The sequence below is a fragment of the Microbacterium terregens genome (assembly GCF_039534975.1).
GTDB classification, from domain to species: Bacteria; Actinomycetota; Actinomycetes; order Actinomycetales; family Microbacteriaceae; genus Microbacterium; species Microbacterium terregens.
In genome coordinates this window covers 1,428,034-1,485,704 of the sequence record NZ_BAAAWH010000001.1, presented here as the reverse complement: position 1 = coordinate 1,485,704, position 57,671 = coordinate 1,428,034, and the positions used below count along the sequence as shown (strand labels likewise).

Genomic DNA, 57,671 nt, shown 5'->3' with positions numbered 1-57,671 from the left:
GACTCGGGCCGAGGAGCCCGCCGTTGGGTCCGCGCGCGGCATCCTCCAGGGTGTTCAGTGGGTGTGCTCGGTCGCCCACGCCGGGCGGAATCGGGGAACAGATGAAGAAGTGGTCTCGCTGCGCGTCGCCCTGTTCGGGCTGATCGCTCTCGCCGTGCTGTCCCTTCTGGTCTCGCGCGGCATCCCGAACGACGTGCCTCTTCGACGGACGGCGCGACGGCCCGCCGAGTCCGGGTAACGGGCAGCGTCGCCCCGAGTTCGTCGGATACCGTGGGACGGTGACCACCGACGCCGTTCCCCTCTCCCCTCCCGTCGCCGCACGCAACCCGGTCGTCCGCAGCCACCACGGCGACGACGTGGAGGACGCGTACGAGTGGTTCCGCGGCAAAGAAGAGGCCGCCGTTCTCGCGCACCTGGAGGCGGAGAACGCCTACACCCGCGAGCGCACCGCGCACCTCGCCGGCCTTCAGGACGAGATCTTCGCGGAGATCAAGGGCCGCACCCTCGAGACCGACCTGTCGGTTCCCACGCGGCGCGGAGACTGGTGGTACTACGGCCGCACCGTCGAGGGCAAGCAGTACGGCATCCAGTGCCGCGCGCCGCTCGCGTCTGCGGACGACTGGACCCCACCCGAGCTCGCCACGGACGTGCCGGTCCCGGGCGAGCAGATCCTGCTCGACGGCAACATCGAGGCCGAGGGCCACGAGTTCTTCTCGCTGGGCAGCTTCGAGGTGACAACCAGCGGCGACCTCATGCTCTACGGCGTGGACGTGGCCGGCGACGAGCGCTACACCGTTCGTGTGCGCGACCTGGTAACCGGTGCGCAGCTGCCCGATGAGATCCCGGAGACGTTCGCCGGCGCGACCTTCTCACCCGACGGCCGGTTCATCGTCTATACGACCGTCGATGACGCGTGGCGCCCTGACACGGTATGGCTGCACGAGCTGGGCACGCCCGTCGAGAAGGACGAGAAGCTGTTCCACGAACCTGACGAGCGGTTCTGGCTCGGTGCGGGCTTCACCCGCAGCGACCGCTACCTCGTCATCGGCATGGGCTCCTCGATCACGTCCGAGGAGTGGCTGGTGGATGCCGCGGACCTGCGCTCCGCGCCACGGCTCATCTGGCCGCGCACCGAAGGCGTCGAGTACGACTCGTCGCACGCCGTCATCGACGGCGAAGACGTGCTGTTCATCCTCCACAACGACGGCGCTCTGGATTTCGAGCTGGTGCGGGTGGCGGCATCCGACCCCACCGGACCCCGCGAGGTCGTCGTACCCCATCGCCCCGGCGAGCGTCTGCTCGGCGTGTCGACGTTCCGCGACTGGGCCGTCCTGGGATACCGCCGCGCGGGCCTTGCCCGGCTGGGGATGCTGGACTACTCCGACGGGTCCGTCGCAGAACTCGAGTTCGACGAGCCGCTGTACTCCGTCGGCGGCGGCGGCAATCCTGAGTGGGCTCCTCCGCTCATCCGCATCGGGTACGGCTCGTTCGTCACTCCCGGCACCGTGCTGGACTACGAGGTCGCCACGGGCGAACTGCTCCTGCGCAAGCGGCAGCCGGTGCTCGGCGGCTACGAGCCGGAGCAGTACGCACAGGCGCGCGTGTGGGCGACTGCGCAGGACGGCACGCAGATCCCGATCTCCCTGGTCTGGAAGCGCTCGTTCGGCGACGCGGGCGTCGCGCCGCGACCCCTTCACCTGTACGGCTACGGCTCGTACGAGCACTCCATCGAGCCGGGATTCTCGATCCCGCGCCTGTCCGAGCTCGACCGCGGCGTGATCTTCGCGGTGGCCCACGTCCGCGGCGGCGGCGAGATGGGGCGCCAGTGGTACGAGGACGGCAAGATGCTGCACAAGCGCAACACCTTCACCGATTTCGTCGACAGCGCGATGCATCTGATCGACCACGGCTACACGACCCCCGACCGGCTGGTCGCGGAGGGCGGCAGCGCGGGCGGTCTGCTCATGGGCGCAGTGGCGAACCTCGCACCCGAGCTGTTCGCCGGCATCCTGGCCGACGTCCCGTTCGTCGACGCGCTCACGACGATCCTCGACCCGTCACTGCCGCTCACGGTGATCGAGTGGGACGAGTGGGGCGACCCGCTGCACAACGCCGACGTGTACGCGTACATGAAGTCGTACTCCCCGTACGAGAACGTCCGGCCGGACGTCTCATACCCTCGCATCCTGGCCGTGACCTCGCTCAACGACACCCGCGTGATGTACGTCGAGCCGGCGAAGTGGGTCGCGCGGCTGCGCGAAGTCGGTGCGGACGCGCTGCTGAAGTGCGAGATGGTGGCCGGTCACGGCGGTGTGAGCGGCCGCTACAACGCCTGGCGCGAGCGGTCGTTCGAACTCGCATGGCTGCTGGACGTCCTCGGCGTCGACTCCTGAGCCCCGGCGGCTGCGCCTTGCCGCCACGCTGACTCAGGAGATCTCCCCGGCTCAGGAGCATTCGGGCGTTTTGGTCCTGAGTCAGCGATTTCTCCTGACTCGGCGGTTCCTCCCCGGCGCCGCCTTCCCCGCCGCGATCCCCGGGTCACTCCGCAGGGGCAACGGAGCGGCCACCGCATCGTCAGGCTGTGGCTGTGGATACGACGGCTCTTCTTGTCTGGGTCCGAGAGCGAGCCGGAGTCGCTCACTCCGCTGATGCGCGCGCGGCGGGCTTCACGGACCATTGCGTGCGGACGGCTGTGCAGAGCGGCACGCTGCGAAGAGTGCGCCGTTGTTGGCTCGTCAGCCCCGACTGCGACGCGCGCCGCGTTGCGGCGGCGGCCGTCGGCGGGCGCGTGTCATGTGTCACCGCAGCATCCCTCTGGGGACTGTGGACCCCGTCGCATGAAGGCATCCACGTCGCCGTCGCCCCGGCGGCATCGCGGTTCGATGCCGCCGGCATCCGCGTGCACTGGTCCGTCGGTCCGGTACCCGTGGTGCGCACCAGCGCTCAAGAGCCCGCGATCAACATGCTGTTCCACGTCGCCCGCTGTCTGCCGCGAGCTGAGGCGCTGGCGGTATGGGAGTCCGCTCTGAAGAGGCGGCTCGTCGATGCCGCGGTGCTCACACGAGTGCGGTGGCGCAGCGCGCGGGCACGCGAACTGGCGGACGTGGCCACCGTTCTGGCGGACTCGGGAGTGGAGTCGATCTTCGCGGATCTCATGCGGCGGGTCGGCGTGCCGCTGCAGCAGCAGGTGTGGATCGACGGGCACCCGCTCGACGGCTTGATCGGTCGCCATCTCGCGCTCCAACTGGACGGATTCGCGCACCACAGTTCCGCGAAGGACCGGCGCCGTGATCTGCGCGCGGACGCGCGGCTCGTTCTGCCCGGGTACACCGTCCTGCGATTCGACTACCAGCAGGTGCTGTTCGACAAGCACCACGTGACCGAGGCGGTGCTCACTGCGATCGCGCAGGGTCTGCATCGGTGACCGGGGTCAGGAAAAATCGCGGGCTCAGGAGTGTTCGGGCCATTTTGTCCTGAGCCGGCGATTTCTCCTGTGCCGGCGCGCGCTGCGCCGCGACGCATCAGGCGACGGATGCCGCAGCATCCGTCCGCTGGAGCCCTCAGCGGGTCGCAGGGCTCAGCCGAAGAGCGCTGCCGCCTCTTCGTAACGGTACAGCGGGACGGTGTTGAGCTCGCCCAGCGCATCCGCGAAGGGGACGCGCACGATGTCGGTGCCGCGCATCGCCACCATCTGCCCCCAGGAGCCCTCGATGATGGCGTCCGCGGTGTGCAGTCCGAGGCGGGTGGCCAGCACACGGTCGAAGGCGGAGGGCGATCCGCCACGCTGGATGTGGCCGAGGACGGTCGAACGCGTCTCGATGCCGGTGATCCGCTCGATCTCGGGGGCGAGGACCTCGCTGATTCCTCCGAGCCGGGGGCGGTTGAAGGCGTCGAGTCCCTTGTCGCTGTACGCCTCTTCCATGCCGGTGAGGGTGAAGCCCTCCGATACGACGACCAGCGGCGCGCGGCCACGATCGTGGGCCTTCGAGACGAGATCGCAGATGTCGTCGATCGACATGGGCACCTCGGGGATGCAGATGGCGTGCGCACCCGCGGCGATCCCGGCGTGCAGCGCGATCCACCCCACGTGCCGGCCCATGACCTCGGCGACCATGCAGCGCTGGTGCGAGTCGCCGGTGGTGCGGAGCCGGTCCATCGCCTCGGTGGCGATGTTGACCGCGGTGTCGAATCCGAACGAGTAGTCCGTCCCGCGCAGGTCGTTGTCGATCGTCTTGGGGACACCGAGCACGTTGATGCCGTCGGTGGCGAGGCGATCGGCTGCCGCGAGGGTGCCTTCGCCGCCGATCGCGACGATGCCGTCGATGCGGTGCCCGTAGAGGGTCTTGGCGATGTTCTCGGCACCGCCGCGCGAACCGTCGTACGGGTTGGTGCGGCTCGTGCCGAGGATGGTGCCGCCCACCTTGGACAGACCCTTGACCTCGTGCCGTGTGAGCGGGAAGAAGTCGGCGTCCACGACACCGCGCCATCCGTCACGGATGCCGACGAACTCGACGTCGTATGTCGTGGTCCCCTTCAGCACGATGCCCCGGATGACCGCGTTGAGGCCGGGGCAGTCGCCGCCGCTGGTGAGGATGCCGATCTTCATGGTCTGGTCCTTGCTGTCGGATTTCGATCGGGCGGCGCTGCCACCCCCCGACCCTACCGTCGGGGGCGCGGCCGCTGCCATGCGTCGGTCGGCGCTGCTAGTCCGCTCCGAGCGCCTGCCGCACCAGGTGCATGAGCGCCGAGAGCTGCACGGAATCGCTCGACTGCGGGTCGACCGCTTCGCCGTCCAGGGCGCGCTGTGCGAGCCCCTGCTTGGAGTCGATGAGCTCGGCGATCTTCGTGTCGATCGTGTGCGCCGCGATGATCCGCCACGCCGTGACCGGCTCGCCCTGTCCGATGCGGTGCACCCGGTCGATCGCCTGCGTCTGTTCGGCGGCGGTCCACGACAGCTCGGCCAGCACCACGTTGGAGGCCGCCTGCATGTTCACTCCGACGCCGGCCGCGGTCAGCGAGCACACGGCGACGCCGACGCCGGGGTCGTTGTTGAACGCGTCGATCGCCTGCTGGCGGACCGGAGTGGTCTGATCGCCACGCACCGAGATCGTGCGCAGACCCGCAGCGGCGAAATGCGCCTCCGCGGCATCCATCACATCGATGTGCTTGGCGAAGAAGACGACCTTGCCGACGGATCGCTGCAGCTGGACCGTGTAGTCCGCCGCCAGCAGCGCCTTGGCCTGGCCGATCTTGCGGACCATGGTGAACACGTTCTCCGACCCGGTGCCGGCCGCCTTCGACTCGTCCAGTTCGTTCTGTGCCACGAGCCGCACGATGTCCGGGTCGATCTCTCCGGGTGCGAGCCCGCGGGCTCCGCGCGCATCGATGATGCGGCGATACCGGTCGGCAAGTCGCGTGCCGAGCTCGCGCTCGGCTTGGCGGATGCTGCGCCCGAACTCGTCGTCCAGCTCGACCGGAAGGTCGGCCACGAGCTTGTCGGGCAGGTCTGCGGCGACATCCTTCTTCTTGCGGCGCACGATCCCCATCGAGATGACCGCGTCGCGGGCCTCCGGGTAGAACGCCTTGTCGGCCGGCGTCAGACCCGTCGAATCGAGGCGCTCCATGAGGAGCGGACCGGGCTTCTCGCCCGTCGTCCAGCCGAGGAAGCGCCAGATCGCGTCGAAGTCCTCGACGTCGTTGATCAGCGGCGTTCCGGTGAGCGCGAGAAGCAGGGGGTCGCTCACCTGCTCTCGGATGCGGGCCCCCAGGGCGAGCACATTCTGCGAACGCTGCGAACCCAGGTTCTTGATGAAGTGGGCCTCGTCCACGACCATGCCCTTCAGCCCGATCGAGCTGAGCCAGGCGAGGTGACGGTCGAGGATCTCGTAGTTGACGATGAAGACATCCGCGAAGGCGTCCACATCCTCGCCGTCGCCGGAGATCACCGTGGCGCGGCGTTGCGGCGTCCAGCGCTCGACCTCGCGTGCCCAGTTCATCTTGACGACGTTCGGCACGACGGCCAGCAGCGGGTACGCACCGGCGACGGATGCCGCGAGCACGGACTCCGCGGTCTTACCCAGACCCGGCTCGTCGGCGAGGAGGAACGTGCGGTGGCCGGCTCGAACGGACTCGAGGAAGCGCGACTGGTGCACCATGATCTCGGAGCCCTTGGGCGAGAGCCGATCGAACTCGGGGGTCGGGGGCAACTCCATCGAAGCCTGCCCGCCGCCGGCACCCGTTTCGAACGCCTTGTAGAGCGGACCCATCAGTTCCCAGCCGTCGAGGCGTCGACGCGGCGTCTCCTTCGGAGCGTGGGAGGTCAGGTCCGGGGCGAGGAAGGGGTTGGCCATCTGGCGGGACTCGATCGTCGGCGGGATGACCTGACGCTCGGCCAGGGCTGCGGGCACCACGGTTGCCGTCCGCGGTCCGAGGTCGGTGATGATCAGCTCGTCGGGCGCGAGCTCGGCACCGGATTCGATCAGCCAGTCACGGCGCATCCGCCGCGCGACCGGCGTCGCCGCCTGGTCCACCTCCAGCAGCTGGATCAGCGACGTGTCGCGGGCCGCCGTCTTCGCCAGGATCGTGGCGACGCCGTCGAGCCGTTTGAGCAGCTCCGAGCGGGCCGCGTCGGCCAGCGTCGTGTCGGCTTTCACCCGCGCACGCTCTTCGCGCACCAGGAAGGCGATCACCTGGAACTTGACCCGGTTGGTGGGCCCGAGCTTGCCGCGCTGGGCCTTCGCCTCCACCTCGCGCACCTTGCGGGCAAGGATGGGGATGATCGGCGCCTCGTCGTCGCGGCGCGAAGACGAGGGCTTCCTGCGGCGCTGTGCCGCAGAGCCGTGGGCGGCAGTTGCCGTGGTCGGCATGCTCCTCCTGAGCGTGTGTACCGGAAACTCCGGCGGATGACCGGTCGGGACCGGCGATGTCGGCGTGCTCCCGCGGGCGGCATACGCCGTCACGAACGCGGGATGGGATGTCGGTGCCTCCGGGCCGCGGGCACTCGCTTTGCGAGCTGCGGCCATGTCGGCGAAGAGATCCTCGGCAATCAGTCTAGCGGAATCGCGCGGGTTTCAGCCCCAGAGCGTGGCGACGATGTCTTCGGTGTATCCCTCGGGTGCGAAGTTGATCGTCGCAGTGGAAACCCAGCCGTTGCCGCGCAGGACATGCGTCTCGGTGAGCTCGACCTGATTGTCGTCGAGGTCGATCATGGTCTGGGTGTACCGGCAGATCGTGCCGTCGCCGCTCGGTTCGCAGGCGAAGCCCGAGTTCGCGAGGGCATCGACAACCGCGGCGGACTGCGCCGCATCCACGAGGGAGACGTTCGTGGCCAGGCCGGTCTCGCTCGGTGCCCCCCATGAGCAGCGGATCGTCGGGATGCCGGAGGTGAGGATCTCCAGCGCCCCGACCACCTGGGTCGAGGTCATGGTCACGCCGGGGTCGTTCAGCGGGGCCTGCTGCTGCAGCGTGGCGAGCATCGTCGCGGAGTAGATCTGTTCGCACGCTGTCGGCAGCTCGATCGCATCCCCGGCCGCCGCGGGCTCGGTCGGGCTCGAGGTGGGCGCGGGGGCGGACGGCGACGTCGAAGGCGACGCGCCGGGGGTCGCGGTCGGCGACGGCTCGGGTTGACAGCCGACCAGGCCGAGGCACAGCGCGATCGCTGCTGCGGCGCCGGCGGCGGTGCGCATCAGGACGGGGCGGCGCGAGGACGCGGTGGACATGGAACCTCCGGTATCGGGATCCCGGGTCCACGGCTACTGCTGGCCGGCGACACCCTGCTGCCACGATGACAGCGTTGCGGGATCGTCGGTCACGATACCGTCCACGCCGAGCGCCGTGACCTCATCCCACTGCGTGTTGCTGTTGAGCGTGTAGACGACGACCCTGATGCCGGCTGCGTGGAGCTCGTCGACGACTTCCGGACGCTCCAGGAGCGCGCGGCGGTGGACGACGATGCCGCGCACGCTCGCCTCCCTCGCCGCGCTCACGACGTCGGGTGGCAGATGCCGGAGGATGAACAGCCGCGGGATCACCGCCGACGCCGTGCCGGCCGCCGCGAGGGTCCGTGCGTCGAAGCTGGAGACCGCGACGCGACGCTCGAGGTTGCGCGCCGTCACCTCGGAGATGAGCGCGGCTACGGCCGCGGCATCCCATTCGCCCTTCAGCTCGACGATGGCACGGCGCCCCGACCGCGCCAGCACGTCGAGGAACTCGGTGAAGGTCGGAACCGGGGTGCCCGCGTACTGGTCGCCGAACCACGAACCGGCATCCAGCGCCTGGACCTGTGCGAGGGTCAGGGCCGACAGACGGCCGGAACCGTCGGTCGTGCGGTCGACCGTGGCATCGTGCATCAGCACGGGATGCCGGTCGGCCGTGAGTGCGACATCCACCTCGACGTAGTCGAAGCCGCCCGCCAGCGCCAAGGAGATCGCCGGGAGCGTGTTCTCGGGGGCGGCACCCCCGCCACCGCGGTGGCTGGCGATGAACGCCGCCTCACCCGCCGTGCGCGTGGCCCCCAGCACCTCGGTCGCGCTCACCCGGGCCGGGGTGGCGCCGAGGAACGCGATGATGAGGCTCGCCACCGCGAGAACGCAGACGATCAGCAGCGCCTGCAGCCGATTTCGGGTGAGATCGGCAACGGGGTCGTCGGGCATCGGGCATGTCCTCCGGTGGTTCCCACGTCCTCGTCGACGTGTGGCACCACCCTACATGCGCCGTTACCCTTTCGTTATCGAATTCGCGAGTGTCGTCAGACCATGCTCTTGGTGTGCCAGACGGTCTTGGTCTCGGTGAACGCGCTGATCCGGTCCAGGCTCGGGGCCGCGGCATCCGGGCCCTCCTCCGGTGTCAGCACCCGCTTCAGGGTGTCTGCCGCAGCGATCTGCAGATCCACCCAATCGAGGCTGCCCGCCCCGACGAGGTCGAGCGCGTTGACGTCCGCGTGCGAGGCGAGCCAGGGCGCGATCTCGGCGGGCGAACCGGTGAGGATGTTGACGACTCCCCCGGGCACGTCCGAGGTCGCCAGGACCTCGGCGAGGCTGATGGCCGACAGTGGCAGCCGCTCGCTGGCGACGACCACCACGGTGTTGCCGGTCACGAGCGGAGGCGCGACCGCGGAGACGAGTCCGAGGAGGGACGAGTCCTGCGGCGCGATGACGGCGACGACCCCGGTCGGCTCCGGCACCGAGATGTTGAAGTACGGGCCGGCGACCGGGTTGGCGTTTCCGGTGACCTGCGCGTGCTTGTCGGTCCACCCGGCGTACCAGACCCAGCGGTCGATGGCCTCGTCGACCTGGTTGGATGCCGCGGCGACGCCGACGCCCTCGAGCCGGACGATCTCGTCGACGAACTGCGCGCGACGGCCCTCGAGCAGTTCCGCGATGCGGTACAGCACCTGACCACGGTTGTATGCCGTGGCGCCCGACCAGGCCTTCAGCGCGCCCCGTGCCGCGACGATCGCATCGCGCGCGTCCTTGCGCGATGCCTTCGCCACGTTCGCGACGAACGCGCCCTTGGCGCTCTCGATCTCATACGTCCGGCCGGATTCGCTGCGTGGGAACGCACCGCCGATGTACAGCTTGTAGGTCTTGGGCACGGCGAGGCGGGTCATCGCTTCGCTCCCTTCTTCGCGGCGCGCGGCGCTCGCGCGGCGCTCGCCGGCGCAGCACCGGCGGCGATGGCCGCCCGTGTCCGCGGAGCGGACGAGCCCGGCGCCAGGTAGGCGGCAAGACCGTGACGACCGCCCTCGCGACCGTAGCCGGACTCCTTGTAGCCGCCGAACGGTGACGCGGGATCGAACCGGTTGAACGTGTTCGCCCAGATCACGCCGGCGCGCAGGCGATCGGCGACCGCGAGGATGCGTGAGCCCTTGTCGCTCCAGATGCCGGCTGACAGCCCGTACGGGGTGTTGTTGGCCTTGGCGATCGCCTCGGCCGGTGTGCGGAAGGTGAGCACCGAGAGCACGGGGCCGAAGATCTCCTCCCGCGCGATCCGGTGACTGGCCTGGACGTTCGTGAAGATCGTCGGCGCGAACCAGAACCCGCTGTCCGGGATGACGCAGTCGGCGCTCCACCGCTCGGCGCCCTCGTCCTCGCCGATCTGGGACAGCGCCTTGATGCGGTCGAGCTGCTCGCGCGAGTTGATCGCGCCGATGTCGGTGTTCTTGTCCAGCGGGTCGCCGAGCCGCAGCGTGGAAAGACGCTGCTTGAGTCGGTCGATGACCTCGTCATGGACGCTCTCCTGGACCAGCAGCCGGCTTCCGGCGCAGCACACGTGACCCTGGTTGAAGAAGATGCCGTTGACGATCCCCTCGATGGCCTGGTCGATCGGCGCGTCGTCGAAGACGATGTTGGCGGCCTTCCCGCCTAGCTCCAGGGTGAGCTTCTTCCCCGAGCCCGCGACCTGCTTGGCGATCGCCCGGCCGACGCCGGTCGAGCCGGTGAAGGCGACCTTGTCGACGTCCGGATGCGCGACCAGAGCCGCACCGGTGTCGCCCGCGCCGGTGATGATGTTGACCACGCCCGGTGGCAGGTCCGCCTGCTGCAGGATCTCGGCGAAGACGAGCGCCGACAGCGGCGTGGTCTCGGCCGGCTTGAGCACGACGGTATTGCCGGCCGCCAGGGCGGGGGCGATCTTCCACGCGAGCATGAGCAGAGGAAAGTTCCACGGGATGACCTGACCGGCCACGCCGAGCGCGCGCGGGTCGGCACCGAGCCCGGCGTAGTCGAGCTTGTCCGCCCAGCCCGCGTAGTAGAAGAACCACGCGGCGACGAGCGGAACATCGACGTCGCGGCTCTCTTTGATCGGCTTGCCGTTGTCGAGGCTCTCGGCCACCGCGAGCTCACGCGCCCGCTCCTGCACCAGGCGCGCGATCCGGTAGAGGTACTTTCCGCGGTCGCGCCCGCTCATCTTCGACCACGTCTTGTCGTAGGCGCGACGCGCGGCGGCGACGGCCGTGTCGACGTCGGCTTCGCTCGCCGCGGAGATCATCGCGATGTGCGACTCGTCGGCGGGCGAGATGGTCGCGAAACTCTTTCCGGTCCCCTGGACGAACGTCCCGTCGATGAAGTGCCCGTACTCTTCCCGCAGATTCAGAATGCTGCGCGACTCGGGGGCAGGCGCGTATTCGAGGAATGTCATGAGATTCCCTTCGGTGAGCCGCCGTCGGCGGCGATTCGAAATCGGAGGAGCAGCGGCGGGATCGGGCGGGCGACGATCAGTCGATCGTCACATAGTCGGCGCCGGAGTACGCGCCGGTGCGGATCTTCTGCCGCTGCAGCAGAACGTCGTTGAGCAGGCTGGAGGCTCCGTAGCGGAACAGGTGCGGCTGCAGCCACTCCTCCCCCACGGTCTCGGCCACCGTCACCAGGTACTTGATCGCATCCTTGGACGTGCGGATGCCGCCCGCCGGTTTGACCCCGATCTTCTCGCCGGTGGCGCGGTGCCAGTCGCGGACGACCTCGAGCATGAGCAGCGTGGTCGGCAGCGTCGCTGCCGGCTGCACCTTGCCGGTCGAGGTCTTGATGAAATCGCCGCCGGCGAGGATCGCCAGCCACGATGCGCGCTTGATGTTGTCGTACGTGTTCAGCTCACCGGTCTCGAGGATCACCTTCAGCGACGCGTAGGAGCCGTCGGCGCGGCGGCACGCCTGCTTCACCCGGGCGATCTGATCGAAGACGAGCCCGTAGCGGCCGGCGAGGAACGCGCCGCGGTCGATCACCATGTCGATCTCATCGGCGCCGTCGGCGACGGCGTCCGCCGTGTCGGCCAGCTTCACGTCGAGGGAGGCCCGACCGCTCGGGAAAGCGGTCGCCACCGCGGCGACCGCGACCAGACCGTTGTCGGGGTCGCCGTGTGCGGCGCCCAGCGCCGCGATCGCGTGCGGCACCATGTCGCCGTACACGCAGACGGCTGCCACCCGCGGGCAGGTCGGATCCGCGGCATCCGGCGTCAGCGCCTTCGCCACGAGCGAGCGCACCTTGCCGGGAGTGTCGGACCCCTCCAGCGTGGTCAGGTCGATCAGCTGGATGATCTTGTCGAGCGCCCACGCCTTGGACGTCGTCTTGATGGACCGCGTGCCCAGACCGGCGGCGCGCTGCTCGAGTCCGACCGCGTCCACTCCCGGCAGACCGTGCAGGTAGCGGCGCAGCGTGGTGTCATCCGGTTCGCCGCCGAGCAGCTCAACGGCGCGTTCGGGCAAGGTCTGCACGTCGGTTCGGCTCATCGCTCTGTCTCCTTCTTCAGCACTCCGCAGGGCTGATGCCCTGTGCGGCCTGCGCGGGGTGAGGGGCGCTCACCCGCTGAGGCGCGGACCGGACCCGGAGGTGACCCGCCGGTGCCGCAGCATCACGAGGACGCCGAGTCCGACGACGACCACGAAGGCGATCGTCAAGCTCGTGAACGCGAACCAGTTCGAGTCCAGGGCGAGAACGATTGCCGCCGAGATCACTGCGATCGCCGCGGCGGCGAGCTTCGATCCGAGCTTCAAGCCTACCCCCGCGGGAAGTCGTCCGGCCGGGGCGTCATCGCGCGCGAGGATGAGGTCGGCGAACCCGTCGAGCGTCGCCAGCAGCGCGGCGGAGTACGCCACGGCGCAGCCCAACGCCCCCCAGAGATTCACGGGCTTCGCCGCGGCCGTATCGACGGTCGCGATGAGCAGGGTGAGCGGGTCCATCCTCCCGATCGTAGGTGCGCCGGACCCGCCGGTCTATGGCGCAGGGTGCGCCAGGGCGGCCCGCACCCGGACGACATCGTCGGTGATCTGCGCGATGAGCACGTCGATCCCGGAGAAGGCGGTCATTCCGCGGATGCGCGCGACGAACTGGACCTCGACGTCCCGGCCGTACAGGTCCAGGTCGGTCTCGTCGAGCACGTACGCCTCGACCTGGCGGATCGCGACGTCATCGAACGTCGGGTTCACCCCGACCGAGATCGCCGCCGGGTATCGCGCGCCGCGGCGAAGTCCGTCGGCGGAGCCCTGGTCCACGAGCCAGCCCGCGTACACGCCGTCGGCCGGCACGAAGCCCTCCAGCTGCGGCGAGAGGTTCGCCGTCGGGAAGCCGAGTTCGCGGCCACGCTTGAGACCGTGCACGACCTCGCCCCACACCGAGGCGGGACGACCGAGCAGCTTCGCCGCCGTTTCGACATCTCCATCCGCAAGCAGCTCGCGAATCCACGTCGATGAGACGCGGCGGCCGGCATCGATCGCGCGCACGTCATCGACGACGTCGACGTCGAAGCCGAGGGCGGTGCCCAGCTCGCGCAGGACGTCGGGGTTGCCCGCCCCGCCCCGGCCGAACCGGAAGTCGCGACCGACGAGGACGGTGCGCACCTTGAGCGCGTCGACCAGCACGCGCTGCACGAATTCCTGTGCGGTGAGGTTCGCAAGATCCTGGTCGAAGCGCAGGACCAGGGCGGCGTCGATGCCGGTCTCGGCCAGCAGGTGCACCTTCTGGTGCACGCCGATGAGGTCGGGCGGGCAGAGCTCCGGACGCAGGAGCGCCAGCGGGTTGCGGTCGAACGTGACGGCGACCACGCGCGCGTCGCTGGTCGCGGCATCCACCCGGGCCCGGTCCAGGACGGCGCGGTGACCGGAGTGCACGCCGTCGAACTTGCCGATCGCCACGATGGACGGACCGAAGTCGGCGGGAACCTCGGCGGGATCGTGAAAGACGATCACGGCGCCACCGCCGCCGACGCGGCATCCGGAGTCGTCGTCGCGTCGACCGGACGGTGCGTGACCAGCCACCAGATGCCGAAGAACGGCAGCACGAGCGGAACGAACAGGTAGCCCATGCCGAACCACGACCACACCGTCGGGTGACCGAACAGATCGGGGAGCAGCAGGCTCAGCGTGCCCACCACCAGCACTCCGACCAGTTCGAAGCAGATGGCGACCCACGCGGTGAGATACCAGCCCTTCGAGCCGGCGAACACGAGCGCGAGGGTCGCGAGGATGTAGACGACGGCGGATGCCGCGGACAGCGAATACGCGAGGGGTGCCTCGTCGAAGCGCTGCACGATCTGGACGAAGGACCGGCCGGTGGCTGCGAGCGCCATGATCGCGTACACGATCACGAGCACGCGCCCGATTCCGGTCATGCGGGGGCGGGAGGACGACGACATGACTGTCCGATCATACGGCTGGCTCATGCGACCTGGATCGTCCAGATCGCCTGCATGCGCCACAGCATCACCGCGACCGCGAGAGCGGCGACACCCATGATGACGGTGCTCCAGCGGCTGCGCTCCAGGAGCGCCCAGGCGACCGCGGCAGGCGGGATGAGCGCGGCCGAGACCAGGTACACCCAGAACTCCAGCAGGCTGCCCGTGGGAGGGTTGCCGGCGAACGGGGCGACGATCGCGATCACGATCTGCGCGACCAGCAGCAATTCCACAAGTGCCAGCCCGCCGACGCTGAGGTCGCTCGGCCGGCGACCGGCAAGGCCCAGGACGATGCCGAGCAGCCCTGCCAGGATGGCGACGATCAGCTGGGCGATGGTGAACCACAGGATCATGCGGGTGCCTCTCCGGGAAGGTTCATCACACTCTTCACGTCGTCCCCGCGGCGCTCCACGATCCCGACCAGAAGACCAGCGGGGTCGATCGCTGCGGCCGGAGCGCGTTCGAGTCGTGCGGACGCGCCCACGAGCCGCTTGCCGTGGCGGAGGTCGCGCGCCTCTTCCGCGGACACCGGGAAGGCGCCGAGGACCGTGGTCGCGACAGCGGCCGGCGTCTGCAGGGGCGCGCTGCCGAGTGCGTCGATGGCTGCTGCGCCCGCGACGTCGAACGGGCCGATCCGGGTGCGGCGGAGCGCCGTGAGATGCCCGCCGACTCCGAGAGCTGACCCGAGGTCACGCGCGAGAGCGCGGACGTAGGTGCCGCTCGAGCAGTCCACGACGACATCGAGATCGAGGAATCCGTCGACCCGGCGCTCCCGCAGCACCTCGAACCGCGACACCGTGACGGTGCGGGCCGCGAGTTCGACCTCTTCGCCCGCTCGTGCGAGGTCATACGCGCGGCGACCGCCGACCTTGATCGCCGAGACGCGGCTGGGCACCTGCGAGATCTCGCCGGTGAGGTCTGCGATCGCTGCCGTCACCGCCGCGGGGGCCACGGCCGCGGCATCCGTGGTCGTCTCGATCGTGCCGTCCGCATCGTCGGTGTCCGTGGTCGCGCCGAGACGGATCGTGGTCTCGTAGGTCTTGTCCAGCCCGACGATGAAGGTCAGCAGTCGCGTGGCGGCCTCGACACCGAGGATCAGCAGGCCGGTCGCCATCGGATCCAGGGTGCCCGCGTGGCCGATCTTGCGGGTACCGAGCGCCTTGCGCGCGCGCGCGACGACGTCATGGCTGGTCATGCCGCCGGGCTTGTCCACCAGCAGCACGCCGGGAGCGGGCATCAGCAGTAGTCCTGGAACGTGCGGCGAGGCGAGGCGAGGTCGGTGTTGTCGACGATCGCGGAGGCCTCCAGCCGCGGAGCGGCGTCCTGCAGATACAGCTCCTGCCCCTCGCGGTATCGGGCGTTCGAGGGCGCCGACGGACTCGGATCCGATCCATCGCGCAACGCCAGACGCTGGTAGGCGACATCGACCGGTGCGTCCAGCCACACCGACCAGTCCCAGAGTCCGCGCAGCTCGGGTCGGAGCAGGAAGGTCCCGTCAACGATCAGCACGGCATCCCGTGGCGCCGTCGTCCACGCCGCTTCGACCGGGGTGTCCCGCGCCACATCGAATGCCGCGAGCTGAAAGCCGGTGGTCGCTCCGGTCTGGGCGCCGTCGCGGAATGGATCGATCAGCACCCGCCGGAAGGTCGCGTAGTCGTACGAGTCGCGGTAGTACCCCTCGGGCGAGCGGCGACCGCGCTGATAGCGCTCGGCCCGGGGACGGTGGAAGTCGTCGATGGAGGCTCGAAAGACGGACGAGCCGTCCTCGGCGAAGACGTCCGCGAACGCGTCGGCGAAGGTCGTCTTGCCGGCACCGTCGATGCCGTCCACCGCGACGATGACCCTGCCGCCGCGGTAATGCTGACGGACCTCGTCGCGCAGTTCACGCAGGAGCGTGGTGGCGGGAGTGGTCGGGAGGCGCATGGCTCCAGCCTACGGTCGCGGCCGAGCCCCCGGTGCGACGCGTACGCGGGTGCGGGGCGACCGCCCACCCCCGTGTTCACTTGCCCTGTTCGTACGCTCGCACGCGCGTTTCGCGTACATCCAGGGCAAGTGAACTGGTGAGGACCGGGGCACGTGAACGGGTGCACGCCCGGATCGGATTGCCCTCGGACCCGGGCACGACGACCTAGGCTGTGCCGCATGCCCGAGATCTCCGCGCCCCTCATCGCGTGGTACCGGCGCAACGCTCGGGATCTGCCATGGCGGCGCGCCGGGTTCGGGGCGTGGGGGGTCCTGGTCAGCGAGTTCATGCTGCAGCAGACGCCGGTGACGCGCGTCATTCCGCACCTGGAGGCGTGGCTCGCGCGGTGGCCGTCACCCACCTCGCTGGCGGCGGATGCCCCGGCCGAGGCCGTGCGCCAGTGGGCGAACCTGGGCTACCCGCGACGGGCGCTGTGGCTGCACCGCGCTGCCGTGGAGATCCGCGATCGGCACGGCGGCATCGTGCCGCGGGACGTCGATGCGCTCCTGTCCCTCTCCGGGGTCGGCGACTACACAGCGCGCGCGGTCGCGGTGTTCGCGTATGGCGACCGGCATCCCGTCGTCGACACGAACACGCGGCGAGTCCTGGCGCGCGCGGTCGAGGGACGATCCCAGCCGGGCCCTCCGGCACGCAGGGACCTCGGCGCGATGAGCGATCGGCTCCCCGGCGACCCGGTCGAGGCCGCGATCGTGAACGCGGCGACGATGGAGCTCGGTGCGACCGTGTGCGTTGCGCGCGTACCGCGCTGCGATACATGCCCCATCGCGCATGTATGTGCATGGCGCGCCGCCGGGTACCCGGACACCGGTGACGATCGGCGCCGTCAGGCGCGCTATGAGGGCAGTGACCGGCAGGCGCGCGGTGCGGTGCTGCGGGTGCTGCGGGATGCTTCGGCCGACGGCATCCGGTCGGTCGAACTGATCGCGGACTGGGCGGACGCCGCACAGCGCGACCGCGCGATCACCTCGCTCGCCGACGACGGGCTGATCGAGCTGATCGACGATCGGGCGAGGCTGCCCCAGTGAACGGGGCTGTCCTCAGTCCTTCGTCGGCTCGAGGTCCTCGGCGCGCTGGATATCCTCGACGACGGCTTCGGCCTCGGTCTCGGTGAGTTCGTCGTCTTCGCGCTGCTTGACGTAAGGATCCGCGTCTCCGGCGTACTGCGCAGAGGCTGCGAGACCGGCGACGGCCTCATCGCGCTCACGTGCTTCGCGCAGCAGCGCGGCGATGTGGTCGGCGTTCTCGGGGATCGCGTCCAGGAAGAACTCCAGCGTCGGAGTCAGCCGCGTGTTGAGGTTCTTGCCGACCTCGGTGCGCAGCAGGCCCGTCGCGGACTTCAGTGCCGCCGCTGTGTCGGCACGCAGCGCCTCGTCGCCCATGACGGTGTAGAACACCGACGCGTGCTGGAGGTCGCCGGTCACCTTCACGTCGGTGATCGTGACGAATCCGAGGCGCGGGTCGCGCAGCCCCTTCTCGAGTCGCTCCGCGAGGACGACGCGGATGCGATCCGCGACTCTCGCCTGCCGTTCTCCGGCCATTTCTCCCCCTGGTGGTCCTGCGCACAGGGGACGCCCGGAGGCGTCCCCTGTGCGGTGATCAGCTTCGCGGCTTCTCGACGAGCTCGGTCGTCTCGATCTCGTCGCCGATCTGGATGTCGTTGAACTTGCCGAGTCCGATACCGGCCTCGTAGTCCGTACGCACCTCGGTGACGTCGTCCTTGAAGCGACGCAGCGACTCGATGGCCAGGCCATCGGCGATGACGACGCCGTCACGGATGACGCGCGCCTTGGCGTTGCGCGTGATCGTTCCGGAGCGGACGATGACACCCGCGATGTTGCCGACCTTCGAGGAGCGGAACACCTCGCGGATTTCGGCCACACCCGACTGCACCTCTTCGAACTCCGGCTTGAGCATGCCCTTGAGGGACTGCTCCACGTCGTCGATCGCGTTGTAGATCACCGAGTAGAACCGGGTGTCCACGCCTTCACGCTGTGCGCGCTCGCGCGCCTTCGCGTCGGGCCGGACGTTGAAGCCGATGATGATCGCGTTGTCGATCGTCGCCAGGTTCACATCCGACTCGGTGATGGCACCGACGCCGCGGTGGATGATCCGCAGCTGGACCGAATCGTCGACCTCGATCTTGAGCAGTGACTCCTCGAGCGCCTCGACGGCACCGGAAACGTCGCCCTTGATGATGAGGTTGAGCGATTCGACCTTGCCCTCCTGGAGAGCACGGGTGAAGTCCTCGAGCGAGATGCGCTTGCGGGCCTTGGCCAGCTGCGCGTTGCGCTCGGCCGCTTCGCGCTTCTCAGCGATCTGACGGGCCAGACGGTCCTCATCGGTGACGATGAAGGTGTCGCCGGCGCGGGGCACGGAGTTCAGACCCTGCACCTGCACCGGACGCGACGGATAGGCCTCGAGCACGGGATCGCCGTTCTCATCAGCCATGGCACGCACGCGGCCGTAGGCGGTACCGGCGACGATCGCGTCGCCGACGCGGAGCGTTCCGGACTGGATGAGCACGGTGGCAACCGAACCGCGGCCCTTGTCGAGCTTCGCCTCGATGGCGACGCCACGTGCGGCCTTGTTCGGGTTCGCGGTCAGATCCAGACCGGCATCCGCGGTGAGCAGCACGGCATCCAGCAGCTCCTGGATGTGCAGGCCGTCGCGGGCCGAGACATCCACGAAGATGACGTCGCCGCCGTACTCCTCTGCGACCAGGCCGTACTCGGTCAGCTGCTGACGCACCTTGCCCGGGTTGGCATCCGGCTTGTCCACCTTGTTCACCGCGACAACGATCGGCACGCCGGCGGCCTGGGCGTGGTTGAGCGCCTCGACCGTCTGCGGCATGATGCCGTCGTCGGCGGCGACCACGAGGATCGCGAGGTCCGTCACCTGGGCACCACGGGCACGCATGGCGGTGAACGCCTCGTGACCGGGCGTGTCGATGAAGGTGATGGCCCGCTCGATGCCGTCGTGCTCGGTCCAGACCTGGTAGGCGCCGATGTGCTGCGTGATGCCGCCGGCTTCTCCTGCGGACACGTTCGTCTGGCGAATCGCGTCGAGCAGGCGGGTCTTACCGTGGTCGACGTGACCCATGACGGTCACGACCGGAGGACGAATCTCGAGGTCGCCCTCGTCCTCGCTCTCCAGCTCCGCGTCGAGGTTGAGGCCGAAGCTCTCCAGGAGCTCCTTGTCCTCGTCCTCGGGCGAGACCATCTGGATCTTGTAACCGAGCTCGGCACCCAGCACCTCGAAGGTGGCTTCGTCGAGCGATTCGGTCGCCGTCGCCATCTCACCGAGGTTGAACAGGATCGTCACGAGCGTGCCCGGCTGCACGGTGTAGCCGGTCAGCGTCTCGATCTTGTCGGCGAAGTCCGAGATGGATGCACCGCGGCGCATCCGGATGATCTCGCCGTTACCGCGCGAGACGTTGACGCCACCGACGACCGGCGCATCCCTCATCTCGAATTCTTGCCGCTTCGCCCTACGCGACTTGCGCTGCTTGGACTTGCCGCCACCCTTGCCGAACGCGCCGGCTGTGCCGCCGCCGGGTCCCCGACCACGACCGCCGCCACCACCGGGACGACCCGCGAAGCCACCCGCAGGGGCTCCGCCGGGCGCGCCACCGGGACGCTGGAAGCCGCCGCCGGCGCCGCCGGGACGACCGGGGCCGCCGGGACGCTGCTGGAACGGAGCGCCACCGGGACGACCGGCGCCACCGGGACGACCCGGGCCACCCGGACGAGCTCCGGGTGCACCGGGACGCGGTGCGCCGGGGCGCGGTGCCTGGGGACGCGGGATGTTGCCCGGGCTGGGTCGCTGACCCATGCCCTGCGCACTGGCGAAGGGGTTGTTGCCCGGACGCGGACCGGCGGGGCGCTGGCCCATGCCCTGTGCGCTCGAGAACGGGTTGTTGCCGGGGCGCGGTGCTCCACCCGGACGCGGTGCGCCGGGAGCGGCAGCATCGCCGGAGGGCTGTGCCGGAGCGTCGGAGCTCGCCGGAGCGGCGGGCGCCGGAGCGTCCGCAGGCGCCGGAGTCGCAGCGGGTGCTGCAGCAGCGGGTGCGGCGGCGGCAGCGGGTGCGGCGACCTCAGCGGGCGCGGGTGCCGGCGCCGGAGCGGCGGGAGCCGCCGGTGCCGGAGCGGGCGCAGCAGCGCCCGGACGCGGTGCGCCGGGGCGGGCGCCACCGGGGCGCGCTCCGTTGCTCGGCGCAGGGCCGGCAGCCGGTGCCGCAGCGCTGGCTGCGGGCTTGGCCGCGCCATCCGCCTCGAGGGCGGCGCGCAGCTTGCGAGCCACGGGGGGCTCGATCGTCGATGAGGGGCTCTTGACGAATTCGCCGAGCTCCTTGAGCTTTGCAAGAGCGACCTTGCTGTCTACACCGAGTTCGGAAGCGATCTCGTGTACGCGTGGTTTGGAAGCCACAATTCTCCTGTCTGGGTTGGTCCACCCAGGCAGGGCAGACCTCAGTCGCGGACGGGTCTCATTTCGAGCCGTTCACTTTGTTTCCATAGCCATTCAGCCGTTTCTCGAAGGTCTGCGTATCCAGAGGACCTGACACACGCAATGCCCGCACGAAGGCGCGGCGCCGGATTGCGGCATCCACGCACTCGGGCGTCTCGTGCACCCACGCACCCCGTCCCGGCAGCGATGCCCGCTCGTCGGGGACGAGGGTGGAATCGATGGCCACGACTCGAAGGAGTGTGGTCCGGAGGGCACGCACGCGGCATCCGACGCACGTTCGTACGGAATCCATCTTACACCTCTCGCCACGCCGTCCTCTGCGGACAGGTGTCTGTCAGCCCTCCAGCACGCTGTCGGGCTGGATGTCGATCTTGGCGCCGGTGAGCTTCGCGGCGAGGCGGGCGTTCTGGCCCTCCTTGCCGATGGCCAGCGAGAGCTGGTAATCGGGAACGAGCGCGCGCACGGCCTTCGTCGAGGAATCCAGGATGAAGCTCGAGGTCACCTTCGCGGGCGACAGCGCATTCGCGACGAATTTGGCCAGCTCGGGGTCGTAGTCGACGATGTCGATCTTCTCCCCGCCCAGCTCCTCGGTCACGGCGCGGACGCGACGGCCGAGTTCGCCGATGCAGGCGCCCTTGGCGTTGATCGTCGGGTCGGTCGCGCGAACGGCGATCTTGGTGCGGTGTCCCGCCTCACGCGCAAGCGAGACGATCTCCACCAGCCCGGAGTGGATCTCGGGGACTTCGAGCGCGAACAGCTTGCGGACCAGGCCCGGGTGCGTGCGCGAGACGGTGATCTGCGGGCCCTTGTTGCCCTTGGCCACCGAGGTGACGTACACACGCAGGCGCGAGCCGTGCTTGTACTCCTCGCCGGCGACCTGCTCCTCGGGCGGGAGGATGGCCTCGATCGATCCGAGATCGACGTGGACCATACGGGGGTTCGGGCCCTGCTGGACGACACCGGCGACGATGTCGCCCTCCTTGCCGCGGAATTCGCCGAGGACGGCGTCGTCGGCGATGTCACGCAGACGCTGGCTGATCACCTGCTTGGCGGCGAATGCAGCGATGCGGCCGAAGTCGTCGGGAGTGGTCTCCTCCTCGCCGATGACGGCCCCTTCTTCATCGATCATCGGCAGGAAGACCGCGACGTGGCCGGTCTTGCGATCCAACAGGGCGCGCGCGCCGGCCGGAAGCTCGCCGGTCTCGGTCGTGTGCTTCGCAAAGGCGGTCAGGATCGCCTGTTCGATGATGCGCACGAGCTCATCGAAGGGGATCTCCTTCTCTCGCTCAATCGTCCTCAGCAATGACAGATCGATGTCCACAAGTGACCTCCCTATTCAGCTATCGCCGCACGTCATGCGCGCGGCATCCTTCCACGGTACCGGATGCCGCGACCTGCGGCCTGGGAGAACACCGGTCCGCGACGGCGGGCTATTCCACAATCTGCGCGCAGTCCGAGACCAGCCGGTCGTCCCCGTCGAAGCGGGCCTGCGTCCAGCGCATGAGGGTCGGCAGGAAGGGCGAGGAGGGATTGATCAGAGAGCGATGGTCCGCGGCCGCGTACGGCACCCAACGCACCGCGACGCCGGCCTCGCACAGTTCCGCGACGAAACGGCGCGGCAGCTGCGGTGGGATCACCTCGTCACGCGCGCCCCAGGCCAGCAGCAGCGGAGCCGCCCAGGGCCCGACGGGCTTGTTCTGCTCGAGCCGTCGTCCGAGCGGACCTCCGGTCAGGTTGGCGGGGTAGAGGGGACGATCCGCGGAGACTCCGAGCGAGGTGATGGCCGAGACGAACAGGCCGGGTTCGCTCAGGCATCGCTGGGTCATCTCGCGCACGATCGCCCGGCCCGACGTCGCGACGTAGTCCTCGACGGTGACGTCCGGATAGAGGTCCGCGTACGGCACCAGCACCCAGGAGACCAGGATCGACAGCTCGGCCGAGGCGCCCAGCTTGGTCAGTTCGCGCGCCATGCCGAGGGGATCCGTCACCGGCGAGAGTGTCGCCGTTCCGCGGATTCGCAGCTCGGGGGCGTACTCGGCCGCGACCGGCTCGGTCCACAGCGCGGCGTGGCCGCCCTGCGAGTGTCCCCACACGACGACGTCGGCAGACAGCCGCAGGTCCTCCAACTGGCCCGCAGCTCGGATCGCATCCAGACTCGAGCGCGCCTCACCCGCGCCGATCAGGTAGGGGAAGCGGCCGTTCGCGCCGCGCCCGCTGTAGTCGGATCCCACGACGACCCAGCCGCGCGCGAGCGCCTGCTCCACGCCGGGAATCGCCCAGCGGGTCGCGGTGGTATCCATCAGGCTGGGTGCGCAGCCGCGCGCGACGCCCGTCGTCCCCCAGTTCCACGAGATGACCGGACGCGGACCCGGCGGCGGCTCGAGCGGCGTGATGACCAGGGCGCTGGCCACCGCGCGCACCCCGTACGCGTCGGTCGTGCTGTACAGGATGCGCTGAACGTCCCCGCCGGACGGGTGCACGCCGGTGTAGGCATCCGATCGGATGAGCACGCCGGGCTCATCGGGCGGGTTCACCGGCGCGTCGTAGAAGGAGTCCACCACCGGCGAGCCCTCCGCCAGCCAGCTGTTGACCCACCACGCAGAGGCGGCGAGCGCCACGAACCCGATCGCCAGGGCATAGCGTGCCACGTCGCCGAGAAGCAGGCTCCGCCGTGTCTGAGGTCCGTCGCTGAGCTTCGCGGGCAGTCCTGCGATGCTGCGACCCGCACGCCAGATCAGCCCGACGCCGTACGCGACGGTCCGGATTCCGAAGAGCACGGCCGCGACGAGCAGTGTCAGATCCGGCCACACCAGGGCGAGGATGCCGAAGACGATCTGCCCGAGACCGGATGCGACCGCCAGCACCCGCGCGCTCACCCTCCCCCGGCTCACCCCGCCGAGCGCACCCAGACCACCGACGACGAGGAGGATGCCGAGAACGGTCGGGAGCAGCTCGATGGAGCGGCCCAGCCACACCAGCACGGCGATGCCCCCGAGGATCCACACGGCGCAGAGGATGCGGTACCACCGCTGCGGCGACCGCTCCGAATCGGCCAGATCGATCACCCCGGCGACGATCGCGCTGACGCCGACCAGGACGGCGAGCAGCCACAGCGAGGTCAGCGGCCGCGTCACGATGAAGATGCCGAGGAACAGCACCACCACGCCGACGGCCAGCACCGCGGGGGCCGGCGCGGCCTCGATCAGCCGGAGCACGCGACGCAATCGCGGCCTGCGGACCGCGTTCACGGGCGTTTCACTCACGCGGGCAATCCTAAGTCGGGCGGCCCGAGGACCCGTGCGCGCTGCGCGTAGGCTGACGGCGTGGACTCAGCGGCACCGAAGCGCGTCGCGCGAGAAGCAAAGCAGAGCACCCCGTTCCGCTGGACCGCCCGAGCCGGATACGCCGCGAACGGCGTCGTGCACATCCTGATCGGAATCATCGCGATCGTCGTCGCCCTCGGAGGTGATGGCGACACGGATCAGTCCGGCGCGCTCATGCTGATCGCCGGTGCACCGCTCGGGTTCGTGGTGCTGTGGCTCATCGCAATCACCCTGTGGGCCCTGGGTATCTGGCAGATCTTCGAAGGCATCCTCGTGCGCAGCCCTTCCGATGATGCGCGTGGCCTGGCGGCGAAGTGGGGGCAGCGCGTCGGAGCGTGGGGTCAGGCCGCGATCTTCGTCGCGCTCGGCCTCATCTCCGCGTCGGTTGCACTCGGAGCGCGGGTGGACGCCGAAGAGGCCGCGGAGAACGCCAGCCGCGGCGTGCTGCAGCTGCCCGGAGGCTCTATCGTGCTGGGGCTCGTCGGTGTCGGGATCGGCATCGGCGGCATCGCCTTCGTGGTCATGGGCGTCCGGCGCACGTTCCGCAACAAGATCGACATTCCCCGGCATGGCATCGGCCGCTCGCTCGCCGGCCTCGGCGTCGTCGGGTTCGTGGCGAAGGGTGTCGCGCTGATCATCGTCGGCATCCTCCTGCTGGTGGCTGCGCTGAAGACCGACCCCGACACGGCCGGCGGACTCGACGGCGCGATCACGGCACTCCTGGCCCTCAGCTACGGCCCGTGGCTGGTCGCCGCCGTCGGCGCCGGGTTCATCGCGTACGGGGTGTTCTGCTTCTTCCGCGCGCGTTTCGCACGCTTCTGAGCGGTGTAGGTCGCGGCATCCGGGCTGTCAACCCCTGGCAGGCAGCGCGGCTGCGTGTGAACCTCGAAGCATGGCTGATGAACCGATGACACAGACCGACGCGATCGTGCGGCTGAAGGAACTGGTGGAGGACATCGACTTCACGATGCTGACCACGCAGGACCCCGCCGGAAACCTCGTGTCCCGACCGATGAGCACGCGGCAGATGGACGAGAACGGCGACATCTGGTTCTTCACGGCGGAGGACACCAAGAAGGTCGACGAAGTCGAGGCCGATCACGACGTGGGACTGTCCTACCTCGACGCGAAGGGCATGCGGTTCGTCTCGGTGGCCGGTCGCGCCCGCCTGGTGCACGATCGGGCCAAGATGGAGGAGCTGTACACCTCGTCGCTGGACATCTGGTTCGAGGACGGCCTCGAGACGCCCGGAATCGCGCTGCTCATGGTCACCCCGGTCGAGTGCGAGTTCTGGGAGCCCAAGCACGGCAAGCTCGTGATGGCAGCCGGCATGCTCAAGGCCCTCGTCACCAAGGACACGCCGGACGACACCATGCGTCACGAGCGGATCAGCTGCTGACGCAGCTCTGCGCGCGCGCTGGTCGCGGGCGGTGCGTGCGGTTCAGCGGCGACTGAGCCGGGCCACCGCGTCCGCGACGGACACGAGTTCGCGGTCGCCGGAGCGGCGGTCCCACAGCTCGACCTGGCCCTCCACCGCGCCTCGGCCGACGATCACGATCTGGGGCACGCCGACGAGCTCCGCATCGCCGAACTTCACGCCGGGAGAGACCTTGGGGCGGTCGTCGTAGAGCACGTCCAGCCCGGCGGCCTCCAGCTCGGCCGAAAGCCGTTCAGCGACCTCGAAGACGACCGCGTCGCGGCCGGTCGCCACGACGTGGACGTCGAACGGCGCGACGGATGCCGGCCAGATCAGCCCCTTGTCGTCGTTGTTCAGCTCGGCGATGATCGCCAGGATGCGTGTCACGCCGATTCCGTACGACCCCATGGTTACCGTGACGAGCTTGCCGTTCTCGTCGAGGACCTTCAGCCCCAGCGCGTCGGCGTACTTGCGCCCCAGCTGGAACACGTGCCCGATCTCCATCCCGCGAGCCAGCGAGACCGGGCCGGAGCCATCGGGGGCGGGGTCGCCGGCACGCACCGTCGCGACCTCGATGAATCCGTCGGCCACGAAGTCGCGGCCGGCCACCAGCGAGTGGACGTGCTTCTCGTCGGCGTTGGCGCCGGTGATCCACGACGTCCCGTCCACGACGCGGGGATCCAGCAGGTAGCGGATGCCGGTGGCGGACTCCTCGCCGAAGATGGCGCCGGTCGGCGACCACGGACCGATGTAGCCCTTCACCAGCAGCGAATGCCGCTCGAAGTCCTCGGCGGTGGCCGGTTCGATCTCCGCCGGCGCGAAGGCCACTTCGACCCGCTTGTCATCCACGTCGCGGTCGCCGGGCAGGCCGATGATCACGAGCTCGCGCGTGCCATCGAGGTGCTTGAGCGCAAGCACGACGTTCTTCAGCGTGTGGGCTGCGGTCCACTCGCCCGACGCGGGCGGGTCCAGATGCGTGTTCACGTGGTCCACGAGGGTCGCGATCGTCGGCGTGCCGGGCGAGTCGAAGACGACCGGCTCGGCAAGCCCGTCGAACGGCATCGGCTCGGGCACCACCGTCGTGAACGCCTCGACGTTGGCCGCGTAGCCGCCTTCCGATCGCACGAACGTGTCTTCGCCGACGGCCGTCGGGTGCAGGAACTCCTCCGACCGCGATCCGCCCATCGCCCCGGCATCCGCCTGCACGATCACGTATTCCAGGCCCAGTCGGGCGAAGATGCGCTCGTAGGCGTCGCGCTGCCGCTGGTATGAGGCATCCAGGCCGGCGTCGGTGTAGTCGAAGGAGTACGCGTCCTTCATCGTGAACTCGCGGCCGCGCAGGAGCCCCGCACGCGGCCGTGCCTCATCGCGGTACTTGTCCTGGATCTGGTAGATCGACAGCGGCAGGTCCTTGTACGAGGAGTACAGGTCCTTCACCAGCAGCGTGAAGACCTCTTCGTGCGTGGGGGCGAGCAGGTAGTCGGCGCCCTTGCGATCCTGCAGGCGGAAGAGCGCGTCGCCATACTCCTCCCACCGTCCGGTGACCTCGTAGGGGTCGCGGGGCAGCAGCGCGGGGAAGTGCACCTCGTACGCGCCGGCGTGGGACATCTCCTCGCGGATCACGGCCTCGATCTTGCCCTTGACCCGCAGACCGAGCGGCAGCCAGGCGAAGACCCCCGGCGCCTGTCGGCGAATGTAACCGGCGCGAACGAGCAGCCGGTGCGAGGTGACCTCGGCATCGGAGGGGTCGTCGCGGAGCGTGCGGAGGAAGTAATGCGAGAGACGTGTGACCACGAGGGTCAAGTCTACGGATGTCGCGCGTCGCCGCCCGCGCGATGGAAATGCGCCCCTCGCCTACCCTGGAGCGATGACGACCGTCCTTCTCACCGGATTCGAGCCGTTCGGCGGCGACACGGCGAATCCGTCCGGCGCCGCGGTGCACCTGGTCGCCGCACGATGGACGGGACCGGAGGTCCTGGTGACGGCGGAGCTGCCCGTGAGCTTCGACGGCGCAAGCCGCCGCCTCCGCGAGCTGATCGCGACGCACCACCCCGACCTCGTTCTGGCCACAGGGCTCGCGGGCGGCCGCGCCGCGATCGGCGTCGAGCGGATCGCGGTCAACCTGATCGACGCCAGAATCCCGGACAACGACGGCCATCAGCCGACGGACGTGCCCAGTGTCGAAGGCGCCCCTGCCGCGCACTTCTCCTCCTTGCCGGTCAAGGCGATCGTCAGGGACATCGCGGCGGCAGGAATCGCCGTCGAGCTCTCACACAGCGCCGGGACGTTCGTCTGCAACCACGTGTTCTTCGCAGCGGTCGAGGCGGTTCCGCCCGGTGTGCCGGCCGGCTTCATCCACGTTCCCTGGTCTTCCGAGCACGCCCCGACGACGGATGCCGCTGCGCTGCCTCTCGCCGACATCGCGCGGGCGTTGGAGATCGCGGTCCGGACGGCGCTCTCCACCCACGTCGACATCGGCATCCCCGGCGGCGCGCTGCACTGATCGCACCGCCGTGTGTCAGCGCTCCCGCACCTCGAGCGTCGCCAGCACGATGGACGCCGACCGTCCTGCCCACGCGGGCGCGCGTTCCGCTACCGGAACAGACCGCTGTAGGCGTTCAGCGCGAGCTGGCCGCCGAGGTGGGCGTAGAGCACGGTGCTGGACGCCGGGATCTCCTTCGACGTCACCAGGTCGATGAGCCCGGCCAGGGACTTGCCCTCGTAGACGGGGTCGGTGATCATCGCCTCGAGCGAGCCGCCCAGGCGGATCGCCTCGAGCGTGGACTCGACGGGAATGCCGTAGAGGTCGCCGGCCCAGCCCTCCAGGACGGTGATCTCGTCGTCCCGCAGTTCGCGGTCGAGCCCGATCAGCGCGGCGGTGTTGCGGGCGATCCGCTCGACCTGCGCGCGCGTCTGGGCGAGGGTCGCCGAAGCGTCGATCCCGATCACCCGGCGCTTCCGCTCCTGACCGGCGAACCCCGCGATCATCCCGGCGTGCGTGGAGCCGGTGACGGTGCAGACGACGATCGTGTCGAAGAACACGCCCAGTTCGCGCTCCTGCTGTTCGACCTCGTACGCCCAGTTGGCGAATCCGAGACCGCCGAGCGGGTGATCGGATGCGCCCGCGGGGATGGCGTACGGTGTACCGCCCTCGGCGATGACCTCGTCGATGGCCCGCTGCCAGCTGGAGCGGATGCCGATGTCGAAGCCGGCGGAATCGAGCGTGACCTTCGCGCCCATGATGCGCGAGAGCTGGATGTTGCCGACGCGATCGCTGAGCGGGTCCGGCCAGTCGACCCAGTTCTCCTGCACGAGACGGGCTTTGAGCCCGAGCTTTGCCGCGACGGCCGCCACCTGGCGTGTGTGGTTGGACTGATAGCCGCCGATCGAGACGAGAGTGTCGGCCCCCGCGGCGAGCGCTTCGGGAATGAGGTACTCGAGCTTGCGGATCTTGTTGCCGCCGAAGGCCAGCCCGCAGTTCACGTCCTCGCGCTTCGCCCACACCTGGGCGCCTCCGAGGTGCTGCGTCAGCCGCGGCAGAAACTGGAGGGGACTCGGCCCGAAGGTCAGCGGATAGCGGTCGAAGTCTGTGATGGCCATGGAATCAGCGTACGCCGATATTGGATATTGCATCCGCCCCCGGTCTGCTCATGCCCCGCAGTCACTTCTCGCGCCGCCGCGGGCGCACGAGTCGCACTAAGCGACCGCGGAGCGGTCCGGCCAGGCGCTCCGCGGTCACTTCTCGCGCGCGCGGGCACGCGCGGAGTCGCACAAAGCGACTGCGGAGCAATGCGGCGGATGCCGCGGCCGCACCGAGCGCACTGCGACCGCAGCCGCGGCATCCGTCACCGCCCTGCGCATCCGCTCCTGCGCTCCGCAGTCGCTTCTCGCGGGCGCCGCGGCGCACGACGTCGCACAAAGTGACTGCGGAGCGGTCCGGCGGGGCGATCCGCAGTCACTTCTTGCGCGCGCGAGGACGCGCGGAGTCGCACAAAGTGACTGCGGAGCAATACGGCGGATGCCGCGGCCGCACCGGGCGCACTGCGACCGCAGCCGCGGCATCCGTCACCGCCCTGCGCGGCCGCTCGTGCGTGACCTCCGCAGTCACTTCTCGCGGGCGCCGCGGCGCACGAAGTCGCTTAACGCGACTGCGGAACGGTCCGGCGGGGGGCTCCGCAGTCACTTCTTGCGCGCGCGAGGACGCGCGGAGTCGCACGAAGCGACTGCGGAGCAATCCGGCGGGATGCCGCGGCCGCACGCAGAGCAATTCGGCGGGATGCCGCGAGCCAAGGCCGCGTCAGCTGGTGACGACCTGGGCCGTCCCGACCGGGGCGGCGGGGCCCATCTCGGCCGCCAGCCGATTCGCTTCTTCGATGAGCGTCGCGACGATCTCGGACTCCGGAACGGTCTTGATGACGTGACCCTTGACGAAGATCTGGCCCTTGCCGTTGCCGGAGGCCACTCCGAGGTCGGCCTCACGCGCCTCGCCGGGACCGTTGACGACACAGCCCATGACGGCGACCCGCAGCGGGACGGTCATGTCCTTGAGGCCCTCGGTCACGTTGTCGGCAAGCGTGTAGACATCAACCTGCGCACGCCCGCACGAGGGGCACGAGACGATCTCGAGCTTGCGCTCGCGGAGGTTCAGCGACTGAAGGATCTGGTGGCCGACCTTGACCTCCTCGGCGGGGGGAGCTGAGAGCGAGACACGGATCGTGTCTCCGATTCCCTCGCCGAGAAGGATGCCGAACGCGGTCGCGCTCTTGATCGTGCCTTGGAACGCGGGCCCCGCCTCGGTGACGCCCAGGTGCAGGGGCCAGTCGCCCCGCTCGGCGAGGAGCCGGTAGGCCTGAACCATGATCACGGGGTCGTTGTGCTTGACGGAGATCTTGAAGTCGTGGAAGTCGTGCTCCTCGAAGAGGGACGCCTCCCACACCGCGCTCTCCATCAGCGCCTCGGGCGTGGCTTTGCCGTACTTCTCCAGTAGGCGCGGGTCCAGCGATCCGGCGTTCACTCCGATGCGCAGCGAGACGCCGGCTTCCTTCGCGCGCCGGGCGATCTCTCCGACCTGGTCGTCGAACTTGCGGATGTTGCCCGGGTTGACGCGGACGGCTGCGCAGCCGGCGTCGATGGCCTGGTAGACGTACTTCGGCTGGAAGTGGATGTCGGCGATGACCGGGATCTGGCTCTTCTTCGCGATGATGTGCAGCACATCGGCGTCGTCCTGCGAGGGCACCGCGACGCGCACGATCTCACATCCGGATGCCGTCAACTCGGCGATCTGCTGCAGCGTGGCGTTGATGTTGGTGGTGGGCGTCGTCGTCATCGACTGCACGCTCACCGGCGCGTTGCCTCCGACCAGCACCTTGCCGACTTTGATCTGCCTGGTCTTGCGGCGGGGGGCGAGGGTTTCGGGGACCTTGGGCATCCCGAGATTCACGGCTGGCACATTCCCCAGCCTACGCCGCCACGCCCGCACGAAGCCTGGATGCGCCATCCGCCCCGCGCGGCGCCGCGCGGATGCCGGAGCGGAGGCACGCTCGCTCGCAACCGCCTCTGCCCCGTGTGGTAGGTTCACCCCATGCTTGCGAACCCCACCCGGTGGCCCGCCTCTTAGGCGGTGTGTTCGCGCGACCACAGACCGCCTCCGGGCGGTCTTCTTCGTAGGGCGACCGCCCCCACGACGAAAGACCGACCATGACCGGGTCTGCCCCGACTCCCCCGAACGATCTCGCCGTGCTGCTCGACATCGCCGCACGCGGCATCCCGTTCGCCCTTCTCGCCCGCGATTCCGCGACCATCGAACTCCTCACCGGAGACATCGTCGATGTGGACCTGCTGGCGGACATTCCCCTCGAGGACGAACGCGGTCGCCCGCAGGAGGTGCTCGCGCTGGTGCCGTTCCGGCAGGTGCGGGAACGGGGATTCGAGTGCCACGACGACGGTGCGCCGCTGCGCTGCCTGATCGTTCGCGACCGAGCCCTGTTCGATCGCGCGGCGGCGCTCGAACAGCTGCCCTCGGCGGCCATCCCCCTCGCCGACGCCGGCTTCGACATCGCCGACGACGACTACGCCGCCATCGTCCGGCGGGTCATCGCGGATGAGATCGGCCACGGCGAGGGCGCCAACTTCGTCATCCGCCGCGACTTCACCGCGAACGTCGCCGCGGACGCCGCGACCGCGGCGCTCACGTGGTTCCGTGCACTGCTGGAGCACGAGCGGGGCGCCTATTGGACGTTCGCGATCGTCACCCCCGGGCACGTCGCCGTCGGCGCGAGCCCGGAGGCGCACGTGAGCGCGCGGGACGGCATCGTCACGATGAATCCCATCTCGGGAACGTTCCGCCACCCGGCCGGCGGCGCGACCACCGAGACGCTGACCGAATTCCTCCAGTCGACGAAGGAGACCGAGGAGCTCTTCATGGTCGTCGATGAGGAGCTCAAGATGATGAGCGCCGTCTGCTCGGACGGCGGCCGGATCACCGGTCCGCACCTGAAGGAGATGTCGCGGCTCACCCACACCGAGTACGTGCTGCGCGGCCGCAGCCGCCTCGACCCGCGCGCCATCCTGCGCGAGACCATGTTCGCGCCCACCGTCACCGGGTCGCCGATGCAGAACGCGTGCACGGTCATCTCGCGGCACGAGCTGACACCGCGCGGGTACTACTCGGGGGTCGCCGCCCTGTTCACTCCCCGCACCGACGCGGTCCTCGCCGGCGAGTCCACGCATGACCTTGACGCGCCGATCCTCATCCGCACCGCGTACCTCGTCGACGGTCGCCTGCGCGTGCCGGTCGGCGCCACGCTGGTGCGCCACTCCGACCCGTTCGGCGAGGTGAGCGAAACGCACGGCAAGGCGGCCGGCGTGCTCGGCGCGATCGGCGCGATCCCCCGCGATCACCCGGTCGAGCCCGCCTTGCCGAGCGGCCCGATCGACGGAGACGCGCCGGCACCGCAGCCACGCACGCTGGCCGACGATCCCGACATCGCGGCGCTGCTGGCCTCGCGCAATGCCCGGCTCGCGGCCTTCTGGCTGAACCCGCAGGATTCGATCGTCGCTGGTCCGTTCCAGGGCCGGACGGCAGTCGTGGTCGACGCCGAGGACCGATTCACCACGATGCTCTCGCATCAGCTGCGTCATCTCGGCCTGGATGTCCGGATCGTCCCGTGGAACGAGGTGACCGATGCCCAGATCGACGATGCCGAACTCATCGTGTCGGGCCCCGGACCGGGAGATCCGCGCGACCCCGGGACCGCGCGGATGCGACGGATGCGCGAGGTCGTCGCCCGACGTCACGCCTCCGGTCGTCCGCTGCTGGCGGTGTGCCTGAGCCACCAGATCCTGGCCGACTCGCTCGGCATCGAGCTGGCACCCCTCGACGCGCCGCACCAGGGACTGCAGAAGACCGTCGATCTGTTCGGGATGCCGGCATCCATCGGGTTCTACAACACGTTCACCGCCCGCGTGCCCGCCGGAGTGAGCGCTGTCGGCGTCGCGGAGGTCGCGGCGGATCCGACCACCGGCGACGTCTATGCGATGCGCGGACCCGGATTCGCCTCCGTGCAGGGCCACCTCGAGTCGATCCTCTCCCGCGACGGGATGACCACGCTCGAGCGCCTCGTCACCGCGGCGTTCTCGCCGGTCGACGCCTGAACCGCACCGGTCACGGGCGTCCTCGTCGCGCGATGAGGCGACGCTCCGCCTCGTTCGCGGTCAGCTCGATCGCCCGCAGGTCGGCGGCGAGCGCCGCGTCGTCGTTTCCGAGCAACCGCAGCAGGTGCCCGCGCACGGCGTGCCAGAGGTGGTATCCCGACAGGGCATCCGCGAGCGCATCGACCTCGGCGAGCGCCGGCGCAGGCCCGTCCACCTCGGCGAGCGCGACGGCCCGGTTGAGCCGCACGACGGGCGAACGGTCGTGCAGGAGCAGCATGTCGTAGAGCGTCAGCACTTGCAGCCAGTCGGTCTCGGCCGGCGTCGGGGCGTCCGCGTGGCAGGCCGCGATCGCCGCGTGCAGCTGCCATCGACCCGGTCGCCGCAGCATCGCCGCGCGCCGGAGCGCCGCCTGGCCCTCGGCGATGAGGGCGGCATCCCACCTCGTGCGGTCCTGATCCGCCAGCAGCACGAGATCCCCGTCGACAGCACGGGCCGACTCGCGCGCCCGGTGGAACAGCACGAGTGCCAGAAGCCCCTGGGCCTCGGCCTCGTGCGGCAGAGCCAGGGCGATCACGCGCGCAAGCCACAGCGCGTCCTCGGCCAGGTCGCGGTCGGCGGCGGCATCGCGTCCCGGCACGAGATGCGCCTCCGAGTACATCACCGAGACGACCGTCAGGACGAGATCGAGTCGCCCGGCCCGCTCTGCGGGCTCCGGGATCCGGATCGGAATCCCCGCGGCGCCGATCTTTCGCTTGGCCCGCACGATGCGCTGGGCGACCGTGGATTCGGCGCTGAGGGTGGCACGCGCGATCTGACCGGTCGTCAGGCCGCAGACCGCCCGAAGGGTGAGTGCGAGCTGCGCGTCCGGCGACAGGGCGGGGTGACAGCATCCGAACAGCAGCGGCAGTCGCTCGTCGACCTCGTCGATCGGTCGATCAGCGGGCGCGGCGACCGGCTCGCCGAGGAGGGCGAGTTTCTGGCGGTACCGGGTGTCGCGGCGCAGCCGGTCGAGGGCGTTGTGACGGGCGGCCTGTGTGAGCCAGGCTCCGGGTTTGGGCGGGATGCCGCGTTGCCGCCACTCGCGCAGCGCTTCCAGGACCGCGTCGGCGACGGCGTCCTCGGCGATGTCGAAGCTCCCGACCGACGAGGTCAGCGCCGCGACGATCCGCCCGGACTCCTCGCGGACGACGCGCGCGAGAAGAGCATCGGATGCCGCGGCGGGCGGCTGCGATGACCCGCCCGGCGCCGCGGCATCCGGAGTGCTCACTGCTCGAACTGGCTGTAGTCGACGACCATCGGACGGATCTCGACCGCGACACCGGGGAATTCCAGCGAAGGCCAGGTCTTGGCCATCGCAATGGCCGCGTCGAGGTCGGGAACCTCGATGACGCTGAAGCCGCCGATGACCTCCTTCGCCTCGGAGAAGGGTCCGTCGACGACGACCGGACCGTCGCTGGCGTGCTTGACGGTGGTGGCGGTGGCGACGGCCTCGAGCTCGGCGCCGGTGTCGACGAACTTCTCGCCGTGCTCGCCGAACCACTCGTAGATGCGGCCGTAGACCTCCTGTCGGCGCTCCGGCGGAACGGCGGCATCGAGCTCGGGGTTGCTGGTGAACATGATGACGTACTTCACGGCAGTGATCCTTTCGTCAGAGGAACCGTTTCATCCCTCCAGCGAACGGACAAGGCCGTTTTCGACACGCACCGTCGAATGCCCACAGATCTCGACGTCGTGGCCCGCCGTGCTCCTCGCGGCCCGCCCCACACCACGGGCCGCGACCCGATCCACCAGCCGCGACGAGACGAGCCGGCGACGCCTCCCGAACGACCTGCGTCAGAGGATCGACAGCGGGTTGAAGATGTCGGCCAGGATCAGCACCGCGCCCATGCCGATGAGGGCGATCACGACCACGAAGGTGACCGGGACGAGCTTGGTCGCATCGACGGGCTTCGGCGGTGGCCGGCGGAAGAGCTTCGCCCAGGCACGTTTGACGCCGTCCCACAGTGCGACCACGATGTGGCCGCCGTCCAGGGGCAGCAGGGGGATGAGGTTGAAGACGAACAGCGCGATGTTCAGCGACGCCAGGAGCGCGAGAAAGCCGGCGACGCGGTTCAGGATCGGCGCCTCGGCGGAGGCGACCTCGCCCGACAGGATGCCGGCGCCGACGATGCTGAGGGGCCCGTTCGGGTCGCGTTCACCGCCGGTGACGAGCGTGACCGCGGTCTCATAGACCTTCACCGGGAGCTGCCAGATGATCCCGGACACGGCCCCGACGTTCTCGATCGCGGCGGCGGGTCCGGACCAGATCGGCTGACGCAGGTACTCGACCTCTTGGCGGATGCCCGCGAACCCGACCTCCTGGGTCCGGGCGACCCCGTTCGCATCCAGGACCGGCCGGCCCGCGGCATCCGTCACCGGCTGGGTGACCGCGGCCGGGGTGAGTGAGAGCGTGCGCTGCTCGCCGTCGCGTTCGATCACGATGCTGAGCGCTTCGTCGGATGACTCTCGGATGAGCGCGGATGCCTCGGCGAATGTGGCGATCGGCTGACCCTCCACCGAGACGATGACATCGCCCGACTGCAGGCCTGCCGCCGCCGCCGGAGCGGCCGGGTCGGCCGATGTGCATTCCGTGCGACCGGCCTCGGCGGGGATGATGCACTCGCTGACGCTGGAGATCGTCGTGGTCGCCGTCTGGACGCCGATGCCCGACAGCAGGATCGCGAACAGGACGATCGCGAACAGCAGATTCATGACCGGGCCGCCGAGCATGATGATGACGCGCTTCCAGACAGGGAGCTTGTAGAAGACGCGCTGGTCCTCGTCGCCGATCAGGGTCTCGTCGTTGGCCGCACGGGCGTCCTGGACCATGGTGGCGAAGAAGCCGCCGCCGGCGCGTCCGCTGCGCTGGCCGGACACGTGCCCCGAACCCTGCCCGTGGGCCTGTCGAGCCTTCGGTGACGGCGGGTACATGCCCGCCATCGAGATGTAGCCGCCGAGCGGGATGGCCTTGAATCCGTACTGGGTTTCGCCGACTTTGCGCGACCACAGCGTCGGACCGAACCCGATCATGTACTGCCCGACGCGCACACCGAACTTCTTGGCCGGCACCAGGTGGCCGAGCTCGTGCAGCGCGATCGACACGGCAAGCCCCACGATCATGAGGACGATGCCGATGGCGAAGGCGATGACTGTCACACGCACACGGTACCGCCGGCGGCTTTGAGTTCGCCGAGCAGGGCGCGGTGGCGCGCAGGTCGGATCGAGGAGACCTCCACCGGCGGATGAGAGGATGGATGCGCCATGGCGAACGACGCTCCCTCTTCCCTGCCCCCCGTGCTGCGACCGGATCATCCTCCGGTGCACACCCTGGAGGCTCTGGCCGCCCGATTCGCCCGCGAGACCCGCGGCGATCTGGGTGGCGCGACACTGACCGGCCTGACTCTGGCCACTGCCGATCTGCGACCGGGTGACGTGTTCGTCGCCGTCCGCGGAGGAAACCGGCATGGTGCGGAGTATGCCGGGGCGGCCGCCGAGAAGGGCGCGGTGGGCATCGTCACGGATGCCGCCGGCGCCGACGCCGCCGCGGCGACCGGGTTGCCGGTCGTCATCGTCGATGACCCGCGCGGCCTGCTGGGGGACCTGTCGGCGTGGGTGTACGGGACCGGGCGCGACGACGACCTTCCGCTGCTGTTCGGCACCACCGGGACGAACGGCAAGACGAGCGTGTCCCACCTGCTGGAGGGGATCCTCACGCAGCTCGGGGTGACGACCGGACTGTCGTCGACGGCGGAGCGCCACATCGCGGGCCAGGTCATCGTCTCGCGCCTCACGACGCCGGAGGCCTACGAGATGCACGCGCTCCTGGCCCTGATGCGCGAGCGCGGTGTCGAAGCGGTCGCGGTCGAGGTCAGCGCGCAGGCGCTGAGCCGGCGCCGCGTGGACGGCCTCGTGTTCGACATCGCGGCGTTCACCAACCTCTCCCACGACCACCTCGATGACTACGCGGACATGCGCGAGTACTTCGAGGCGAAGCTGCCGCTGTTCCGACCCGACCGCGCCCGGCGCGCGGTGATCTCCCTCGACTCTGCGCCCTCCGCAGAAGTGGTGGAGCGCTGCGAGATCCCGTTCGTCACCGTCGGCACACCGGCGATCGCCGCGGATCCCGACGCTGCCGCCGCAGCGGACTGGGTGGTCGAGATCCTGAACGAGCGGCAGACCGGCACCGAGTTCCGCCTCTCCGCCTCGGACGGGCGCTCGTTGACGACGATCGTGCCGGTCATCGGCCGCCACATGGCCGCCAACGCCGGCCTCGCGATCGTCATGATGCTCGAGGCCGGCTACGAGTGGGAACGGCTCACCCGTGCGCTCGCGCGCGATGGCGGCATCGAGGCCTACCTGCCGGGGCGCACCGAGCGGGTGTCGGGCGACCGGGGGCCGGCGGTCTTCGTGGACTTCGGCCACTCCCCCGATGCCTTCGAGAAGACGCTGGCAGCGGTCCGGCGGGTGACCCCGGGCAAGGTGCTGATGCTGTTCGGCGCGGACGGGGACCGGGACGCCTCCAAGCGCCACGACATGGGCCGCACCGGTGTCGAGGGCAGCGACATCCTGGTCGTCACCGACCATCACCCCCGCTTCGAGAACATCGAGACGATTCGGGCGACCCTGATCGAGGGCGCCCGTCAGGCCCGGCCGGATGCCGAGATCCACGAATACTCACCGCCCGAGCTTGCGATCGTCGAAGCGGTCAAGCTCGTCGGCGAGGGCGACGCGATCCTCTGGGCAGGACCCGGGCATCAGGATTACCGCGACATCCGCGACGTCCGCACGCCGTACTCGGCCCGTGAGCTCGCCCGGCGCGCCCTGCGCGACGCGGGGTGGCCCGTGCCCGAGCCGCACTGGCCGGTTCCCTACCCGGACTGACGCCTCCCGGCTTCCCGAGCGCGTCGCGCCCCCACCCCGCGCATCCTCCCGCTCGGCTGTCGCCATCGGCTAGTCCACCCGGCGTTTCGTGACAGGCGAGCACCGGGCGCTCTTCGCTCGGCTGTCGCATTCTGTGGGTCCGGCGACGTTTCGTGACAGGCGAGCACCGGGTGCTCTTCGCTCGGCTGTCGCATTCTGCGGGTCCGGCGACGTTTCGTGACAGGCGAGCACCGGTCGAAACGGAGCGCGACAGAGGGAACGCGCAGCTCAGGCGGAGGGGACGCGCAGCTCAGGCGGTGGCCACGATCGCCCGGTCCGCGGCATCCCGAGCCCAACGCTCCGCCTCGGCGAGCGACCCGCGCGTCACCGCGCCCGCGTCCGGTTCGTGGGCTTCCACGACGCGCTCGACGAGCTCGACGATCCCGGGGAACGACAGCCGCCCCTCGTGGAAGGCGTCGACGGCCTGCTCGTTGGCCGCGTTGAACACCGCCGGGTAGGTGCGGCCCGCGGTTCCGACCTTCTTCGCGAGCCGCACCGCGGGGAAGGCCTCCTCATCGAGCGGTTCGAAGGTCCAGGATGCCGCGACCGTCCAGTCGATCGGCCGCCCGACGCCGCCGACGCGGTGCGGCCAGTCCAGACCCAGCGAGATCGGCAGTCGCATGTCCGGCGGCGAGGCCTGGGCGAGAGTCGACCCGTCGATGAACTCCACCATCGAGTGCACGACCGACTGGGGGTGCACGACCACATCGATGTGGTGGTACGGCACGCCGAAGAGAAGGTGCGCCTCGATGACCTCGAGGCCCTTGTTCACGAGGGTCGCGGAGTTGGTCGTGACCACTCGGCCCATGTCCCAGGTGGGGTGCGCAAGCGCCTCAGCCGGTGTGACATCGGCCAACGACGCGCGCGAGCGACCCCGGAAAGGGCCGCCGGATGCTGTCAGCACCAGTCGCCGCACCTCGGAACGATCGCCGGCCAGCAGAGCCTGGGCGATGGCCGAGTGCTCGGAATCGACGGGGACGATCTGGCCGGGACGCGCGATCGCGGTGACCAGCTCCCCTCCGACGATGAGGGACTCCTTGTTGGCGAGCGCGAGGGTCCGCCCCATCTCCAGCGCTGCGAGGGTCGGTCCGAGACCCACGGAGCCGGTGATGCCATTGAGCACGACGTCGGCGTCGACATCGCGCACCAGCTGCTCGGCCTCGACGGCGCCGAGCGCGGTGAACTCGACCTGGAACTGCTCGGCCTGAGCCTGCATCGCCGCGCGGTTCGAACCGGCGGACAGTCCGACGACCTCGAAGCGCCGCGGGTTGGAGCGGATGACCTCGAGAGCCTGAGTGCCGATCGAACCGGTGGACCCGAGGATGATGACGCGACGCATGAAGTCATGCTAGTTACTTCATGCGCCGCGGCTGTCTCCGCGGCGTGCCGGTGCCTACTGCGCGGCGGCTACTGAGCGGCGGCGGGAGCGTGCTCGACGCCGAGGATGTCGACCACGAAGACGAGTGTCTCGCCCTTGAGGTCGGCGTCGTTGATCTCGCCCTCGCCGTAGCCGAACGCCGGCGGGATGACCACGACGACCTGCGAGCCGACGGTCTGCCCCTCGAGCGCCTGGCGGAAGCCGTCGACCACACCGGTGGTCTGGAACGAGGTGGGCGCACCGGCCTCCCAGCTGGAGTCGAAGACGGTGCCATCCGACCACTTCACGCCGGTGTACTGCACCAGCACCGTGTCGCCGCTGAGGACGGTGTCGCCGTCGCCCTTCTTGAGCGCCTCGAGCTCGACGGCGGTCGGCGCGTCGCCACCCGGCAGTTCGATGGTCGGCGCGCCGTCGTCGTCGAGCGTGACGACAGGCATCCCCTTGACCGGCTCCTGCGGCTCGCCCCACGCTGCGCTGGGGACGATATCGAGGAAGTCGAAGACGTAGACCTCACCGGCGTTCGGATCGCTCGGCGGGAACGTCGCGACCACGCGGGTGCCCGGCGTCGCGCAGCCCAGGATCTGACCGATCGGGTTGTCCGGCGAGATCTGAGCCGGCAGCAAGGGAGTCTCGCCGTAGCCGATCGCTCCCATGTTCTCGCCCGTGTCCGCGTTGAAGCCGGTCAGTGCGAAACGCACCAGCTGCCCCGCCTCGACCGGATCGCCCGAGCCCTCCTCGATCACGGTGGCCTGGAGCTCGGAGATCTTCAGGGGGAGATCGAACGTCGCGGTGGATTCCTCACCCACCGCGCCCTCGACCGTGACGGCTTCCGACGCGGCGCCGGACGGGGCCGTCGCCTCGCAGAGGTCGACGACCGGCGGGCCCGATGGACTCGCGGAGCCCTCCGGCGCGCCCGACGCGCAGCCTGCCAGGAGAACGGCCGAGAGCGCGGCGACGGACAGGGCGGCGAACGGGCGAATGCGCAAAATGAACCTCGAAGAAAGGGGAAAAAGGACTCTCCATCTTCTCGCACCTTTCCTCTGTCTCCGCTGAGAGGTGGCTATGCCAACAGTGGAATGAATACGGGAGTACCCTCAACGGGTGACTTCCGCGGAGATCCCCGAGCCCCGAGAAGCCGACTCCCCCGACCAGGCTGCCGTCCGGCAGATGGGCGCGACGTACGGTTTCGGGCGCTTCGTGGTGGCCCCCCTCGCACGGCTGATCTATCGTCCGCGCGTGGAGGGCAAGGCGAACGTCCCCAAGACGGGTCCGGTCATCTTCGCGAGCAACCACCTGTCGTTCATCGATTCCATCGCCATTCCGATCGCGGCGCCGCGGCCCGTTCACTTCCTGGCCAAATCGAGCTATTTCGATGGGCCCGGGATGGCGGGATGGTTCTCGCGCGAATTCTTCACGGCGATCGGTGCGGTGCCGGTCAAGCGCGGCGCCGGGCAGGCAGCCCTTGATGCACTCGACCAGCAGCGTCAGCTGCTGGACGGCGGCAGCGCCGTCGCCCTGTATCCGGAGGGGACCCGATCGCTGGACGGCCGCCTCTACAAAGGGCGTACCGGCGTGGCCTTCCTCGCACTTCAGACGGGGGCGCCGGTCGTCCCGGTCGGCTTGATCGGCACCGATCTGGTGATGCCGGTCGGAGCGCGGTTCCCGTCGATGACGCCGCGCGTGACGGTGCGATTCGGTGAGCCGCTCGATCTCGCCCACCACGGCGCCGCCGATTCCGGCAAGGCGCGACGGCTGGCGACGGACGACATCATGGCGGCCATCCACGCACTGTCCGGCCAGGAGCTGGCGAACGCCTACAACGAAGCGCCCGCCCACAGCCCGATCGAGCGGATCAGGCAGGTCCTTCCGCACGAGCGGCGCTAGCGCGCCGGCACCCGCGCGGCTTGATTCACCGTGGTTCGTCGAGGAGCGGTGCAGCCGTTTCGAGTGACACGATCGTCGGCTCGTGCCGGACCGGGAAGTTGACCGAATTCGCGATGAAGCACCACGTGTGGGCCTGCGCGTGTGCGGCGGTCGCGGCATCCACCATCGATTCCTCGGCGACGACCACGTGCGGCCGCAGGACGACTTCGCGGAACGCCCCGCCGCCGCGTCCGTCCTCCGCCATCACACCGGATGCCGCATCCCGATAGCCGACCACGATCACGCCCGCCTGCACGCAGGCATGCAGGTACGACAGCAGGTGGCACTCGCTGAGCGCCGCCAGCAGCAGGTCCTCGGGGTTCCACTTCGTCGGATCACCGCGGAACGGCTTGTCCGCCGACGCCGCGAGATCGGGCTTGCCGTCGATCTGGATGGTGCAGGAGCGATCGTATTCGCGGTACCCGCTGGTCCCACTGCCGCGATCGCCCGTCCATGTCGTACGCAACTCGTAGCGGTGTTCGCCGAACATTCCCCCAGTCTGACACGCCCGGATGCCGGGTCCTCCGACGGTAGGCTGGCGGGGTGCCGCAGACCTTCGCCGCAGCCGACGCCGTCGAACTGGCCGTCGTCGAACGCAGCGGCTTCATCGAGTCCCGCCACGCCGGCTCCGCGATCGTCCTCGGTCCCGACGGCACGGTCGTGTCCACCCTCGGCGACACCCTCGCGCCGATCCTGCCGCGCTCGAGCTTCAAGCCGATTCAAGCCCTGGCCTGTCTCACCGCGGGGGCCCCGCTCGAGGATGCGCGTCTCGCCCTGTCGACCGCGAGTCACTCGGGGACCGACCGGCACGTGTCCGTGGTGCGAGACATCCTCGACGCGGCCGGGCTCGGCGAGAACGCGCTCGGGTGCCCCGCAGCCTGGCCGAGCGATCAGGCAACCCGCGACGAGGTGATTCGCGACGGCGGCGGCCCCGCGGCCATCCGCATGAACTGCTCCGGCAAGCACGCCGCCATGCTCCTGACGTGCGTCTCCAACGGCTGGCCGATCGACACGTACCTCCAGCCCCAGCATCCCCTGCAGGCACACATCCGCGACGTCGCGGAACGGCTGGTGGGCGAGCGTGCGGCCACCACGGCGATCGACGGATGCGGGGCGCCCGTGTTCTCGATGAGCCTCGCCGGGCTCGCCAAGGCCATCCACCGGATCGGCACCGCCGCGGAGCGCTCTCCCTTCGCGCTGCACCGCAGCGCCGGCGCCCTCGTCCGCGCCGTGCGGGAGCACCCGTGGACGATCGACGGCCCCGGGCGTGCCGACACCGTCGTCATCGAACGCCTCGGCGTCTTCGCCAAGGGCGGCGCCGAGGGGGTCCTGGTCATGGTCGCGCCCAACGGCACGACCGTCGCCCTGAAGATGCTCGATGGAAGCGGGCGGGCGGCCACCGTCGTCGCCCTGCGGCTGCTCGAGCGCGAAGGCGCTCTGGCAGCGTCCGACGTCGCGGATGCCGTGACGAAGCTCCCCCTGTCGGTGATCGGCGGCGGGCAGGTTGTCGGGGCGATCCGCCCCGCCTTGTAGAGGCGCTCCCACGAGGAGCGCGAGCGCTCCAACGGCGGAGCGGAAAGGATTCCACGATGAGGATCAGCGTCCCCACCGAAGTGAAGAACAACGAGTACCGGGTGGCACTGACGCCCGCGGGAGTCCACGATCTCGTCCAGGCGGGCAACGAGGTGTTCGTGCAGCGCGGTGCGGGCGAGGGCTCGTCCATGCCGGATGCCGAGTACGAAGCGGCCGGAGCGACCCTCCTGGATGACGCGGCGGAGGTGTGGGCGCGAGCCGAGCTGCTGCTGAAGGTGAAGGAGCCGATCGCCGACGAATACGCGTACTTCCGCGACGACCTCGTGATCTTCACCTACCTCCACCTGGCCGCCGACCGACCGCTGACCGAGCGGCTCGTCGCGGACCGCGTCACCGCGATCGCCTACGAGACCGTTCAACTGCCCGGGGGCGGACTGCCCCTGCTGGCACCGATGAGCGAGGTCGCCGGGCGACTCGCGCCCACCGTGGGGGCTGCGACCCTGATGCGCTCGGCCGGAGGACTCGGGCTGCTGATGTCCGGCGTGCCCGGCACGCGGCCGGCCCGCGTCACCGTCATCGGCGGCGGAGTGGCAGGGGCCAACTCCGCGGTCATCGCCGCCGGACTCGGAGCCGATGTCACGATCTTCGACACCAATATCCAGAGACTCCGGTTTCTGGATGACCACTTCCAAGGAAGAGTCAAGACCGCGGCATCCAACCCGCTCGATCTGGACCACGCCGTCGTCGGCTCCGACCTCGTCATCGGCTCGGTGCTCATCCCCGGCGCCAAGGCCCCGAAGCTCGTCACCAATGAGATGGTCTCTCGGATGCGGCCGGGCAGCGTCCTCGTCGACATCGCCGTCGACCAGGGTGGTTGCTTCGAAGACACCCGGCCGACCACGCACGCGGATCCCACCTTCCCGGTGCACGGCAGCATCTTCTACTGCGTCGCCAACATGCCCGGTGCCGTGCCGAACACGTCCACCTCCGCGCTCACGAACGCGACGCTTCCCTACATCCGGCAGATTGCCCGGCGGGGTTGGCAGGATGCGCTGCGCGCGGACCCCGCCCTGGCCGCCGGACTGAACACGGTCGCCGGCGAGGTCGTGAACGCCGGTGTCGCGACCTCGCACGGCCTGGAGCCGGCGCCCCTGGCCGACGCGCTCGCCTAGAGTTTCCGCGGCACTTCTCTGCGTCCGCGCCGCGGATATCCGGCGCGGACGCAGGTTCGTGCCGCGCATCCGCGCGCCAGCAGCGCACGCGACCTAGACGAGCCCGCCGTCGATCGAGCGGCTGTACGCGGCAGGATCCTCGGGCACCAGCACCGGAGTGTCCCGGTTGAGGCTCTCACCGCGGAAGAACGGCTTGGACCGCGGGAAGGCGAACCACAGCAGCATCAGCAGCACCCCGAACGCCAGTGCCCCGATCCCGAGCACGAACGTGCCGCCGATCCCCAGCAGCACCGTGTAGCCGTAGTCGACGTCATACATGTCGATCGCGGACTGCACGAACGCGTACGTGAGCATCAGCGCGCCCAGGAGCGGGAGCAGGCCCTTGTAGAAGAAGTCGCGGACCGACGTGAACAGCTCGCGCCGGAAGTACCAGACGCACGCGTAGCCGGTGATCGCATAGTAGAACGCGATCGCAAGCCCCAGCGAGAGGATGGAGTCCTGCAGGATGTTGTCGCTGATCAGGGTCATCCCGATGTAGTAGACGGACGCCACGACGCCCATCACGAGGGTGGAGAACGACGGCGTCTTGTACTTCGGGTGGACGGTGGCGAAGCGCTTGGGCAGCGCCTTGTAGGCCGCCATCGACAGTGTGCCCCGCGCGGTGGGGAGGATCGTCGTCTGAGTCGATGAGATCGCCGAGATCATCACCGCGACCACCAGGACCCATCCGACCGGTCCCAGCAGGCCGTCCTTGATCGCGAGGAAGAAGTCGTCGGCGTTCGCCTCGTTGCCCAGCCCGGTCCCGGTCTCGCCGAGGCCCGCATACATCATCGCGGCGACGGTGACACCGACGTAGGTGACCAGCAGGATGACCGTGGTCAGCAGTGCCGCCCGACCAGGGGTCCGCTTGGGGTCCTTGGTCTCCTCGTTCAGCGCCAGGCACGTGTCCCAGCCCCAGTAGATGAACAGCGCGAGCAGGATCGCTTCGACGAAGCTGCCCCACTCGGTGAAGGCGAACGGGTTGAACCACGACCAGTCGAACGGCGTCGGGTCCGGGGCGGTGCCCGCGAAGAACTGCCACAGCGCCGCGACGACGAAGATCGCAAGAGCCAGATATTGGATGCCGAGGAGGATGTTCTGGATCCGCTCGCCGATCTCGACACCACGCCAGCTGACCCAGGTCATCAGCGCGATGAAGATCACACCGGTCGCCGTCACGAGCGGGACGTTCTCGGCGAGGAGGGCGTCTTCGGGGTTGCCGATGATCCCGTCGACCAGAGCCCAGAAGTAGATGCCGGCGATCTGCGCGAGGTTGGCGAGCACCACCATCCCGGCCACCGCCACGCCCCAGCCGCCCAGCCATCCGACCCAGGGCCCGAACGCCTTCGTCCCCCACGTGAAGGTCGTCCCGCAGTCGGGGACGGCGTTGTTCAGCTCGCGGTAGGCGAAGGCGATGAACAGCATCGGGATGAACGCGATGACGAACACGATCGGCGCCTGCGCGCCGACGGCGAGCACCACGAAGCCGAGTGTCGCCACCAAAGAGTAGACGGGAGCTGTGGAGGCCAAACCGATGACGGTCGAGCCCCACAGGCCGAGCGTTCCGGCGGCGAGTCCTTTGCCTTCGGGTCGGTCCAGGATTATCGGAGATGTAGCCACACTGCGAACGTATGGGGCGCCCTCCCCCCGGTCAAGAGCGGCGTAGCCCCGCGTCCGTCGGCAGCACGACGCGCTCCGGCGCTCCCCCGGCGCGCAGCAGCCACGCACGCGGAGCGCCCGGCTCGCAGTACGGCGGCAGGGCCCGTTCGCCGGTCAGCATCCGCAGCTCCGCCGCGAACGACGACTCCACGACGAAGTCGTGATCGGACCGCATCGTGGTGAGGGCCCGCCAGTGGCGCTGCCATTCCTCGGCATCCCCGGCCACGACGACGGGTCGGCCGGTGGCCCACTCGGACGCACCGGCGTATTCGTCCAGCGAGAGCACGGACGCCCCGCGCCGCGTCCACTCGGCGAGAGCGGCACGGGCAACGGGCGAGCGTCTCAGCACGGCACCGGTGAGCGGCTGGCACGGGTACCACGGGCCGGTCGGCACCGGCCGCAGAGGAGCCGGCGCGGAACTGGTCGCCACCTGGACGGCACGCCCGTCGATTCGCCCGCGGCCCGGTGGGCTCCCCGGCTCATAGTGGGACGGCTCGCCGCCCGCGGCGATGTGCTCGGCACGCGAAGCCGCCGCCAGAACGAGCCGACGCGGCAGCAGGTCGCCGAGGCGCGCGACCGCGCCGACGAGCCGCTGCGCGGATACGGCGACGAAGATGCCCGCAGAGCCGGCTCCGCGAACGAGCCGCTCGAGTCGCTCGATCAGCTCGCGGGCGTATTCCGGAGCGAGGGCAGAGGCGAGTGCGTCCAGATCGTCGAGCACGACCAGGCTCCCGGGAGGTGGGACGCGTACAGCGAGCCCGGCGACGGCATCCCAACCCTGCTCCGCCATGGACGAGACCCACTGCACGTCGCCCGGCGCCTGCGCGACGAGCGTGCGCAGTGCCGTCGTCTTGCCGCTGCCACCGCCGCCGACCACGAGCAGCCCGCGCTCGTGCACACGTACGCCGACCGGATGCTGTCGCTGCTGGTCGGGTTCATCGGCGAGCCCGATCAGCATCGTTTCGCGTGGGCGACCGGCGACGCCGATCAGGTCCTCGACGTCGATCCGCGCAGGCAGTTCGGGCAGCCACGGTCTGCGCGGACGGGGTCCACCGGTGCCACGTGCCACCGCTTCGACGTCTTCTCGGGCGGACAGTGCGATGCGCACTCGGCGCGGAGTCGGATCGCCCGCCGAGCGCACCAGCGCGAGACCACGGCCGTCCGGTCCGCCGGGGAGCGAGGCGGCATCGTCGCTGCCCACGATCGCGCGACTGTCCAGCGGATCGGTGACACGAAGGCTGATCCGCAGCGGACAGTTGGCGAGCAGGCTCTCGCGCACGACTCCCGAGGGCCGCTGGGTTCCGAGGACCAGGTGCATGCCCAGGGCGCGACCGCGCGCCGCCACGTCGGTGAACACCGCGTGGAGCTCGGGATGCTCGCCCAGGAGCGCCGCGAACTCGTCGACGACGATGACCAGTCGTGGCAGGTCCACCCGCGGGTCCAGGATGTCGCGGGCGCCCGAGCGGGACAGCTCGGCCTCGCGCCACCGCACTTCTGCGCGGAGGCTCTCGATCGCTCGCCGCGCTCCGGCTCCGTCCAGGTCGGTGATCACGCCGGTGACGTGCGGAAGGTCGGCGAGCGCATCGAACGCGGTCCCCCCTTTGAAGTCGGCGAGGAGGAAGCTCACCTCGCTCGTCGAGTGCGTCGCGCACAGCGCGACGACCCACGTGACGAGAAGCTCGGACTTGCCCGCCCCGGTCACTCCGGCCACCACGGCATGCGGGCCGTCGGTCACGAGATCGATCACGAAGGCGTCGCCCGCCTCGGCTCCGATGACCGCGCGCAGGCGACCAGGTGCGCTGGTCGGCGCGTCCGACAGCAGCGGACCGAGTGCGACGGTGGCGGCGGTGTCGGCTGCCCCCAGGACGCGGGCGGCGCGCGCGGCCAGTTCGTCCGCCAGTGTCGCCGCCTGGCCGAGACCGAGCGCCTCGACGGCGATCTCGCGCACATCGCCGCCGGTGTCGATGAGCGCGCGGCCGGGCGAGACGACAGTGAGAAGCGACCCGCATGCCGGCGGCGGGGTGGCCTCCGCGCGCACGATCACGATCTGTGCGCCGACCGGAACCGCCTCGCCCGGACCGACCAGGCACAGGGCCGTGCCGGTCGCGGCCGAACGGTGCGGCAACCGCTCGGCCCACGCATTGTCACCGCGGAGCGGACCGACGATCCGAAGCTCGCCCGGGGGAAGCGCCATGCACAGCTGGATCACCACGGCACGCGCGACCGCGCCGGCGACCACCGGCCGCCCGACGATGGCGAGCCCTGAGTCCGAGGGGACGACGACGGGTGCGTGGTCGAGGCGGGCGGCGCGTCCGCGCAGGTCGGCGGATTCGGGGTCGTCGCCCCCGCCCGCGACGCGCACCGCGCTGCGATCCGTACCCGCGCCGACGACGAGCACCTGACCACGCCCGGGAACGGGCCGCCAGATCTCCGTGTCGCGGGCGAGGAAGGCCGCCACATCGGGATGCCGCGCCCACCGGCGTGCGCGCTCGTCGGCATGCCGCTCTCCGATCTCGCGCGCAACCCGAGCCCGCGCGGTTCGCGCGCGGGCTTCGGCGCGCCTGCGCTCACGGCGCGCGCCGCGCGCGCCGTCGAGCACGGTCGCTGCGGCGATGAGCGGCCCGAGCGCGGCCAGCCAGAGCGAGAGCACGGAGCCCGTGACCAGCCACAGCGCGACCGCACCGAGGATGGGAACGATCGAGGCAAGGATCGGCACGCCCGCTCGTGCAGGCGGATTCCATGGCGCCGGCAGTTCGAGGGGCTCAGCCGGCACGTCCGCGGCGGGCGCGGGCGGGGACGCCGGCGACGGGGTGGGGGCGAAAGAGGACAGCACCACTGGAGTCAACCCGTGTGGGCGACGCGCTGTCCGGAACCGGTGAGTCCCGGTGGAGTCTGCGGCCTCGAATCAGGCTGGGGAGGAGTCAGCACCGACCGTGGAGCCGCGCGGAGCGTCCGCCCCGGGCGAGCGCCACGCGACATCGAGGACGATGATCGTGATGTTGTCACGGCCGCCGTTCTCCAGCGCGGCATCCATCATCGCGTCCACGGCGTCGGCGGGATCCGCGTTCTCCGTGAGGAAATGCTGGATGCCGTAGTCCGTGAGTTCCTTGGTCAGGCCGTCGGAGCAGATCACGAACCGGTCGGCATCGACGACGTCCAGTCGGACGTAATCGGGCGAGACGCTCTCGCTCGGGCCGACGGCCCGCGTGATCACGTTGCCGTACGGGTGGTTCTCGGCCTCCTCAGGACTCAGCCGGCCCGCGGCCATGAGCTCCTGAACAACGGAATGATCGGTCGTGATCTGTTCGATCGCTCCCCCGCGGAACAGATACACGCGCGAGTCGCCGATGTTGAGCGTCACCCAGTGGGGCGGGTCTTCACTGACGTCGAGGTACACACCGGTGAGCGTCGTGCCGGTTCCGTCGTCGGTGGTCTCGGGGTGCGACGCGATGTCCTTCACCGCACGCGAGAGCGCCTTCTCGATGGTCTTCGGGGTGACCGACCCCGCAGTGACGACACCGCCCAGCCGATCCACCGTGCTCGCACTGGCGATCTCCCCGCCGATGTGTCCGCCCATGCCGTCGGCGACGATGAAGAGGGGGTAGCTGGTCAGCAGGGCGTCCTGGTTGACCTCACGTCGCCGGCCGGTGTGCGTCGCGCCCGCCCAGGACAATTCGATCGTCCCGCCTGCCACCGACACTGATTGGAAGTGGGTGGATACTTCGGGCACGCCCTGTCCTCCCGTTAGCCGACATCGGCGGCGACATGACCGGGTTCGGTCCCATCGACGTGCTCACATCCTACTGGAATCCGCCGCGGTGCCCGGCTGCGCGTGCCCGCTCAGCCGGCGCACGGCGGGCACGTGCCGACCGTTCGCTCACAGCGAACACCCCTCAGACGCGGGCAGCGGGATCGTCGGGGAGCGGGAACAGTGCGTCGATCGCGACGAGATCGTGGGGCGACGGCGACCACGCCGTGGCGGCGGCGGCGTTGGCTCGAACCTGGTCGGGACTGGTCGCGCCGGCGATCACGCTGGTGAGGGCGGGGCGTGACAGCAACCAGCCGAACGTCGCCTGCAGCATCGAGATGCCACGCTGGTCGCAGAAGGCCTGGTACTGCTCGAGCGCATCCCACGGGGCGTCCTGCCACACGTGGCGGCGCTGCATCATGATGCGGCTGCCGGCGGGGCCGCCCTCGCGTGTGAACTTGCCGGTGAGCAGTCCGTTGTGCAGGGGGAAGAACGGGAAGAATCCCAGACCGAATCGCTCCACCGCCGGGAGCACCTCGCGCTCGGCGGCCCGTGCGAGCAGGCTGTAGTGATTCTGCGCGGAGATGAAGCGGGCGCCGCGGTCCGGTGCGGTGAAATCGGCTTCGGCGATCTGCCAGCCTGCCAGATTGGAGTGACCGTAGTAGCGGATCTTCCCCTCCCGAACGAGATCGTCCAGGACGGAGATCGTCTCGGCGATCGGCGTCGCCGCGTCCGGGACGTGCAGTTGATAGAGGTCGATCCAGTCCGTCCGGAGCCGGGTCAGCGAGGCCTCGACCGCAGTCCGCACGTACGACCGCGACCCCTTGGATGCCGTGATCGCGTACCCCATGTCACGCCCCGGGTGACCGAACTTGGTGGCGAGGACCACGCGGTCACGTCGCCCCTGAAGCGCGTGCCCCATCAGCGTCTCGCTCAGGCCCGGCTCCGCACCGTACATGTCCGCCGTGTCCAGGAAGGTGACGCCGGCATCGATGGCGGCCTCGAGCACCTCCACGGTGCCCTCCAGCGTCTGCGTGTTCGTGCCGGGCCTGCCGAAGTTGTTGCAGCCGAGGCCGACCGCCGAGACGAGGAGGCCGGATGCGCCGACACGGCGGAGAGGCAGGATGCTGTCTGTCGAGCTCATCCCTCCACGCTAACGCGGTCGCGCCGCCGTCCGCGTCGACCGCGACAACGGCAGGAGCCCCCACCGATGCGGTGAGGGCTCCTGGGACGTGCGCCGCGTCGGCGCTATACGCGCGGGTCTTCCGGCGCAGGCGGCGGTGTGGTGGGCGGCTCCGGCGCGGCCGGCGGCTCGGGAGCGGCCGGCGGAGCGCTCGGCGGCTCGGGAGCCGACGGCCCTGCGGCGGGGGGCGGCGGCTGATATCCGGCCGGCGGCGGCTGGTACCCGGCCGGCGGCGGCGGGTTCCCGGCGGGCGGCGGCGGGTTCCCGGCGGGCGGCGGCGGCTGATATCCGGCCGGCGGCGGCTGGTACCCGGCCGGCGGTGGGTATGCACCCGGCGGCGGCTGCATGCCTGCCTGAGGATAGCCTCCCGCCGGCGTCTGGTTGGGAACGCCGGCCCATACGGTGCGGTCGGCCAGGAACGAGTTGTTCGCCCACGGCGCCGGGGGGACGGCCGGGTTCCAGCGCGATTTGTCGAAGGCGAGGATGCCGAGCCACACGATGCTGAGGAAGAAGTAGAGAATCAGCCAGACCGGCTCCTTCTGCAGCTTCAACCCCACGCGCCAGGCGGCGAGCAGCGTCACAGCGAGGGCTGCAAGGCCGACGAGCCAGCCGAGCACCGGAATCCAGCCGAGGATGATCGAGGCGCCGATCGCGATCAGGATCAACCAGGGACTCAGGTCTCCGAGCTTGCTGAAGACCATCGTGTTGTACACAGGCACCCACGCCCGCCACCTGCCCTGCACACCCGCCTTGTCGAAGATCTTCATCAGGAAGATGGAACTCAGAACATAGAAGCCGATCGCGAAAATCACCCAGAAGACAGCGAACGCGGCCCAGATCGCGATGAGGGACCCGTCAGGATAGTCGTACATGAGCGTCCTTCCCAGAGAACGAACGACGACGTGCTCCACGTCGGCGAGGCATCCGCCCTGCTCGTCACATGCTAGCGACGGCGAGTGTCCCCCGACAGGAACTGGTCGATACTCGCGACTCGTGTCGCCGCTCGCTAGCCTTGCGGGGTACCCCCCAGAGAACGTGGAAGGACCACATGACCGACTCGACGCCCCCGACGCCCCCGCCCTTGCCCACTCAGCCGGCCGATCAGGCCGCACGTGCGGCCGAGCCGATCACGACCGCCTCCCGGCCGTATGACCCGGCCTCGGACCCTGACGACACGGGTGTGCCGACCTCGCTCGGCGGCGAGTTCGACGACGTGAGCCGGGGCTTCTTCCGCGCGCTGTTCGACCTTTCGTTCCGGACGTTCATCACTCGCCGCCTGGCGAGCGTGTTCTACCTCGTGGGTCTCGTGGCGATCGCGATCGGCTTCATCGTGTATTTCGTCACCGGTCTGGTAAACGGGATATCCGCACTGTTCTTCAACGTCGGCGCCGGGATCTCATTGATCGTCGCAACGCTGATCATCGTGCCGATCGTGACGTTCCTGGCCATTGTGGTGCTCCGCTTCGTGATCGAGGCCGTGGTCGCTCTGATCGCGATCGCCGAGAACACCGAGCGCACCGCGGAGAACACCCGAGGGTCCATCGGGGACTGAGGCTGCTCAGGCGAAGAGCTCCAGTTCGCCTGATGACCCGTTGCGGACCGTCACGCCGACGGAATCCGCCCAGCGGGCGAACGCTCGGACGGAGCCGATTCGCGGGCGGCTCTGTGCGAGCGCGCGCACCAGTGCGCCCTTCGCGTGCTTGTTGAAGTGGTTCAGCGACCGCACCGTCCCCTCGGGTCCTGCACTGACCACGCGTACGTAGACCGAGGGCGAGGATGCCGGGACCGGGCCCAGCGCGACGTAGGCCTCCGAGCGCATGTCCAGGACGAAGCGCGACGGCAGGGCGGCCAGCGCCTCGGTGACCGCATCCGCCCACACACGCCGCAACGAGGGCGAGCCGGGCAGTGAGACGCCGGCGCCCAGCCGGTACGCGGGGATGCGATCGAGTGCACCCACCGGGCCGAGCGGCGCCGTGTGGATGAGAACGTTCGATCCCAGCCAGCGGCGCGCCGACGCATCGAGGGATGCCGCGTCCAACGCGTCGTAGAGCACGCCGGTGTATCGGTCGATGGCTGCCATCGTCGGCGCGGAGCGCACGATGGCGTTGCGTGCCACCTCGTGGTGCTGTGTCACGCCGAGACCGAGCGCCCGCGCGGCGGCCGCGGGATCCGCCGAGAGCGATGCGAGGGCATCCAGGACCAGGTGGCGTTCCCGACGCAGGCCGGGCAGCGCCAGTGCATCCACGTCCAGAGATGCCGAACCCCCTCCGGACCGCTTGGTCTCGGAGGGGGGCAGCAGAACGAGCAAGCTAGCTCATGATCGCCGCGTTGCCCGCGACGATGGTGACGACGTCATTCTCCACCGACAGGAAGCCGTCCTGTGCGTTGGCGACGATCTTGTTGCCGTCCTCGAGCGTGATCCGCACCTCGCCGGCCGCGAGCACACCGAGGATGGGCTCGTGACCGATCATGATGCCGATCTCGCCGAGCACAGTCCTCGCCACGACGAGGCTCGCCTCGCCCGTCCAGACCTCGTGGTCTGCCGCGACGAGATTCACCGTGAGCGCCATGATCAGCCGTTCTCTTTCTGGATCCGAGCCCAGTTCTCCTCGACGTCCGAGATGCCGCCGACGTTGAAGAACGCCTGCTCGGCCACGTGGTCGAAGTCGCCCTTCACGATCGCGTCGAACGACTCGATCGTCTCGGCGATCGGCACGGTCGAACCCTCGACGCCCGTGAACTTCTTGGCCATGTACGTGTTCTGCGAGAGGAACTGCTGGATGCGACGCGCGCGCGACACGACGACCTTGTCCTCCTCGGAGAGCTCGTCGACGCCGAGGATCGCGATGATCTCCTGCAGTTCCTTGTTCTTCTGGAGGATCTGCTTGACGGCAGTGGCCACGCGGTAGTGGTCGGCGCCGATGTAGCGCGGGTCCAGGATGCGGCTCGTCGATGTCAGCGGGTCGACGGCCGGGTAGAGGCCCTTCGACGCGATCTCACGCGACAGTTCGGTCGTCGCATCGAGGTGCGCGAACGTCGTGGCCGGGGCCGGGTCGGTGTAGTCGTCAGCGGGGACATAGATAGCCTGCAGCGACGTGATCGAGTGACCGCGCGTCGAGGTGATGCGCTCCTGCAGCACACCCATCTCGTCGGCGAGGTTCGGCTGGTACCCCACGGCGGAGGGCATACGGCCCAGCAGGGTCGAGACCTCGGAGCCCGCCTGCGTGAAGCGGAAGATGTTGTCGATGAACAGCAGCACGTCCTGACCCTGGACGTCGCGGAAGTACTCCGCCATCGTCAGGGCGGACAGGGCCACGCGCAGGCGCGTCCCGGGCGGCTCGTCCATCTGACCGAAGACCAGCGCGGTCTTGTCGAAGACGCCGGCCTCCTCCATCTCGTGGATGAGGTCATTGCCCTCGCGGGTGCGCTCACCGACACCGGCGAACACCGACACACCACCGTGATCCTGCGCGACGCGCTGGATCATCTCCTGGATGAGGACGGTCTTGCCGACTCCGGCGCCGCCGAAGAGGCCGATCTTTCCGCCGAGAACGTACGGCGTGAGCAGGTCGATGACCTTGATGCCGGTCTCGAACATCTGCGTCTTCGACTCGAGCAGGTCGAAGCTGGGCGCCTTGCGGTGAATGCCCCAGCGTTCGGTGATCTCGATCTTCTCGCCAGGCTTGGCGTTGAGGACCTCGCCGATGACGTTGAACACCTTGCCCTTCGTGACGTCGCCGACCGGCACCGTGATGGGGCCGCCGGTGTCACGCACTTCCTGGCCGCGGACGACGCCGTCGGTGGGCTTCAGGGCGATCGCGCGAACGAGGTCGTCACCGAGGTGCTGCGCGACCTCGAGCGTGATCTCGTTCGACTCGTCGCCGATGGTGATCGTCGTCTTGAGCGCGTTGTAGATGTCGGGAAGCGAGTCGTGCGGGAACTCGATGTCGACGACCGGACCGGTGACGCGCGCGACGCGCCCGATGACCAAGGTCTGTTCGTCGGTAGCGGTGGGGGTCATTGTCTTCTTCTCTTTCGGAGTGGTTTCTACTTCGCCGATGACAGGGCGTCAGCCCCGCCGACGATCTCGGCGATCTGCTGGGTGATCTCCGCCTGACGCGCATTGTTGCGCAGGCGGGTGTAGTCGGTGATGAGCTTGTCGGCGTTGTCGCTGGCCGACTTCATCGCCTTCTGCGTGGCGGCGTGCTTGGCAGCCGAGGACTGCAGGAGGGCGTTGAAGATGCGGCTCTGGATGTACACCGGAAGGAGCGCATCCAGAACGGTCGCGGCATCCGGCTCGAACTCGTAGAGCGGGAATGCCTGAACGTCACCCTGGGACTCGCTCGCCTCGACGACCTCGAGTGGGAGCAGACGCACCGTTTCGGGGGTCTGCGTCATCATGCTGACGAACCGGTTGTAGACCAGGTGGATCTCGTCGACGCCACCCTGCTCGGAACCGCGCTCGAAGGCCTCGAGCAGCGTGCCGGAGATCTGCTCCGCGAAGCGGAACTCTGGCGTGTCGGTGTCGCCGGTCCACTCCGCCTCGCTCTTGATGCGGCGGAACTGGAAGAAGGCGACCGCCTTGCGGCCGACCAGGTAATAGGTCACTTCCTTGCCCTGCGATTGAAGCAGGGTGGCCAGTTCCAGACCCTCGCGCATGATCTGCGAGTTGAACGCGCCGGCAAGCCCACGGTCCGAAGCGAAGATCACGATCGCCGAGGACTTGACCTCGCGTGCGGTCGTCAACGGGTGGTCGGTGTTCGAATGCGTGGCCACTGCCGACACAGCCCGCGTGACAGCACGCGCGAACGGTGCCGAGGCGCGCACGCGCGCCATCGCCTTCTGGATCCGCGATGCAGCGATGAGCTCCATCGCCTTGGTGATCTTCTTGGTCGTCTGAGCAGTGCTGATCTTCTGCTTGTAGACCCTCAGTTGTGCGCCCATAGTCCGTGTCTGCTGCCGCTACTTGCGGCGGCCCTTGACGATCTGCTCCTGGTTGACGTCCTCAACCTCGGTCGCCTTGAATTCCTCGTGGCCGGGGTTGTCGATGTGCTGACCACTGCCGCCGCGGAACTCGAGCGTGAACTCGTCCACGACGCGGCCGAGCTCTGCTGCGGTGTCATCGTCGAGCACGTTCGTCTCGCGCAGACGATCGAGGATGGTCGTGTTGCGACGGACGTGGTCCAGCAGGTCGCGCTCGAAGCGCAGCACGTCTTCGACCTCGATCGTGTCCAGCTTGCCGTTCGTGCCGGTCCAGATCGAGACGACCTGCTCCTCCACGGGGTACGGCGAGTACTGGGGCTGCTTGAGCAGCTCGGTCAGACGCGCACCGCGGGCGAGCTGACGACGGGATGCGGCGTCCAGGTCGCTGGCGAACATCGCGAACGCCTCGAGCGAGCGGTACTGGGCGAGCTCGAGCTTGAGCGTGCCGGAGACCTTCTTGATCGACTTGACCTGGGCGTCGCCGCCGACGCGGGAGACCGAGATGCCCACGTCGACCGCGGGACGCTGGTTCGCGTTGAACAGGTCGGACTGGAGGAAGATCTGTCCGTCGGTGATCGAGATGACGTTGGTCGGGATGTACGCCGAGACGTCGTTGGCCTTCGTCTCGATGATCGGCAGACCGGTCATCGAGCCGGCGCCCAGCTCGTCGGAGAGCTTCGCGCAACGCTCGAGCAGACGCGAGTGCAGGTAGAAGACGTCACCGGGGTACGCCTCGCGGCCCGGCGGGCGGCGCAGCAGCAGCGACACGGCGCGATACGCCTCCGCCTGCTTGGTGAGGTCGTCGAAGATGATCAGGACGTGCTTGCCGTCGTACATCCAGTGCTGGCCGATGGCCGAGCCGGTGTAGGGCGCAAGGTACTTGAAGCCGGCCGGATCCGAGGCGGGAGCCGCGACGATCGTCGTGTACTCCATGGCACCGGCGTCTTCCAGCGCGCCCTTCACGGCCGCGATGGTCGAGCCCTTCTGGCCGATCGCGACGTAGATGCAGCGAACCTGCTTCTGGACGTCGCCGGACTCCCAGTTGGCCTTCTGGTTGATGATCGTGTCGATCGCGATCGCGGTCTTGCCGGTCTGGCGGTCGCCGATGATCAGCTGGCGCTGGCCGCGGCCGACCGGGATCATGGCGTCGATCGCCTTGATTCCCGTCTGCATGGGCTCGTGCACGCTCTTGCGCTGCATGACACCCGGAGCCTGCAGCTCGAGCGCCCGGCGACCCTCCGTCGCGACCGGGCCGAGGCCGTCGATGGGGCTGCCGAGCGGGTCGACGACGCGACCGAGGTAGCCGTCGCCCACTGCGACAGAGAGGACCTCGCCGGTGCGCGTGACTTCCTGACCGGCCTCGATGCCCGAGAACTCGCCGAGGACGACGACGCCGACCTGGTGCTCGTCGAGGTTCAGCGCGAGACCGGACGTGCCATCGGCGAACCGGACGAGCTCGTTCGCCATGACGCCCGGAAGGCCTTCGAGGTGCGCAATGCCGTCCGCCGCGTCGACGACCGTGCCGACCTCGGTCGCCGCCGCGCCCGTGGGCTCATATGCGGCGACGAAGTCCTTCAGCGCGTCGCGAATGGCGTCGGGGCTGATTGAGATATCTGCCATGGTGTTCCTTCGTTCGGTGAGACCGGAGCCTCAAATCTCCGCGCGGCTTCGGGATCGAAGCAGTGCGGGAAGTCTTATCTAGCCAGCCAGTCGCTGGCGCAGGTCGGCGAGTCGGGCCGACACGCTCGCATCGATCACGTCGTCCGCGATCTGCACGCGCAGGCCTCCGACGACCTCGGGATCGATCACCGTGTTCAGCGAGACGGGGGTGCCGTATCGCTGCGAGAGCAATGCCGTCAGGCGCTCGGACTGCGAGGGGCTGAGCGGTTGCGCGGCCACGACGGTTGCGACGGTGCGGCCCCGCTGGTCTGCGACGAGATCCATTGCACTGTTCAGCAGCTGCCGTGCTCGCCGCTCGCGCTGCTGCTGGACGAGGGATGCCGCGATCAGAGTCGCCGCCGCACTCGCCCGGCCTGCGAGCAGGGACTCGACCAGGACGCCCTTCGCCGACTCGTCCCCGAGCCGGCTGCCCA

General features: G+C 69.5%; 51 protein-coding genes (1 of these 51 running past the window's edge). 13 read left to right on the top strand and 38 right to left on the bottom strand.

Going from position 1 to position 57,671, the window contains the following annotated elements; translation table 11 throughout:
- Positions 1-109 precede the first annotated feature (109 nt).
- From ABD655_RS06650 to ABD655_RS06640, 3 genes are all read left to right on the top strand, one after another.
- Positions 110-238, top strand: a complete 129-nt coding sequence (locus tag ABD655_RS06650; RefSeq protein WP_344712613.1) for a hypothetical protein — start codon at positions 110-112, stop codon at positions 236-238.
- A 40-nt stretch (positions 239-278) separates the two neighbouring features.
- Positions 279-2,393, top strand: a complete 2,115-nt coding sequence (locus tag ABD655_RS06645; protein WP_344712611.1) for a S9 family peptidase — start codon at positions 279-281, stop codon at positions 2,391-2,393.
- 194 nt (positions 2,394-2,587) lie between these two features.
- On the top strand, positions 2,588-3,424 hold the full coding sequence (locus ABD655_RS06640) for a DUF559 domain-containing protein (RefSeq protein WP_344712609.1): 837 nt from the start codon (positions 2,588-2,590) through the stop codon (positions 3,422-3,424).
- Between the two features lie 153 nt (positions 3,425-3,577).
- On the opposite strand, the gene ABD655_RS06635 is transcribed toward ABD655_RS06640, so the two are convergent.
- The 13 genes from ABD655_RS06635 to ABD655_RS06575 all read right to left on the bottom strand — a co-directional run bounded on the left by ABD655_RS06635 (position 3,578) and on the right by ABD655_RS06575 (position 16,083).
- The gene (locus ABD655_RS06635) at positions 3,578-4,606 is read right to left on the bottom strand and encodes an ATP-dependent 6-phosphofructokinase (RefSeq protein ID WP_344712607.1); all 1,029 of its coding nucleotides are present in this window, start codon (positions 4,604-4,606) and stop codon (positions 3,578-3,580) included.
- Positions 4,607-4,703: 97 nt separating this feature from the next.
- Complete coding sequence (locus tag ABD655_RS06630; protein WP_344712605.1) at positions 4,704-6,866, bottom strand: DEAD/DEAH box helicase; 2,163 nt, start codon at positions 6,864-6,866, stop codon at positions 4,704-4,706.
- A 204-nt stretch (positions 6,867-7,070) separates the two neighbouring features.
- On the bottom strand, positions 7,071-7,718 hold the full coding sequence (locus tag ABD655_RS06625) for a hypothetical protein (protein ID WP_344712604.1): 648 nt from the start codon (positions 7,716-7,718) through the stop codon (positions 7,071-7,073).
- A gap of 33 nt (positions 7,719-7,751) precedes the next feature.
- Complete coding sequence (locus tag ABD655_RS06620) at positions 7,752-8,651, bottom strand: glycerophosphodiester phosphodiesterase (RefSeq protein WP_344712602.1); 900 nt, start codon at positions 8,649-8,651, stop codon at positions 7,752-7,754.
- A gap of 95 nt (positions 8,652-8,746) precedes the next feature.
- Positions 8,747-9,607 (bottom strand): aldehyde dehydrogenase family protein, encoded by an 861-nt coding sequence (locus tag ABD655_RS06615; protein WP_344712600.1) that lies wholly within the window; start codon positions 9,605-9,607, stop codon positions 8,747-8,749.
- A complete protein-coding gene (locus tag ABD655_RS06610; protein WP_344712599.1) occupies positions 9,604-11,136 on the bottom strand; it encodes an aldehyde dehydrogenase family protein in 1,533 nt (510 codons plus the stop codon). Before ABD655_RS06610 ends, ABD655_RS06615 begins: the two co-directional genes overlap by 4 nt.
- 76 nt (positions 11,137-11,212) lie before the next feature.
- Positions 11,213-12,220 (bottom strand): deoxyribose-phosphate aldolase, encoded by a 1,008-nt coding sequence (gene deoC / locus ABD655_RS06605; protein ID WP_344712597.1) that lies wholly within the window; start codon positions 12,218-12,220, stop codon positions 11,213-11,215.
- A 69-nt stretch (positions 12,221-12,289) separates the two neighbouring features.
- Positions 12,290-12,670, bottom strand: a complete 381-nt coding sequence (locus ABD655_RS06600) for a hypothetical protein (RefSeq protein ID WP_344712595.1) — start codon at positions 12,668-12,670, stop codon at positions 12,290-12,292.
- 33 nt (positions 12,671-12,703) lie between these two features.
- A complete protein-coding gene (locus ABD655_RS06595) occupies positions 12,704-13,675 on the bottom strand; it encodes a bifunctional riboflavin kinase/FAD synthetase (protein WP_344712593.1) in 972 nt (323 codons plus the stop codon).
- Positions 13,672-14,121, bottom strand: coding sequence for a hypothetical protein (locus ABD655_RS06590; RefSeq protein ID WP_344712592.1), 450 nt, complete (start codon positions 14,119-14,121; stop codon positions 13,672-13,674). The genes ABD655_RS06595 and ABD655_RS06590 overlap by 4 nt, the downstream gene beginning before the upstream one ends.
- Before the next feature lie 23 nt (positions 14,122-14,144).
- Entirely contained in the window at positions 14,145-14,513 is a 369-nt protein-coding gene (locus ABD655_RS06585; protein ID WP_344712591.1) for a hypothetical protein, read from the bottom strand.
- A complete protein-coding gene (gene truB, locus ABD655_RS06580; protein ID WP_344712590.1) occupies positions 14,510-15,397 on the bottom strand; it encodes a tRNA pseudouridine(55) synthase TruB in 888 nt (295 codons plus the stop codon). Before truB ends, ABD655_RS06585 begins: the two co-directional genes overlap by 4 nt.
- A complete protein-coding gene (locus ABD655_RS06575; protein WP_344712588.1) occupies positions 15,397-16,083 on the bottom strand; it encodes a nucleoside/nucleotide kinase family protein in 687 nt (228 codons plus the stop codon). The genes truB and ABD655_RS06575 overlap by 1 nt, the downstream gene beginning before the upstream one ends.
- Positions 16,084-16,302: 219 nt before the next feature.
- Here ABD655_RS06575 and ABD655_RS06570 point away from each other — a divergent pair, with 219 nt between their 5' ends.
- Positions 16,303-17,169: an HhH-GPD family protein gene (locus ABD655_RS06570; RefSeq protein ID WP_344712586.1), complete on the top strand. Its 867-nt coding sequence runs from the start codon at positions 16,303-16,305 to the stop codon at positions 17,167-17,169.
- Between the two features lie 12 nt (positions 17,170-17,181).
- On the opposite strand, the gene rbfA is transcribed toward ABD655_RS06570, so the two are convergent.
- The 5 genes from rbfA to ABD655_RS06545 form a co-directional block, all read right to left on the bottom strand.
- On the bottom strand, positions 17,182-17,682 hold the full coding sequence (rbfA, locus tag ABD655_RS06565; protein ID WP_344712584.1) for a 30S ribosome-binding factor RbfA: 501 nt from the start codon (positions 17,680-17,682) through the stop codon (positions 17,182-17,184).
- Positions 17,683-17,740: 58 nt separating this feature from the next.
- On the bottom strand, positions 17,741-20,569 hold the full coding sequence (gene infB, locus ABD655_RS06560) for a translation initiation factor IF-2 (protein WP_344712583.1): 2,829 nt from the start codon (positions 20,567-20,569) through the stop codon (positions 17,741-17,743).
- 58 nt (positions 20,570-20,627) lie between these two features.
- Positions 20,628-20,900, bottom strand: a complete 273-nt coding sequence (locus tag ABD655_RS06555; RefSeq protein ID WP_344712580.1) for a YlxR family protein — start codon at positions 20,898-20,900, stop codon at positions 20,628-20,630.
- Between the two features lie 42 nt (positions 20,901-20,942).
- The gene (gene nusA, locus ABD655_RS06550) at positions 20,943-21,929 is read right to left on the bottom strand and encodes a transcription termination factor NusA (protein WP_344712578.1); all 987 of its coding nucleotides are present in this window, start codon (positions 21,927-21,929) and stop codon (positions 20,943-20,945) included.
- Between the two features lie 109 nt (positions 21,930-22,038).
- Positions 22,039-23,871 (bottom strand): lipase family protein, encoded by a 1,833-nt coding sequence (locus ABD655_RS06545; RefSeq protein WP_344712576.1) that lies wholly within the window; start codon positions 23,869-23,871, stop codon positions 22,039-22,041.
- A 60-nt stretch (positions 23,872-23,931) separates the two neighbouring features.
- Here ABD655_RS06545 and ABD655_RS06540 point away from each other — a divergent pair, with 60 nt between their 5' ends.
- Positions 23,932-24,753 (top strand): DUF1206 domain-containing protein, encoded by an 822-nt coding sequence (locus ABD655_RS06540; RefSeq protein WP_344712575.1) that lies wholly within the window; start codon positions 23,932-23,934, stop codon positions 24,751-24,753.
- A 70-nt stretch (positions 24,754-24,823) separates the two neighbouring features.
- Entirely contained in the window at positions 24,824-25,330 is a 507-nt protein-coding gene (locus ABD655_RS06535) for a pyridoxamine 5'-phosphate oxidase family protein (protein ID WP_344712573.1), read from the top strand.
- A 42-nt stretch (positions 25,331-25,372) separates the two neighbouring features.
- On the opposite strand, the gene ABD655_RS06530 is transcribed toward ABD655_RS06535, so the two are convergent.
- The gene (locus tag ABD655_RS06530; RefSeq protein WP_344712571.1) at positions 25,373-27,142 is read right to left on the bottom strand and encodes a proline--tRNA ligase; all 1,770 of its coding nucleotides are present in this window, start codon (positions 27,140-27,142) and stop codon (positions 25,373-25,375) included.
- A gap of 73 nt (positions 27,143-27,215) precedes the next feature.
- Between ABD655_RS06530 and pcp the strand changes: the two genes are divergently transcribed.
- Complete coding sequence (pcp, locus tag ABD655_RS06525; RefSeq protein WP_344712569.1) at positions 27,216-27,851, top strand: pyroglutamyl-peptidase I; 636 nt, start codon at positions 27,216-27,218, stop codon at positions 27,849-27,851.
- An 89-nt stretch (positions 27,852-27,940) separates the two neighbouring features.
- On the opposite strand, the gene ABD655_RS06520 is transcribed toward pcp, so the two are convergent.
- Positions 27,941-28,948 carry a 1-aminocyclopropane-1-carboxylate deaminase gene (locus tag ABD655_RS06520; RefSeq protein WP_344712567.1) on the bottom strand — a complete coding sequence of 336 codons (1,008 nt, stop codon included), beginning with the start codon at positions 28,946-28,948 and terminating at the stop codon, positions 27,941-27,943.
- A 697-nt stretch (positions 28,949-29,645) separates the two neighbouring features.
- Complete coding sequence (gene ispG / locus ABD655_RS06515) at positions 29,646-30,797, bottom strand: flavodoxin-dependent (E)-4-hydroxy-3-methylbut-2-enyl-diphosphate synthase (protein ID WP_344712565.1); 1,152 nt, start codon at positions 30,795-30,797, stop codon at positions 29,646-29,648.
- 248 nt (positions 30,798-31,045) lie between these two features.
- Here ispG and ABD655_RS06510 point away from each other — a divergent pair, with 248 nt between their 5' ends.
- Positions 31,046-33,001: an anthranilate synthase family protein gene (locus ABD655_RS06510; protein WP_344712563.1), complete on the top strand. Its 1,956-nt coding sequence runs from the start codon at positions 31,046-31,048 to the stop codon at positions 32,999-33,001.
- A gap of 10 nt (positions 33,002-33,011) precedes the next feature.
- On the opposite strand, the gene ABD655_RS06505 is transcribed toward ABD655_RS06510, so the two are convergent.
- The 3 genes from ABD655_RS06505 to ABD655_RS06495 form a co-directional block, all read right to left on the bottom strand.
- Entirely contained in the window at positions 33,012-34,268 is a 1,257-nt protein-coding gene (locus tag ABD655_RS06505; RefSeq protein ID WP_344712561.1) for an RNA polymerase sigma factor, read from the bottom strand.
- Entirely contained in the window at positions 34,265-34,633 is a 369-nt protein-coding gene (locus ABD655_RS06500) for a YciI family protein (protein ID WP_344712560.1), read from the bottom strand. Before ABD655_RS06500 ends, ABD655_RS06505 begins: the two co-directional genes overlap by 4 nt.
- 201 nt (positions 34,634-34,834) lie before the next feature.
- The gene (locus ABD655_RS06495) at positions 34,835-36,196 is read right to left on the bottom strand and encodes a M50 family metallopeptidase (protein WP_344712559.1); all 1,362 of its coding nucleotides are present in this window, start codon (positions 36,194-36,196) and stop codon (positions 34,835-34,837) included.
- 105 nt (positions 36,197-36,301) lie between these two features.
- Between ABD655_RS06495 and ABD655_RS06490 the strand changes: the two genes are divergently transcribed.
- On the top strand, positions 36,302-37,921 hold the full coding sequence (locus tag ABD655_RS06490) for a Mur ligase family protein (RefSeq protein ID WP_344712558.1): 1,620 nt from the start codon (positions 36,302-36,304) through the stop codon (positions 37,919-37,921).
- A 289-nt stretch (positions 37,922-38,210) separates the two neighbouring features.
- On the opposite strand, the gene ABD655_RS06485 is transcribed toward ABD655_RS06490, so the two are convergent.
- A complete protein-coding gene (locus ABD655_RS06485; RefSeq protein WP_344712557.1) occupies positions 38,211-39,299 on the bottom strand; it encodes a 1-deoxy-D-xylulose-5-phosphate reductoisomerase in 1,089 nt (362 codons plus the stop codon).
- Positions 39,300-39,367: 68 nt separating this feature from the next.
- A complete protein-coding gene (locus ABD655_RS06480) occupies positions 39,368-40,324 on the bottom strand; it encodes an FKBP-type peptidyl-prolyl cis-trans isomerase (protein ID WP_344712555.1) in 957 nt (318 codons plus the stop codon).
- Between the two features lie 115 nt (positions 40,325-40,439).
- Between ABD655_RS06480 and ABD655_RS06475 the strand changes: the two genes are divergently transcribed.
- Positions 40,440-41,222, top strand: coding sequence for a lysophospholipid acyltransferase family protein (locus ABD655_RS06475; RefSeq protein ID WP_344712553.1), 783 nt, complete (start codon positions 40,440-40,442; stop codon positions 41,220-41,222).
- A gap of 25 nt (positions 41,223-41,247) precedes the next feature.
- Here ABD655_RS06475 and ABD655_RS06470 read toward each other — a convergent pair whose 3' ends face one another.
- Entirely contained in the window at positions 41,248-41,751 is a 504-nt protein-coding gene (locus ABD655_RS06470; RefSeq protein ID WP_344712551.1) for an OsmC family protein, read from the bottom strand.
- A 53-nt stretch (positions 41,752-41,804) separates the two neighbouring features.
- Here ABD655_RS06470 and ABD655_RS06465 point away from each other — a divergent pair, with 53 nt between their 5' ends.
- Both ABD655_RS06465 and ald read left to right on the top strand, forming a co-directional pair.
- Positions 41,805-42,794, top strand: a complete 990-nt coding sequence (locus tag ABD655_RS06465) for an asparaginase (protein WP_344712549.1) — start codon at positions 41,805-41,807, stop codon at positions 42,792-42,794.
- A 56-nt stretch (positions 42,795-42,850) separates the two neighbouring features.
- Positions 42,851-43,966, top strand: a complete 1,116-nt coding sequence (gene ald / locus ABD655_RS06460) for an alanine dehydrogenase (RefSeq protein ID WP_344712547.1) — start codon at positions 42,851-42,853, stop codon at positions 43,964-43,966.
- Between the two features lie 93 nt (positions 43,967-44,059).
- Here ald and ABD655_RS06455 read toward each other — a convergent pair whose 3' ends face one another.
- From ABD655_RS06455 to ABD655_RS06435, 5 genes are all read right to left on the bottom strand, one after another.
- Complete coding sequence (locus ABD655_RS06455; protein ID WP_344712545.1) at positions 44,060-45,625, bottom strand: APC family permease; 1,566 nt, start codon at positions 45,623-45,625, stop codon at positions 44,060-44,062.
- A 31-nt stretch (positions 45,626-45,656) separates the two neighbouring features.
- A complete protein-coding gene (locus ABD655_RS06450) occupies positions 45,657-48,380 on the bottom strand; it encodes an FtsK/SpoIIIE domain-containing protein (protein ID WP_344712543.1) in 2,724 nt (907 codons plus the stop codon).
- Positions 48,381-48,569: 189 nt separating this feature from the next.
- Complete coding sequence (locus ABD655_RS06445) at positions 48,570-49,394, bottom strand: PP2C family protein-serine/threonine phosphatase (protein WP_344712541.1); 825 nt, start codon at positions 49,392-49,394, stop codon at positions 48,570-48,572.
- A gap of 163 nt (positions 49,395-49,557) precedes the next feature.
- Entirely contained in the window at positions 49,558-50,556 is a 999-nt protein-coding gene (locus tag ABD655_RS06440) for an aldo/keto reductase (RefSeq protein ID WP_344712540.1), read from the bottom strand.
- Between the two features lie 104 nt (positions 50,557-50,660).
- Positions 50,661-51,467 carry a large exoprotein gene (locus tag ABD655_RS06435; RefSeq protein WP_344712539.1) on the bottom strand — a complete coding sequence of 269 codons (807 nt, stop codon included), beginning with the start codon at positions 51,465-51,467 and terminating at the stop codon, positions 50,661-50,663.
- Between the two features lie 176 nt (positions 51,468-51,643).
- On the opposite strand from ABD655_RS06435, the gene ABD655_RS06430 reads away from it, so the two are divergent.
- On the top strand, positions 51,644-52,147 hold the full coding sequence (locus ABD655_RS06430; protein ID WP_344712537.1) for a DUF4282 domain-containing protein: 504 nt from the start codon (positions 51,644-51,646) through the stop codon (positions 52,145-52,147).
- A 6-nt stretch (positions 52,148-52,153) separates the two neighbouring features.
- Here ABD655_RS06430 and ABD655_RS06425 read toward each other — a convergent pair whose 3' ends face one another.
- The 6 genes from ABD655_RS06425 to ABD655_RS06400 form a co-directional block, all read right to left on the bottom strand.
- On the bottom strand, positions 52,154-52,903 hold the full coding sequence (locus tag ABD655_RS06425) for a YaaA family protein (protein ID WP_344712535.1): 750 nt from the start codon (positions 52,901-52,903) through the stop codon (positions 52,154-52,156).
- Between the two features lies 1 nt (position 52,904).
- On the bottom strand, positions 52,905-53,165 hold the full coding sequence (locus tag ABD655_RS06420; protein ID WP_344712533.1) for a F0F1 ATP synthase subunit epsilon: 261 nt from the start codon (positions 53,163-53,165) through the stop codon (positions 52,905-52,907).
- A 2-nt stretch (positions 53,166-53,167) separates the two neighbouring features.
- A complete protein-coding gene (gene atpD, locus ABD655_RS06415) occupies positions 53,168-54,616 on the bottom strand; it encodes a F0F1 ATP synthase subunit beta (RefSeq protein ID WP_344712531.1) in 1,449 nt (482 codons plus the stop codon).
- Between the two features lie 26 nt (positions 54,617-54,642).
- Positions 54,643-55,539, bottom strand: coding sequence for a F0F1 ATP synthase subunit gamma (locus ABD655_RS06410; RefSeq protein ID WP_344712529.1), 897 nt, complete (start codon positions 55,537-55,539; stop codon positions 54,643-54,645).
- 18 nt (positions 55,540-55,557) lie between these two features.
- Positions 55,558-57,198 (bottom strand): F0F1 ATP synthase subunit alpha, encoded by a 1,641-nt coding sequence (atpA, locus tag ABD655_RS06405; protein WP_344712527.1) that lies wholly within the window; start codon positions 57,196-57,198, stop codon positions 55,558-55,560.
- A 78-nt stretch (positions 57,199-57,276) separates the two neighbouring features.
- Positions 57,277-57,671, bottom strand: partial view of a F0F1 ATP synthase subunit delta gene (locus tag ABD655_RS06400; protein ID WP_344712525.1) — the final stretch only. Its footprint extends 397 nt past the window's final position; the window shows 395 of its 792 coding nt (coding positions 398-792); the start codon falls outside the window, past its right edge; its stop codon occupies positions 57,277-57,279.

Coding starts and splice junctions, on each gene's coding strand:
- ABD655_RS06630 (WP_344712605.1), bottom strand. CDS start 6,866: ATGCCGACCACGGCAACTGCCGCCCACGGCTCTGCGGCACAGCGCCGC.
- ABD655_RS06410 (WP_344712529.1), bottom strand. CDS start 55,539: ATGGGCGCACAACTGAGGGTCTACAAGCAGAAGATCAGCACTGCTCAG.
- ABD655_RS06470 (WP_344712551.1), bottom strand. CDS start 41,751: ATGTTCGGCGAACACCGCTACGAGTTGCGTACGACATGGACGGGCGAT.
- ABD655_RS06570 (WP_344712586.1), top strand. CDS start 16,303: ATGCCCGAGATCTCCGCGCCCCTCATCGCGTGGTACCGGCGCAACGCT.
- ABD655_RS06430 (WP_344712537.1), top strand. CDS start 51,644: ATGACCGACTCGACGCCCCCGACGCCCCCGCCCTTGCCCACTCAGCCG.
- rbfA (WP_344712584.1), bottom strand. CDS start 17,682: ATGGCCGGAGAACGGCAGGCGAGAGTCGCGGATCGCATCCGCGTCGTC.
- ABD655_RS06555 (WP_344712580.1), bottom strand. CDS start 20,900: ATGGATTCCGTACGAACGTGCGTCGGATGCCGCGTGCGTGCCCTCCGG.
- ABD655_RS06620 (WP_344712602.1), bottom strand. CDS start 8,651: ATGCCCGACGACCCCGTTGCCGATCTCACCCGAAATCGGCTGCAGGCG.
- ABD655_RS06615 (WP_344712600.1), bottom strand. CDS start 9,607: ATGACCCGCCTCGCCGTGCCCAAGACCTACAAGCTGTACATCGGCGGT.
- ABD655_RS06590 (WP_344712592.1), bottom strand. CDS start 14,121: ATGTCGTCGTCCTCCCGCCCCCGCATGACCGGAATCGGGCGCGTGCTC.
- ABD655_RS06420 (WP_344712533.1), bottom strand. CDS start 53,165: ATGGCGCTCACGGTGAATCTCGTCGCGGCAGACCACGAGGTCTGGACG.
- ABD655_RS06625 (WP_344712604.1), bottom strand. CDS start 7,718: ATGTCCACCGCGTCCTCGCGCCGCCCCGTCCTGATGCGCACCGCCGCC.
- atpA (WP_344712527.1), bottom strand. CDS start 57,198: ATGGCAGATATCTCAATCAGCCCCGACGCCATTCGCGACGCGCTGAAG.
- ABD655_RS06585 (WP_344712591.1), bottom strand. CDS start 14,513: ATGATCCTGTGGTTCACCATCGCCCAGCTGATCGTCGCCATCCTGGCA.
- ABD655_RS06535 (WP_344712573.1), top strand. CDS start 24,824: ATGGCTGATGAACCGATGACACAGACCGACGCGATCGTGCGGCTGAAG.
- ABD655_RS06575 (WP_344712588.1), bottom strand. CDS start 16,083: ATGCGCCTCCCGACCACTCCCGCCACCACGCTCCTGCGTGAACTGCGC.
- ABD655_RS06610 (WP_344712599.1), bottom strand. CDS start 11,136: ATGACATTCCTCGAATACGCGCCTGCCCCCGAGTCGCGCAGCATTCTG.
- truB (WP_344712590.1), bottom strand. CDS start 15,397: ATGCCCGCTCCCGGCGTGCTGCTGGTGGACAAGCCCGGCGGCATGACC.
- ABD655_RS06635 (WP_344712607.1), bottom strand. CDS start 4,606: ATGAAGATCGGCATCCTCACCAGCGGCGGCGACTGCCCCGGCCTCAAC.
- pcp (WP_344712569.1), top strand. CDS start 27,216: ATGACGACCGTCCTTCTCACCGGATTCGAGCCGTTCGGCGGCGACACG.
- ABD655_RS06440 (WP_344712540.1), bottom strand. CDS start 50,556: ATGAGCTCGACAGACAGCATCCTGCCTCTCCGCCGTGTCGGCGCATCC.
- atpD (WP_344712531.1), bottom strand. CDS start 54,616: ATGACCCCCACCGCTACCGACGAACAGACCTTGGTCATCGGGCGCGTC.
- ABD655_RS06600 (WP_344712595.1), bottom strand. CDS start 12,670: ATGGACCCGCTCACCCTGCTCATCGCGACCGTCGATACGGCCGCGGCG.
- ABD655_RS06510 (WP_344712563.1), top strand. CDS start 31,046: ATGACCGGGTCTGCCCCGACTCCCCCGAACGATCTCGCCGTGCTGCTC.
- ABD655_RS06520 (WP_344712567.1), bottom strand. CDS start 28,948: ATGGCCATCACAGACTTCGACCGCTATCCGCTGACCTTCGGGCCGAGT.
- deoC (WP_344712597.1), bottom strand. CDS start 12,220: ATGAGCCGAACCGACGTGCAGACCTTGCCCGAACGCGCCGTTGAGCTG.
- ald (WP_344712547.1), top strand. CDS start 42,851: ATGAGGATCAGCGTCCCCACCGAAGTGAAGAACAACGAGTACCGGGTG.
- ABD655_RS06490 (WP_344712558.1), top strand. CDS start 36,302: ATGGCGAACGACGCTCCCTCTTCCCTGCCCCCCGTGCTGCGACCGGAT.
- ABD655_RS06485 (WP_344712557.1), bottom strand. CDS start 39,299: ATGCGTCGCGTCATCATCCTCGGGTCCACCGGTTCGATCGGCACTCAG.
- ABD655_RS06435 (WP_344712539.1), bottom strand. CDS start 51,467: ATGTACGACTATCCTGACGGGTCCCTCATCGCGATCTGGGCCGCGTTC.